Genomic DNA, 57,671 nt, shown 5'->3' on the forward strand with positions numbered 1-57,671 from the left:
CAGATCCTGTCGAGCGAGCTGGCGGCCAGGCTCAGTGGCCGCTGCATCAATATCCATCATTCGTTCCTGCCCGGCTTCAAGGGCGCTCGCCCGTACCACCATGCGCATGCGCGCGGCGTGAAGCTGATCGGTGCGACCGCGCATTTCGTCACCGCCGATCTGGACGAAGGGCCGATCATCGAACAGGACACCCAGCGTGTCAGTCATCACGACACCCCGACCGATCTGATCCGCATCGGCCGCGATATCGAGCGCCGCGTGCTGGCGCAGGCACTGCGCTGCTATCTGGACGACCGGATCCTGCTCAACGGCCAGCGCACGGTGGTGTTCTCGGTTTAGCGCTCGCGGCGTCCGCGCCTCATTCCGCCAAACGATGGTCGTAACTGATGACCCGCGCGAGCTTCCACTCGCCGTCGACCTGACGCCACACATCGATGAACTTGCCGTCTTCGGTCAGGCGATCCGGCGAACCCGGTTGCAGCGCAAAGAAGCGGTGCTCGCCCATCTGCATCGCGCCAAAGTTGTTCAACACGTGCACGGTCATGCTGCCTTCGACAAGCTCCCGTCGCGCGCGGAAGTTCTGCCCGGTCTCCTGCCCTTTGCAGTTTTCGCGCATCGCATCAAGGAACCGTGCGCCGGAATCGGCGGTCTGCCCCCATTTGTCGTGGATGAACTCGAAGTCGTCGGCCACCAGCGTGGCGAGCAGATCGAGCTTGCACCCGAATACCGCGTCGAACAATTGACGATCCTTCTCGGCGAGCAATACGACCAGCTCCGGGGACGCGGGTGCCGCACCGGGTGTCAGCCGGATCGTGGCCACCTCATCCGTCGCGAAAATACTGGGCGCGGCAAGCAGCAGCGTAGACAGCATCAACGCGGATGTGCGCGTCATCGTGGGCACCGGAGGAAAGGAGTGCCCGTCACCATAGCAGGACCGTCGAGGCCTGCCGATGTGCCGCAAGGCGGGTGCAGGGACTCTGTACTGTACTGCGCTGCCTGCCAGTGCATGCTGCCTGATGCATGCTGTCCTTCCGTGGAAGAACCGGAAAACCCCATCCTGGGACTTCCCGGCATGCGACCCCACCGGCGAGCGGTGCCGCGAATGCGGATCGGGAGTTGGGGCTCCGACCCGCCGACATGCCGTCCATGACATGTCGTGTTCAAACCTGTGAATACAGGCGCTGTGCGTATGTGCGTATGTGCGTATGTGCGTATGTGCGAAGTGCGTCGGGGGCGGGCCGTCCGCTGACGAGGCCATCCGACCCGCCCCCGCTGCATCAGACTTCTGCGTCATCCTCCGCCACGGTGGCGGCATCGCGCGGCGCATCCGCCGGAACGAACTGGGCGCGCAGCGCAGCCTCAAGTTTTACGGCCATTGCGGGATTCTCCTTCAGATACTGGCGGGCGTTCTCCTTGCCCTGACCGATGCGTTCGCCATCGCAGCTGTACCAGGCGCCCGACTTCTCGACGAGCTTGGCCTCGACACCCATGTCGATGAGTTCGCCCTCGCGGCTGATGCCTTCGCCGTAGAGGATCTCGGTGACGACCTGTTTGAACGGCGGAGCGAGCTTGTTCTTGACCACTTTGATCTTGGTCTGGTTGCCGATGATTTCCTCGCCCTTCTTGATGCTGCCGATGCGGCGGATGTCCAGACGGATCGAGGCGTAGAACTTGAGTGCGTGACCGCCGGTGGTCACTTCGGGACTCTGGCCCGGCATCATCGCGCCGATCTTCATGCGCAGCTGGTTGATGAAGATGACCATGCAGTTGCTGCGCTTGATGTTGCCGGTCAGCTTGCGCAACGCCTGGCTCATCAGGCGCGCCTGCAGGCCCGGAAGCTGGTCGCCCATCTCGCCTTCGATTTCGGCCTTCGGGGTAAGCGCGGCGACCGAGTCGATGACGACGATGTCGACGGCATTGGAACGCACCAGCATGTCGGCGATTTCCAGCGCCTGTTCGCCGGTATCCGGCTGCGAGAGCAACAGTTCGTCGATGTTGACGCCGAGCTTCTGCGCATAGATCGGGTCGAGCGCGTGCTCGGCGTCGATGAATGCGGCGGTGCCGCCGGCCTTCTGGCATTCGGCGATGGTCTGCAGGGTGAGCGTGGTCTTGCCCGAGGATTCCGGACCGTAGATTTCGACGACGCGGCCTTTCGGCAGACCGCCGATGCCCAGTGCGATATCGAGCATCAACGAACCGGTGCCGATGACTTCGACCGCTTCGACCGGGCGGTCGCCCATGCGCATGACCGAACCTTTGCCGAACTGCTTGTCGATCTGGCTCAGGGCTGCGGAAAGCGCGCGCTTTTTGTTCTCGTCCATCGTGGAATCCTCGTCAGTGAATGGGTCAATGTCTGGTGTGGAAGCAGATTAGGGGTGGTCCGTCGCACTGGCTGCGACAGGACACAATGTATTTGCGTGGACCATGACGAAACATCGGGAAACCACTCGACGTACGGTAGGGAAAGTCCGCATACGCCGATTGCTCATCGAATGATGCTCATCGATTCGGCCTCACCAGGCCGCAGTACAGGCCCTCGATCGCGAAATCCTGATCGGGCTGCACTTCGATCGGTGCGTAGCTGGGATTCCGCGGCAGCAGGCGGATGCGGTCCTTGCCGATCTTCAGCAATTTGATGGTGATCTCGTCATCGATGCGCGCGACCACGATCTGGCCGGAACGCGCTTCGCTGGTGCGATAGACGCCGACCAGATCGCCTTCAAAGATGCCTTCGTCGATCATCGAGTCGCCCTGCACTTTCAGCAGGTAGTTCGGTGCCGGCGAGAACAGCGCGCGGTCGAGAAGGATGTAGTCGTCGGAGCGCAGGTCCGCACCGATTGGGAGGCCGGCCGCGACCCGCCCCAGCAGCGGCAGGCGCAGGACGTCGTCCGGCAGCGCGGACATCGGGGGGAGGTCGAGGGCGTCGTTCGCGGCCTCGTGCACCAGCCGGATGCCCCTCGCCTGCCCCGGCACGCGGCGGATGCAGCCGGCCTGCTCGAGCGCTTCGATGTGGTACTGGGCGGCGCGGACACCCTTGAAGCCCATGGCGTGGGCGATCTCGGTCTGCGAGGGCGGCACGCCGTCGGCGGCGATGCGCTCGGAGATGAGGGCGAGGATGGCTTGTTGGGTTTCGGTCAGATCCATGGTTAGTAGTAATACTACTAACGACCTGTTCCGTCAACGGGCCGCCGTATCCGGCTTGAGCCCTCCGACACCATGCTTGGCCAGCAACCGGCCGAGGCAGAGCAGTGACAGTGCGCTCACCGGCAGGCCCAACGACAGCCATACCCACTCAGCCTGCAGTTGCTTCAAGCTCGAAAACACCTGGACCCCCAATGGCATCTGCGCGCCCGCTTGCCGTGCCCAATCGTCGTACTGCGGGGCGGCGTATATGAAATACATGCTGTGGGCAAGTATGGGTATCACGAAAGGCAGAACAAGCAGGCCAGTCATCAGGGCATAGCCAAGATAGGCGCGCAGAAACCGTGCATTGGAGATCCTTGCAAGGCCCGAACGGACTTCCTCGCGTCGGCCACAAGCCAGCCAATTCACCACCGCAATGACCTGGGCAAGGACGTCAACGACACTTCCGAGCGATTCGATACCCACCGTTACCGGCCACGATCTGTCATCCGCGAGCTCGTCGGTGACGAACCCGGTCAACACGGGCAGCACCACGATGAGCAACAGGGCCACGATCACCTGTCTCCAGCCCGGCCACTTCAAATGCCACCAGTGCTGCAGCCGTGGCTGGTGGAGCGTTGCCGGGTTGAATGCTGCGAAAGGCGTCAGTGCGATCAGTGGAAAAATCACTGCGGCGATGATCATCGTCATGACCCACGTTTCGAGGCGTGGAGTCAGTAACAGCCCAACCATGACCAATACAGCCGGCAGCAGAAACATCAACAGGTTCAATGATCTCGACGATAGCGCCCAATGTAATGCCGCCCTCGCCGCCCTCTCGCGATCCAGCCAATGCAGCAGTTTCAACGGTAGCCACAGCAGCAGAAACGCTGCCACCGCAAACACCACCGCGACCAGCCACGGCGGTTGCCCGGTAAACCAGCGCAACACTTCGTAAGCGCCGCCGCTGCCTTTCATGCTGATCAGGCCCGGCAACGGGCGGGTTATCTCGAGCACGCCGAACACCCACAGTACGCACCAGGCCGAGAAGGTCAGCGCGTAACAGGGAATGCGCACATCGGGTCGCGTCCAGAACCCACGCATCGGATCAAGAAGTCCCGATCAATGTCTCCAATCCGCGCAGCGCAGCGCCGACCGTCTGCCGGCGCACGGCTTCACGATCACCATCGAAATGGAACAGTTGGGCGTGGGCGTAGCCGCCGCGGCGCTTCCAGCCGATCCACACCGTACCGACGGGTTTGTCGGGCGCACCACCGCCGGGGCCGGCGATGCCGGTGACCGCGACCGCGATGCTGGCGCCTGCATGCACCAGCGCACCGGACACCATTTCGATCACGGTTTCGCGGCTGACCGCACCGTGCACCTCGAGGGTTTCCGGACGCACGCCGAGCATCGCCTGCTTGGCTTCGTAGCTGTAGGCGACCATGCCGCAGTCGAACCAGTCGGACGAGCCGGCGATATCGGTGACGGTCTTGGCGATCCAGCCGCCGGTGCAGCTTTCGGCGGTGACGAGGGTGTGGCGCGAGGCGCGGAAACGGGCGCCCAGACTTTCGGCGTGTTCGCGAAGTTCGGCGTCGGTGGGAAACGTCATGCGGGCGCGGTCCGAGACGGCGCATGCGGAGCGCCCTGTCCGGCATGATAACGGCCAGCGGCGCCGCAAAAGCAATGGCCCGCGCATGCGGGCCATTGCCGTCACTGTGACCGGTGGAAGCGACTATTTCTTCTCCACCGCTGGCGCTGCGGATGCCGGCACCGCACCGGTGTCCTGGACCACGCAGTTGCCGTTGCTGTCCGCGCCGAACAGGCTCGGGCAGATATGGCTCACATCCAGCGGATCGGTCTGCGAGAACCCATGGCAACCGAAGCAGTTCGGCGCCCAGGACGTGTCGCCCTGCTGGAAGGTTTCCATGCTCATGTTGGTCAGCTCCAGCGAACCGCGCTGCAGACTGGTCGCATCGCCGGGCACGATCTTGTCGCCGGACTGTTCGTGCACGGTGTACGCCACCGGCGGATTGCCGGAGTCCGCGCCGCCCTTGGTCCAGATCGCGCCGATCAGGGTGTAGTGCTTCCAGACCGCCATCGGATCGGTGTCGGGAAGCACGGTCAGCATGCCCTGCGGACCGACCAGCTGATCGTTGAGCTGCTGGATGGCCAGCAGATTGGCGGCATTGTCGTTGCCGTTGATCGACGTGCCCGGCTGGTTGCCATTGGCGAACTGGCGGCAGATGTTGTTCGGCGCATTGGTCGCTGGCGGCGTGCCCTGGAAGGGGTCGGGCGTATCGAAGTTGAACTGCGCGCAAGCGGTGTTGGGCGGCCCGGAGGTCGGCTGCGGGTGCGCGGTGAGACATTGCGCTGCGTCGCTGCTGGCGAAGGCCCAGCCATTGGCCGGGGCGGCGCTGGTGCCATCGCACAGCGGAGCATTGTCCTTGTGCTCGAACGTGGCCCAGATCATCTCCGGATGCTTCGACGTCCAGTTGGCGATATGGAAACCCACCACGCCCAGCGTTACCGGCGTGGTGCTGCCGGGCAGCGTGGCTTGCATCGTGTAGTAGGTGGGATCGGGCTTCGGCAGGATCATCCACGAGACCTTGATTTCGAAGGTGCCTTCGGTGAAGCCTTTCTGGGTGGCCTGGCACTCGGCGCGCGAATACCAGATGTTGTAGCGCAGGATGTTGCCGTTCCGGTCGTACAGCGCGTTGCCGTCGGCCTGCGCGTCCTCGAAGTCCTGTGGTTTGTCGGCACGCATCGCGAGCATCTTCGCGGCGCTGGCGCGGCCGAGCATTTCGGGCAGCGAGCATTGCCCGCCTGAAACGTTGGGATTGTGCAGGCGGTTGGTCTCGAACACGCGTTCGCCGGCCATGGTCGGCGACGGGGATACTTCGGCGAGAAACCACTGCCACGAGAACTGGTAGAAATCGCAGAAGGATTCCGTGGCCGCGACCTCCAGCGGTGGATTCGGATTGCTGATCCAGCTGCCATTGGCCTGGCAGACGGAGGCATCGGCTTTCGGCGGTGCGACGGCCAGTTCGGGCTTCGCCGCAGGCTCTTCCGGTTTGGCGCCGCAGCCCGACAAGGCGAAGCCCAGCATGATCGTGGCGGCAAGCGCATGAGGGGCATGACGACTGCGGATGTCTCGGGTGGTACTGGACTGATTGAACAAACGTCTGGACATCGAACATTCTCCTTGGCTACGAGCCGTGTCTTCGGAACCCCGGCTGCCCGGAATTCCGTGCTTTTCGAGCGCAAGGCGGATCGCGTACGGATCCGGCGCTCGAATTCCCGCACTGCGGACACGGTCGAGACCGCGCCGGCAGCGAATCGATTCCTGTGGAATTCCCCGCGCCGAGCATGCGCGCGTCGTCAGGCAGCCGCAACCTGCAAAAACAGACGGCCCGCGCGAGGCGGGCCGTCGTCTTGCTGCGAACGGGTTTCGGGGATCAGTAGCGGAGGCGCAACGTCAGGCCATAGGTTCGCGGCGCACCTAGGAACGCATTCCAGGTACCGGTCTGCAGCGGCGCATCGATCGCGACCTGGTAGTACTCGGCATCGGTGATGTTCTGCGACCACAGTTCGACGTTCCAGCGGTCGTTGCGCGAACCGATGGTGAAACGCGCATTGCCCAGTACATAGGCGTCCTGCTGCTTCTGCGGATCCAGATCGGAGCCGGTGTTGTAGTCGGACATGTACTTCGCACCGAGGTGCGCACCTGCTTTCAGACTGCCGCCGATCCGCCAGTCGTAGCCGACCGAACCGGTGACGGACCATTTCGGAGCGAAGCTCGTACGGCTGCCCGGCAGCAAGGCCAGATCGGTATCGGGCAACAGGTCGTTGCCGTACTTGGTATCGGCATAGGTCAGGCCGCTCTGCACCATCCAGCCCCCGGTCTGCCAGAGCAGTTCGGCGTCGAGGCCCTGCGAAGTCACCTTCGGGACCGAACGCACCACGAAGCTGGTACCGAGGAAGCTGTTGAGCTGGAAGTCGGAATACTCCTGATGGAACAGCGTGGCATTGAGCAGCAGGTTGCCGCCGAGCCATGTGGTCTTCGTGCCCAGCTCGTAGCTGTTGACGAACTCGGCCGGGAACGAGGTGTCGTTCACCGGGACGATGCCCGAAGTGCCGCTGGACAGCCCGGTGTTCGACTGCACGCGATCGAGGTTGAAGCCACCGGCCTTGTAGCCGCGTGCGGCCGAGAAATAGCCCATGACGTGCTCGTTGAAGCGATAGGCCGCCTTGAACGTGCCGGACCATTCCTTCTCGTCCCGGCTCTGATCGGTGCTGCGGCCGTTGTGACGGACGTTGGTCCACGGCAGGCAGGCGAACCCGACCACCTGCGGTGCCGCTGCCGAAGCCTGCGCCACGCTCAGTCCGCGGGCGACCAGCGCGGCCACGACCTGCGCCGGATTGCCCAGCATCGCCGCGCAGCCGAGGCCGCCGTTCGGATTGCTGTAACGCGACGCCAGTTCTTTCTTCTCGCGGGTGTAGCGCAGACCGACGGTCAGGTCGAGCGCATCGGTGGCGTGCCAGGTGTTGTTGGTGAACAGACCGATGCTCTTGGACTCCTGCTGGTAACGGTCGGCGGCGGCATGGCCGGCGAACACGGTGCCGAACGGCCGGCCCGAGGCCTGCGACAGGAACAGCGGCGCGGTGGGGCTGGCGCCCAGCGCCGGATTGATCCGCGAGAGCAGCGCGATCGACAGATAGGGCTCATACGCCGAGCCGACACGGTACGCCTCGTTGCGGGTCAGGCTTTCGTCCGCATAGAAAGCGCCGACCAGCCAGTCGAGCTTGTCGGTGGCGCCGGTCAGCCGGATTTCCTGACTGAAGGTGTCGAAGCCGGTGTAATTGTCGCCCTTGGTCGGATTGCGGTACAGCAGGTCCGCAGTGCTGTAATCGAAGTCGATGCCGTTGGTGGATTCCCACTTGCGCTGCGCGGTGATCGAAGTGAGCGTCGCGCCGCCGAACCACGGCGTCTGCCAGTCGACCTGGCCGCTGACGCCCTGGTCCTTGATGTATTGCGCGGTGCTGCGGTTGGACCACGCATGGCGACTGAACGGATCGGCGACGGGGATGACGCCGGTATCGGGCGACAGCGCATCGAGGATCGCGGCAGTGGGGCCGCGGATGATGGTCACGCTGCCGCAGCAGTTCTCGTCGCGGTTGCTGAAATCGCCGCTCAGCAGGATATCGAGCGTATCGGACGGTTCGAGCAGCAACTGGCCGCGGAACGTGTGGAAGTTCTGATCCTGATCCTGCTTGTCCGTGCGCGGGCCGGCGCCGGTGTGCACATCCAGATAACCATCGCGCTTGCGCTTGGCTGCATAGATGCGGAAAGCGGCCATGTCGTTGATGGCATCGTTGTACGAGCCGGATACGCCGAATGCGCCGTAACTGCCGACGGTGACCTCGGCCTCGGCGCGCTGCTGGTAACCCGGGCGCTTGGTGATCACGTTGATGACGCCGGCCGAGGTGTTCTTGCCGAACAGCGTGCCCTGCGGGCCCTTCAGCACTTCGATGCGTTCGAGTTCACCCAGATCGGTGAAGCCGACACCGTTGCGCGGGCGGTACACGCCATCGATGACGATGCCGACCGATGATTCCAGACCGGCGTTGTCGCCGACCGTACCGACGCCGCGGATGCGTGCGACGGTCTGCGACTCGCTTTGGGTGCTGGTCACGGTCAGACCGGGAACGATGTGCTGCAGATCCTTGATATCGCGAACGCCGTTTTCTTCCAGCATCTGCTCCGAAAGCGCCGTCACCACGACCGGGACGTCCTGCAGCGCTTCCTCGCGCTTCTGTGCAGTCACCGTGATCTGGTCGAGCGTCGTTGCCTCTTCCTCTCCCGGACCGGCATCCTGGGCCAGCGCGAGCGGCGCCTGGACCAGACCGATGAGCGCGAGCAGCAGCGCCCGGGTGAGTGTTGAATGTTGCGGTGCACGATAAGCCATGTATTCCCCCTCGCCATGTGTCGTTGAATTCGTAATCGTTACGTGATCGTTGATCGACCATCGGCGGAACGCGTCCAAGCGTATTGGATGTCAGGGCAAAGGCGACCTCCCGGGCGACCCCCACGCAGACCAAGCCAAGGCTTGTCCATCTATGCCATTGTTGAATTGACAACCGCGTGGCGACGGTATCACAGCTTTCCGCCACTGTAAGCATGACCGAACGCAGGGGGGGCGGGCGCTGGCATACTAGTCGCTCTGCCCTCCGGTGCACGACGCGCGCCCGGGCCCCGACTGCAGTTTTCCCGTGCCCGACCCCACTTCCATTCCCGCATCTCCGGTGCGCATCGCCAGCGACCAGCACACTCCGCTCATGCGCCAGTTCTTCGCCGCCAAGGCGGAGCATCCGGATGTGCTGCTGTTTTTCCGGATGGGCGATTTCTACGAAATGTTCTACGACGATGCGCGCAAGGCCGCGCGTCTGCTCGACATCACTTTGACGCAGCGCGGCAATTCTGCCGGTCAGCCCATTCCGATGGCCGGCGTGCCGGTGCATGCGTACGAAGGCTACCTCGCGCGTCTGGTCGCGCTGGGCGAGTCGGTCGCGATCTGCGAACAGATCGGCGACCCGGCGCTGGCGAAAGGTCTGGTCGAACGCAAGGTCGTGCGCATCGTCACGCCGGGCACGGTCACCGATGAAGCGCTGCTGCAGGATCGCCGCGATACGCTGCTGATGGCCGTATCGCGCGGAAAAAACGGCTACGGACTTGCATGGGCGGATCTTGCCGGTGGACGTTTCCTGGTCAATGAAGTGAACAGCGAGGACATGCTGGAAGCCGAACTCGCGCGTCTCGATCCCGCCGAGCTGCTGATCCCCGATGAAGACGGCTGGCCGCTATCGCTGACCACCCGTCACGGCATCCGCCGCCGTGCGCCATGGCTGTTCGACACCGACAGCGGACGCCGGCAGTTGCTGAAATTTTTCAACCTGTTCGATCTCACCGGCTTCGGTATCGACAACAAACCGTTGGCCATCGCGGCAGCAGGCGCACTGCTCGGTTACGTCGAAGAAACCCAGAAGCAGCGGCTGCCGCATCTCACCGCGATCCGCCTCGAAACCAGCGACGGCGCGATCGCGATGAATGCAGCGACGCGGCGCCATCTCGAACTCGACACCCGCGTCGATGGGGATACCCGGCACACCCTGCTCGGCGTGCTCGACAGCACCATCACCCCGATGGGCGGACGTCTGCTGCGGCGCTGGCTGCACCGCCCGCTGCGCGACCGCCGGATCGTGAGCGAACGCCATGACGCAGTGCAGCAGCTGTTTGCGCAGCGCGCGGACACCAGCGTGCGCGAGGCATTTCGCGGCCTGGGCGATATCGAACGCATTCTGTCCCGGGTGGCCCTTCGCAGCGCGCGCCCGCGCGACCTCTCCACCCTGCGCGACGCCCTGCTGCTGATGCCCAAAGTGCGCGACGCGCTGTCGGGCATCGATTCGCCGCGACTGCAGGCGCTGTGCGCCGAACTGGGCGAACACGACGCGCAGGCGGCGTGGATGGCCAGCGCGATCGTGCCGCAGCCGCCGGTGCTGGCCCGCGACGGCGGCGTGATCGCCGAAGGCTACGACGCCGAACTGGACGAACTGCGCATGCTGAGCACGCATGCCGACCAGTTCCTGATCGATCTGGAAGCGCGCGAACGCGCGAGCAGCGGCATCGCCACGCTGAAGGTCGGCTACAACCGCGTCCACGGCTACTTCATCGAGATCAGCAAAGGCCAGGCCGACAAGGCGCCTGTCCACTACACGCGCCGGCAGACGCTGACCGGCGCCGAGCGCTACATCACCGAAGAGCTGAAACAGTTCGAAGACAAGGTGCTGTCGGCGAAAGACCGCTCGCTCACGCGCGAAAAGCTGCTGTATGAAGGCATCCTCGACGAGCTGAATCGCGACCTCGAACCATTGAAGCGCGCAGCGGGTGCACTGAGCGAACTCGATGTGCTCGCCTGTTTCGCCGAGCGCGCGCGTGAACTCGACTGGTCGCAGCCGCAGTTGGTCGAAGACGCACGCCTGCACATCGAACGCGGCCGTCACCCGGTCGTCGAAGCGGTGCGCGACGAACCATTCGAACCGAACGATCTGTCGCTCAACGGCGACGACGGCAGCGCGGCACGGCGCATGCTGGTGATCACCGGCCCGAACATGGGCGGCAAATCCACCTACATGCGCCAGAACGCGCTGATCGTGCTGCTCGCGCACATCGGCAGCTTCGTGCCCGCGTCGAAAGCGCAGATCGGCCCGATCGACCGCATCCTCACCCGCATCGGCGCGGGCGACGATCTCGCGCGCGGGCAATCGACCTTCATGGTCGAGATGAGCGAAACCAGCTACATCCTGCATCACGCCACCGCGCAGTCGCTGGTGCTGATGGACGAAATCGGCCGCGGCACCTCGACCTACGACGGTCTCGCGCTGGCCGAAGCCTGCGCGAAGCATCTGGCCGCGACCAATCGCGCCTACACGCTGTTCGCCACGCATTATTTCGAACTCACCGCCCTCGCCCAACCCGGCAGCGGTATCGCCAACGTGCATCTGGACGCGGTGGAGCACCACGACCAACACGGCGGCGACACCCTGGTGTTCATGCACGCGGTGAAAGACGGCCCCGCCGACCGCAGCTTCGGCCTGCAGGTCGCAGCGCTGGCCGGCCTGCCGAAGAGCGTCGTGCGCGAAGCGCGCGGGCGACTGGCGGAACTGGAACAGCGGCGCAGCGATCCCGCACCGGTGCTCACCCCGCAGGCATTGGATGCATCGCAGCAGATCGGTTTGTTCGCGTCGTCGTCCGCTGCGCTGGATGCGCTGGCGGCGATCGATCCCGACGAACTCACCCCGAAGCAGGCGCTGGAGGCGCTGTATCGGTTGAAGGCATTGGAGTGATGCTTTCGCAGGGTGTATCCAGCCATACGGCTGTAGAACACCAGGCCCGACGAAAGCGGTCGGCGCTGAAGCGCCTCCTACAGGCGCCGGGCGTCACCTACAGGACCAATACCCTGTCATCCCGAACGCCCGCACAGCGGGCGGAGGGACCTGCTGTTCGCGCGCCACAACATGCCGGATTGAAACATCGTGTTGTGGCGACAGCTGCAACTCATTGGTCAAAAAAGCGATTTTCGTCCATCACCGGAAACGCGACAGCGGTTTTCGGAGGTGGGCTTGTGACCATTCGTAGCCCTGCAGCGGGCATTCACCCTCCCCGGCCCTCCCCTTCGCTGCGCGAAAAGGGAGGGAGAACAGCGGCGGCATCGCGCAGGTTTGTTGTGCTGCGACGGGCCTTGGAGGTGCGGGCACGCACAGTACCGCTGCCCGATGCGTCTCAAGGCGCACCACTCCGCTCCATTACACTCTGCCGGCTGACAGGAGAGCATGCGTGACCATCGGAATCTTCATCGCAGGATTGTTGTTCGGCGTCTTTTTGACGGTCTGGCTGCGGCGCACCCCGAGCGAGGCCGCAACACCGGACGCGACCGCAAACTCCACAACGACCGAAGCCGCGCTGCCGGCGCCGGATGCCGCTGCGCCGGAAGAAACACCGCGCGATCGCCTGTACCGGCTGCGGGGCGAGATCGAGGCGGACGACGAGCGCGTCAAGCGGCCGGAGGATCTGCTGCAGTTGCCGCAGTTCCGCGAGGGCGTGGCGCTGTTGACGGGGAATGCCTTCGATGCGAAAGCGGTGCTGGATCAGCTGGAAAGCGACAGCGGCGCGCTGGGTTGCATGATCTATGTGGCGCTGCGCGAACGCGCCGATATCGATGCCGCCGCTGCGCTGGCGGCCACGCCGCCGCCGGGCTGGTATCAACTGCGCTTCATGATCGATTACCTGCAGTCGCGTGAGGACGCCACCGCCCTGCCCGGGCTGCTGCGGCACCTGCGCCAATGGTGGTACGAGCAGCCGCCGCTGCGGCAGCGGCTGCGCGAGTATCTGCAGTGGGCGGGCGCGCATCCGCCGGGCAGCGTCGGGACGATGACCCTGGACACGCTGCAGGAATACGAGCTGGAGCAACTGGCCGAGGGCCTGAAGTCGTTCGCCGAACCGGTGCTGGCGCCGTATCTCGCGCAGGTGACGGACGAAGTGGCGCGGCGGCGCGAGCGGCGCACGCTGGGTGGCGTGGGCCGGCTGTGGACGCCGCCGCAAAACACGAGCGGCGGCATCGTCGATCACCCGGAACTCGATCGCCAGATCGCGCAACTGTACGAATTGCTGCAGGCCACGCCGCCGGTGTCGGTGCTGATTTCCGGCGAACAGGGCGTTGGCAAATCGGTGCTGGTCGATCGTCTGTTCGCGCGCCTGCAGACTGAAGGCTGGCTGCTGTTCGAAGCCTCCGCCGCCGAAGTGCTGGCGGGACAGAAATACATCGGCGAACTGGAAGAGCGCGTGCGCGAGATGCTGACTGCGCTCGACCGTCCGCGTGCGCTGTGGCGGGTGCAGGATTTCTACGACCTGCTGCACAAGGGCGGGCACAGCCAGGACCCGCGCGGCATTCTCGACATGCTGTTGCCGGCGCTGGAACGCGGCCAGGTGCGGATGATCGGCGAACTGTCGCCGGCGCAGCTCGCGCAGCTGCTGATCGCGCGTCCGACGCTGCGACATCTGGTGAAGACCGTGGCCCTGCTGTCGCCCGACACCGACGGCATGCGTACATTGCTGTCGCGCTGGAGTGCCACGCGCGAAGCGGAACTGGGCACGCCGGTGATCGATGCGCGTGCGCTGGACGAAGCGCAGCGCATGGCCGCGCAGTTCTTCCCCGAGCAGCGCGAACCTGGACGCACGCTGCGTCTGCTCGAAGAGAGCCTGCGCGTCGCGTGCAGCGCGGACGCGCGCGAGCTGCCGTTGACCACGGATGCGCTGCTGCGCGGCATCGCGCGGCGCAGCGGTCTGCCGCTGGATGTGATCGACGACAGCAAGAGTCTCGACCTCGATACGCTGCGCGCGTTCTTCCGCAAGCGCGTGATCGGTCAGGACGAAGCGGTGGAATGCCTGGTCGACCGCATCGCGATGCTCAAGGCCGGGCTGATCGACAGCAGTCGGCCGATCGGCGTGTTCCTGTTCGCCGGCCCCACCGGCACCGGCAAGACCGAACTGGCGAAGACGCTGGGCGAATTGCTGTTCGGCAGCAGCGAACGCCTGCTGCGTCTGGACATGAGCGAATTCCAGTCCGAAGACGCCGCGTGGCGGCTCACCGACGTATCGAACGACGGCAGCACGCGCTCGCTGGTCGCGCGCATCCGCGAGCAGCCGTTCTCGGTGGTGCTGCTGGACGAATTCGAAAAAGCGCACCCGCGCGTGTGGGACATGTTCCTGCAGGTGTTCGACGACGGCCGCCTGAGCGACCGCAACGGCAACGTCGCCGATTTCCGCCACAGCATCATCATCCTCACCAGCAACGCCGGCTCCACCTTGAGCCGCAGCGCCGGCCCGGGATTCACCTCGGCCGCCGGCGGTTATTCGCGCGGCGCGGTCGAGAAGGCACTGTTCGAAACCTTCCGTCGCGAGTTCCTCAACCGCCTCGATCGCATCGTGCTGTTCACGCCGCTGGACCGCGCGCTGATGCGCGACATCCTGCACAAGGAACTGCAGCGCGCGATGGGCCGTCGCGGGCTGCGGAATCGCGACTGGGCGGTGGAATGGGAACCGTCGGCGATCGAATTCCTGCTCGACCGCGGCTTCACCCCGGACCTCGGCGCACGTCCGCTGCGCCGCGCGATCGAACAGCATCTGCTCGCGCCGCTGGCGCGCAGCATCGTCGAGCACCGCACGCCGCAGGGCGACCAGTTCCTGTTCGTGCGCAGCGCGGGCGATCGTCTGGACGTGGAGTTCATCGACCCCGACCGCACGGCCATGGATGCCGCATCCGCGTCCTCCGGCACTACGGCCTTTGCGCGCGGGGATCTCGATGCGCAGGATCTGCGCGATCTGATCTACACGCCCGAAAGCTCGGCGGCCCATCTCATCGCGCTGCACGCGCATCTGCAGCGACGCGCCGAAGCGGTCGCCGCCGCTTCGTGGCAGCAGGCCCGCGATGCCGATTTCGCGGCGATGAACGATCGCGAGTTCTGGTCGCGCGCGGAGCGCTTCGACGTGCTGGACCGCATCGAACGCCGCGACCGCATCCAAAGCGCGCTCGAAACCGCGCAGCGGCTCGACGAACGCCTCGCCCGCGACGGCGCCAATTCCGTTGTCATCGCACGGTATGCGCAGTTGCTCTGGCTGTTGGAGCACGCGATCACGGCGGTGGAAGATCGCGAGCCGCAGGATGCGGTCTGCGTCGTCGCCGCGAGCGCATCCGATCTCAAACGCGATCCGGCGCAAACGCGACTGTGGTGGCAGCAGACGCTGGGCATGTACATGGCCTGGTCCGAACGCCGCAACATGCGCGTCGAAACGCTCGAACAGGATGCGGAGCACGGACGCGCACGCTTCGCGGTCAGCGGCTTCGGCGCTTATCGACTGCTCGCCGCTGAACACGGGCTGCACGTGCTGGAACAGGAAGCGACCGATATCGATGGCGGCACGCGACGTTATTCGATCTCGGTACGCGTCGCGCAGGACCCTCCGGGCCGTACGCGGCCGACGCTGCAGGCGGCGGATGAAGAACCGCGCGTCTGTCGCCGCTATCGCGCAGCGCCTTCGCCGCTGGTGCGCGATGCCGTGCGCGGCTGGCGCAGCGGCCGGCTCGATCGCGTCCTCGCCGGTGAGTTCGATGTGATCCGCGTCGACAGCGATTGAACCATGGGATGCGGACGACGGGCTTCACACCGTCGTCCGCACCACTTCAACGTCTCACTCCGAACATGCGGCCACGCAGGCACGGTAGAGCACATTGCAGTGCCTGCTGTTCCACTGCGGATCGCCCACGACCTGCGCCCTGCAATCGTTCAATTGCTCCTGGCAACTGGCCAGGCAACTCGGGTCGTAGCCGTACGCGGACATCGATGCGCCAACCCCCAGGCCGAGCGCAAAGATCGACGTGAACACGAATCCATAACGTTTCATCTTGAATTCCTCCATGTGTGGATGAACGGACGCATCGGTCTGCGGACGGCCATGCGCGATCCGTGCCCGACGTCCACAGGCAGTATAGGGGCCTTGGGCTTGCATCCCGTACGCTCGAAAAAGCGATCGGGCGATTGATATTCCGTATCGTCCGCCCGGACGGGCGTGCGCATGGCGGTTCGACCATCGTCGACGGAAAAAAACACCTCCAGACCCCTATCGCTCCGCGCCATCACGGTAAAGTGAAGGCCCCGGCGCACACCGCCGATTCATCGCAATGAAGGACTTCCGCCATGAGCAACCTGACCAACGATCTGCTCGCCCAACTCCAGGGCGCCCCGTTGCAGCAGATTTCCCGGCAACTCGGCATCGACCAGAATCAGGCGGCCGGCGCGGTCAGCGCGGCGCTGCCGCTGCTGATGGGCGCGTTGGGCAAGAACGCCAGCCAGCCGCAGGGCGCGGAGGCGCTGTTCGGCGCACTGCAGCGCGACCATACCGGTGGCGGCGGCATCGGCGATCTGCTCGGCATGGTGCTGGGCGGCGCGCAGAGCCGGCAGACCGACGGCGCTGGCATGCTCGGGCATATTCTCGGTGGCCAGCAGGGCCGCGCCGAACAGCATCTGGGCGAAGCGACCGGGCTGGGCGGCGATCGCGCCGGCATGCTGATGAAGATTCTCGCGCCGATCGTGATGGCGTATCTCGCCAAGCGCATGTTCGGCGGCAACGAAAGCGGCGGCGGTCAGGCGATGGGCCTGGGCGGCGGCAACCCGACGGCCGACATCCTGGGCGCCGTTCTCGGTCAGGAACAGCAACAAGTGCGCCAGCAGGGCGGCCTGGCAGGCGGCCTGCTCGGCGCGGTGCTCGACAAGGACGGCGACGGCGATGTCGACCTGAGCGACATGCTGAAACTGGGCGGCGGTCTGCTCGGCGGCAATCGCTGAGATTTCTTTTGTGATTCGGAGCGGCGCGCAGTTGTGCGCCGCCCGATTCCGCAAGTCCAGGCACCGCCATCGCACACGTCGCATTGACGGTGTTTGGCCCGCGTGCGCAGAATCCAAGCCACACCCCAGTCTGGGGTTTCTCATGATGATCGAGCGGAGCAATGGATTCTCCTGTCAGCACGAAACGCTTCCGCATCGCATTTTCCTTTGCTGGGGAAAAACGCGAATTCGTACAACAGGTTGCTGACTTGCTTGCCGAGCGATTCGGGCAGGGAAAGATCCTCTACGACAAATATCACGAGGCGGAATTTGCGGTATTCGACCTCGGGATCAAGTTGCCCAAGCTATACGGCGAGCAGTCCGACCTCATCGTTCCTGTCCTCTGTCCTGACTACGACGCGAAGCGGTGGACCGGATGGGAGTGGGTCCACATCTACGGCCTGCTCACGAAAGCAGACGGTCATCGTGTAATGCCCAGTCGGTTCGAATATGCAAAAGCCGACGGCCTGAGTCCGGCTTCCGGCTTCATCGACCTCGACGACAAAACCCCCGACGAATTCGTCACCCTCATCCTCGAACGCCTCGCGCTCAACGAAGGCCACCCGAAGGATTACTACACCAAACCCGCCGTCGTTGTTGCATCCGCGCCAAAAACGCTCATTCCCCACAACCTGCCCGCGCTGCAGCCGTTCTTCGGCCGCGAAGACGAGTTAAGAAAAATCGCCGACGCTCTCGACCCGGATTCACGCACCTGGGGCGCATTGATCGATGGTCCGGGCGGGATGGGCAAGACTTCGCTCGCGGTCCGCGCCGCTTACGATGCCCCGCCGGAAATCTTCGACAAGATCGTCTACATCTCGCTGAAGAGCCGCGAGCTGGACGACGACGGCCTGCGCGACCTCAGCGGCTTTCTGGTCAGCGGTCTGGTCGAGCTGTTCGGCGAACTCGCCCGCGAGCTGGGCCGCGACGATATCGTCAAGGTCGCGGAAGACCAGCGTCCGCGCCTGCTGCTGGACGCCCTGCGCGGCACGCAGACGCTGTTGGTCCTCGACAATCTGGAAAGCCTGCTCAAACCCGAGCGCGACATCCTCTTCACCTTCGTCAAGAAACTGCCCGCCGGCTGCAAGGCCATCCTCACCAGCCGTGGACGCATCGGCTCCGGCGCAGAGGAGTTGATCCTCGAAAAACTCGGCCAACAAGCCGCGCTCGACACGCTGGCCGAACTCGCCACGCACAACCCGCACCTCGCCAGAACCAGCGAAGCCGAGCGCCTTGTGCTGTATCGAGAGACCGGCGGCAAGCCGCTGCTGCTGCGCTGGACCGCCGGACAGATCGGGCGCGGCCACTGCCTCACGTTCACCGATGCGCTCGATTTCCTGCGCTCCTGCCCGCCGGGCAACGACCCGCTGGAATTCATCTTCGGCGATCTGGTGGAGGACTTCAGCGAGGCCGAGACCCGGGCGCTCTGCGCGCTCACTTACTTCACTCTACCGGTCAAGTTGGAGAACGTCGCCGCCAACGCCGGGCTGCCGGAACCGGAGACCGACCGCGCCCTGCGCAGCCTCGTCAATCGCTCTCTCGCCGTACCGACCGATGAGCTGACCGCTTTCACACTCGTGCCTATGGCTGCGGACTTCCTGCGCAAGAAAAAACCCGAGGTGGTGGCGGACGCCGGTGACCGGCTGGAACAGCGCGCCTACGCGCTGATCATCGAAAACGGCTACCGGAACCACGATCGCTTCCCCGCACTAGAAGCCGCATGGCCCGGCATTGCCCCTGCACTGGCGCTGTTTCTCGCGGGCGACAACAAGCGCCTGCAAACGGTTTGCTTTGCTATTCAACAATTCCTGAATTTTCAGGGGCGCTGGGATGAATGGCTAGCCCTTAACGAGAAAGCCGAAACCAAAGCCGTAGCCGCTGCCGATCATGTCAACGCCGGCTGGCGCACTTATCACGCCGGCTCAGTTCACGTTCTACGCAAGCAGCCCGATGCCGTGCTTGCCTGTGCCGACCGCACCGAAGCACACTCTATTGCGGCGAAGGCGGGCGCCCATATGCGGGCCACTGCCATTCTACTGCGTGGCACCGGCTATCAATTGAAAGGCGAATACCCCGCCGCCATCGCCGCCTATAAAGAGGCACTCTTATTGTTCCGCAACCTCGCCGCCGAGAGCGAGGAAGTGGCAGCAACCCTGAATGATCTCGCATCGGCCGAAGGAATGTCTGGCAATTACGGCACTGCCGAGAAGCATTGCCGCGAGGCGCTCCGCATGGCCCGAGCCATCGGTGACGCCGAAGGCGTGGCCGTCTTCACCGGCAATCTGGCTGATCTGGCCATCGACCGCCAGGACTGGCCAGCCGCCGAAATCCTCGCGCGCGAAGCCCTGCCCTTGTCCGAAGCCGTCCACCGCCAAGAATTGATCGCGGAAGACAACCGCCGCCTCGCCAAAGCCCTCTTAAGCCAAGGAAAAGCCGCCGAGGCCCTGCCCCATGCCCAGCGGGCAGTGGAGATCTACACCCGACTCGGCTCCCCCGACCTAGCCGAGGCCAAAGCCACTCTCGCCGAGTGCGGTGGCTGATGCGATGCACGCAACGGCACTCTCCACGGCTTCATGAAACGTCTCATTCCAGCTTAGTCCGCAGACTGGACTTTAACGCAACCTCTGTTTCGTGAGATCGAATTCCTTCAATCGATAGTCATAAACTATCAAAACAGTCCAAACAATCAAATTCTCTTTATCGCGCCCCAGGCGTACGGTGGCTGCACTTTCCCCGATCGGGCCGTAGCGCCCCAGGAGCCCCCGCATGTCGACCGAATCCAAATGCCCATTCCCGCACGGCACACAGCACCAGACCATGGCCAGCGGCGGTCGCGGCAACCGCGACTGGTGGCCCAACCAGCTGAATCTCGACATGCTGCATCAGCGCTCGGAGAAGTCCGACCCGATGGGCGCGGACTTCGACTACGCCGCTGAATTCAAGACGCTCGATCTCGACGCCGTGGTCGCCGACCTGACCGCGCTGATGACCGATTCGCAGGACTGGTGGCCCGCCGACTGGGGTCATTACGGCGGCCTTTTCATCCGCATGGCCTGGCACTCGGCCGGCACCTACCGCATCTCCGATGGACGCGGCGGCGGCGGCAACGGCTCGCAGCGCTTCGCCCCGTTGAACAGCTGGCCGGACAACGGCAACCTCGACAAGGCCCGCCGCCTGCTGTGGCCGATCAAGCAGAAATACGGACGCAAGCTGAGCTGGGCCGACCTGATGATCCTGGCCGGCAACGTCGCGCTGGAATCGATGGGCTTCAAGACCTTCGGCTTCGCCGGTGGCCGCGCGGACATCTGGGAACCCGAAAAAGACATCAACTGGGGCGCCGAGGCCGAATGGCTGGCGACCAGCGACAAGGCCAACAGCCGCTACTCCGGCGATCGCCAACTGGCGAACCCGCTGGGTGCGGTGCAGATGGGCCTGATCTACGTGAACCCGGAAGGCCCGGACGGCCACCCGGATCCGGTCGCCTCCGGCCGCGACGTGCGCGAAACCTTCGCTCGCATGGCGATGGACGACGAAGAAACCGTCGCTCTCGTCGCCGGCGGCCACACCTTCGGCAAAGCACACGGCGCGGGCGATCCGAAGCTGGTCGGCGCTGAGCCCGAAGGCGGTTCGATCGAACAGCAGGGCCTGGGCTGGGCCAACGCCTTCGGCAGCGGTCGCGGCGCGCACGCCACCACCAGCGGCATCGAAGGCGCGTGGAAACCCAACCCCACCACCTGGGACAACGGCTACTTCGACGTGCTCTTCGGCAACGAATGGGTGTTGAGCAAAAGCCCGGCCGGCGCGCACCAGTGGACGCCGAAGGATCCGAAGCCGGAACACATGATTCCCGATGCGCACGATCCGTCGAAACGACATCCGCCGATGATGACCACCGCCGATCTGTCGATGCGCATGGATCCGGCCTACGAAAAAATCGCGCGCCGCTTCCACGCCGATCCCGCCGCCTTCGCCGATGCCTTCGCACGCGCGTGGTTCAAACTCACCCACCGCGACATGGGCCCGCGCGCCCGTTACCTGGGCAAGCTCGTGCCTGCGGAAGTGCTGATCTGGCAGGACCCGGTGCCCGCCGTCGATCATCCGCTGATCGATGCGCAGGACATCGCCGATCTGAAAACCAAGCTGCTCGGCTCCGGCTTATCCGTCTCGCAGTTGGTCTCGACGGCTTGGGCCTCGGCGTCCACATTCCGCGGTAGCGATAAACGCGGCGGCGCCAACGGCGCACGCATCCGCCTCGCGCCGCAGAAGGATTGGGACGTGAACCGACCCGCCGAACTGGCGAACGTGCTCGCGACGCTGGAACGCATCCAGGCCGCGTTCAACGGCGCGCAAACCGGCGGCAAGCGGGTGTCTTTGGCGGACTTGATCGTGCTCGGCGGCTGCGCTGCGGTCGAAGCCGCTGCGAAGAAAGCCGGCGTCGATGTGGTCGTCCCGTTCGCACCGGGCCGCACCGATGCGTCGCAGGAACAGACCGATATCGAATCCTTCGCGGTGCTGGAGCCGATGGCCGATGGCTTCCGCAACTATGCTCGTCCTGGACTGGAAGGCATCGCTGCGGAATTGCTGCTCGACAAGGCGCAGCTGTTGACGCTCACCTCGCCTGAAATGACGGTATTGATCGGCGGCCTGCGCGTGCTCGGGGCCAATGTTGGCGGCGCAGCGCACGGGGTGTTCACGCAGCGGCCGGAAACGCTGAGCAACGATTTCTTCGTCCATCTGCTCGATATGAATACCGCGTGGCAGCGTGCTTCCGCTGATGCGAATGTGTTGGAAGGCCGTGACCGCAAGACCGGTGTGCTGAAGTGGACTGGCACCGTGGTGGATCTGGTGTTCGGGTCGAATTCGCAGCTGCGTTCGCTGGCTGAGGTTTATGCGTCCAGCGATTCACAAACAAAGTTTGTGCATGACTTTGTCGCGGCTTGGGTGAAGGTGATGAACAACGATCGGTTTGATCTGGGGTGATGGTCTGGGCTGAACGCATCGATGATGCGTTCGATTACGGAATAACGGTGGATCTTGATCGATGCATCGCGAGATATTTGGCCGGCGTGTATAGCGCCGGCTTTTTTTGAATTTTCGACTGACGGAAATATTTTCTTACCGTCGTTCCCGCGCACGCGGGAATCCAGCGTCTTTGCGGTGAGAAGACTGACTGTTGGCATTAGCTCTGGGCCAGCTCACCGAACCGCTTTGGTTATCGGTACGTGATGTTGCGCGGGTAGAGCCGGTCACCTTTTTCGCGCTGGGGCGCGAGTTACTTTCTTTGGCGCAAAGAAAGTAACCAAAGAAAGCATTTCAAGTCCAAATCTAAACTGCCGCCTGAGACGAAGCCGGGATTTTTCGATGAGACATCCTTGTCTCATCGAAAAACGGCGCACGTCCTGTGCGCCGCCCTCCGGGTCTACAACCTTGTCAGACGAAACGATAGTCTGGATATCGATGGGATGATGTAGACATCTGGAATTTTGACAACAAGCGTGCGACCTCACAACGTGCTGCAGCTTCGATGCATGAAAGGCCACACAAGCGGCAGAACAATTGCTTGCATTACGGTAACGGGTAACGTCCCGATAATGTTGCAGACACGACACGCTATCCCTTGATCAGAGACCCGGAGGGCGATGCACAGGATGTGCATCGTTTTTCGATGAGACAAGGATGTCTCATCGAAAAATCCCGGCTTCGCCTCAGATCGCAGTTTAGAACTGGACCTGAGTGTTTCTTTGGTTACTTTCTTTGCGCCAAAGAAAGTAACTCGCGCCCCAGCGCGAAAAAGATGACAGGCTTTACCCATGGACCATGACGGACAAAATCAGAAGCGGTGAATCGAATCGGTCGCGCTGTTTTCACTCACCCATGACTTCGGTGACATGCACCGCACCGCCCGCCGGGCGATGCTGGCGTTCCGATGACGCTACCCGGAGCCATCGCTTGTCGCCGACACGACGAAAGATACAAGGCTCGAGCCTGTGGTGCGGCGTGCTGGTCCCGCTGGTGTACTTCGGTGCGCAGGTCGCCGCCGCGCCGTTCCATCCCGATTACAGCTTCCTGGTGAACTCGGCCAGCCAGCTCGGTTCGGACGCATCAACACTTCCGGCATTGCTCAACGGCGGCGCGATCCTGAGCGGCGTGCTCGGGCTGCTGTCGGCCTACGGCATCGGCACGGGGCTGCAAGCGGCCGGTGCAAAACCGTGGTTCGCGTGGCTCTGTGCGGCGTGCAGCGTGTCGGTCGGCGCGGCGGCGATCTGGGCGGGCTTGCATCCGATGCCCGACCCGCAGCACGACCCGGGCGCGCTCGGCATCGGAATGTTTCTTGGACCACTGGCGCTGATTGCGGCGTTCTGGAACGTGCGCGACGGCCGCGCGATGCGCGGCTATCTTTGGTTCACGCTGGTCGCGTTCGCCGCGTTGGTGCCGGTCATGAGCGGGATCACCCTGGTCGATCTGAATCGCTATGGCGGCCTGATGCAGCGGATCGCGGCGCTGGTACTTTATCTGCCGCCCGCGGTGACGGCATGGTGGCTGATGCGTGTGGGCGTTCAACCAAGCACGCGCCACTGAGCCCATCGCGAGCGCCACTTCGATTGCATTGCTGGCCGACAGCTACCACAGCGACGCACTCTACGCGCTTGGTGCACTGCGTCCGCATCGTTGCCGGCCAGACAACTCCCAATAGCAATTCGTCGCTGACCGTCTACGAACGAAAATCGCGTTGCTGCAAGTGACCGGACGATCACGACCAGGACCCGTCATGCCCATCGACTTCTGCCCCGGCTACACCACGACCCCGTTCAAGACGCTCGCACGCAATTACCCGGGTGCGGACATCTACCCCACCGACGACTTCCGCACCGAATGGGGCCCGATCCTCCATCGCGGCCGGCTCAACGGCACTGCGCGGGTGCTGGTCATCGGCCAGGATCCGGCGCAGTCCGAAGCGGTGGTGCGCCGCATCCTGGTCGGCAACGCCGGAAAACGCGTGCAGGGCTTTCTGCACAAGCTCGGCATCCGCAAGCGTTACGTCATCCTCAACACCTACGTCTACAGCGTGTTCGGGCAGCAGGCCGGCAATGCGCATATCCACGACCCCGCGATCGCCGCATACCGCAATCTCTGGATCGCCGGCGTGCTGGACAAGAGTCCGATCGATGCGGTGGTCGCGTTCGGCGGGCTCGCCCGTCAGGCGTGGGAAGCGTGGCTGGATTCGCCCGCCGCCATCGGCCGGCCGGCGCTGCACTTCGAACATCTGCCGCATCCCACCTCGCCTACCGCTGGCGGCGCGAGCGAGGCGCAGGCAGCAGCGGCCACCGCGACGATGCTGGCGAAGTACAACGCGGCGATCCAGCGCATCCGTCCGCTCCTCGGTGCGATCGACGCCGTCGCATCGCCGCTCTACGGCAACGCCTTCACCAACGACGATCTGCCCGACATTCCGATGGCGGATCTGCCACCGGGCACGCCGGCATGGATGTCGACCGAAGAAGAATGGGCCAAGCGTGTCGGCGACACCGCGGCGATCAAACGGCGCACGATCCAGATCGTCGTGCCGCCGTCGGTGCCTCTGTAACGACGGAGCCGGCGCACCACGAGGCTGCGCCGGCTCCAAGACACTTCGTGCTTCCGAAGTATCAGCTGTACTGCGAACTCTTCACCAGCAGATGCTTGGCGAACTGCCCGTGCAGATAACCGATGCCGCGCGCCACATGCAGGGTCACGAACAGCAGCAGCACGCCTGCGACGAACACCAGCGGCAGCGAGATATAACCGAGCGATGTGCCCAGGACGCCATTCTCCATGCCCAGCAGCGACCAGTTGTCGTAACTCTGGTTCACCGTTGCATAGCCGATCAGCACCATGACCGGCGCCGCGATGAACGACAGCGACACGCTGAGCAATGTGACCGCCAGGGTGAAATAGATGATGCCCAGCGGCAGCATCAGCACCATGTACAGCAGCGTGGTCCAGGTGCGCGGGTCGGACAGCATTTCGCCGATCCGCGCCATCCACGGTTTGCCGCGACTGTTGTACAGCGGCCGGCGCGGCATGCGCTCGCCGAGCATCACTTCGACGATGCGGCCTTCGAGCAGCGAGAACATCCGGGTCGATCCCAGGAACAGGATCGCGAACGGAATTCCGATGATCAGCACCGCCAGACCCGCCGACAGCGAAATGCCGGTGACCACCCAGGTGAAATAGAAAATACCGGTCGCCATCGACAGCAGCATGTAGAACAGCGCGGCGTAGGTGCGCGGCTCGGCGATCACGCCGAAGAACTTGCCGAACAGCGAACGGTGCTGGCGCGGCGGCGGTGCGCGCAGTGCGGTCTGCACTTTCACTTCGGTATCGCGATAGATGTCGGCGACTTCGTCGGGCGCGCCATAACTCGATGCGACCTGGGCGATCACCTCGGCCTCGCTTTTCTCGGGGTTCTCGGCCATTTCCGAGCGCAGGTATTCCTCGGCGTCGTACAGCGCGTCCTGGACCAGCGCCGGGTCGGCGCCGGCCAGCGAACGCCGCAGGTGTTCGAGGTAATCGGGGATATTGGTCGGCAGCGGACGGGCATTCATGATTGGGTTCCTTTCAGAACGGTATCGACGGAATCTCGGGTGGCGCACCAGGCGTTGCTCCAGGCGGAGAGGATCTCGCGGCCGAAGGGCGTGATGCTGTAGTAACGACGCGGCGGGCCGCTGATCGAGGGTTCGATCTGGCTCTCCAGCAACGCAGCGCCTTCCAGATTGCGCAGCACCGGGTACAGCGCGCTCTGTTTGCCGCTCAGCACGCCATCGCCCTGACGCTCCAGGGTCTTGGCGATCTGGTAGCCGTACATCGGCTCGTTGGCGGTGCCCAGCACCGCGAGCAGCGCCAGCGATACGGTGCCGGCCGACAGTTCCTTCTGGAACTTCCGCAGCAGCGCTTCGGTGGTGTCATCGGGGGTTCCGTCGGCGAGCGGTGGCGAGTGCATGGCGGCCTCTGCGGTGATCAGCTTGATATCGTGGAGATCACTCTATCCATAACTTGAACATAGTGGATGTGCCGGAGGTCACTGCGACTGCCGGCCTCGTCATCGTCACTGGCCCATGCCCCGCTTCTGGGCCAGAATCGGCGGTCAATCGAAGGGGAATCCGCTGCCGTGAGCCCGATCCGCATCCGTCTTTCCCCAGCTCTTCTGCGTGCCGCGCTGCTGAGTGCCGCACTGTCGACCGCTGCCCTCACCGCTTCCGCGCAGACGCCCCCCGCCAATCCGTCCGCGCCCAAAACCAAGTCGATGCAGGAACTGCTGGACAGCTCGAAGCCCGGAGACTGGCGCACGCTCGATCCGGCGCGGACGCTGTACATGGATTTCGCCGCCGGCCGCGTGGTGATCGAACTGGCGCCCGACTTCGCGCCGGCGCATGTCGCCAACATCCGGGCGCTGGCGAAAGGCCGCTACTGGGACGGCCTGAGCATCAACCGTTCGCAGGACAATTTCGTGGTCCAGTGGGGCGATCCGGCCGAAACCGAGGCCGCGCGCAAACCGCTGCCGAAAGGCGCGAAGCCGAAACTGCCGGCCGAATTCACCCGCCCCCTGAAGAATCTGGCGTTCACCCGCCTGCCCGACGTCGACGGCTGGGCGTCGGAAGTCGGTTTCAGCAACGGCTTCCCGATCGGCCTGGACCGCAGCGAAGGCGGCATCGCGTGGCTCGCGCACTGTTACGGCATGGTCGGCGCCGGTCGCGATACCCCCGCCGATTCCAGCACCGGCGCCGAGCTCTACGTCGTCACCGGGCAGTCGCCGCGCCAGCTCGATCGCAACATCACCACCGTCGGCCGCGTCGTGCAGGGCATCGAACTGCTCAGCGTGCTGCCGCGCGGCACCGGCGGATTGGGTTTCTACGAGAAGCCCGAACAGCGCTTGCCGATCCGGTCGATGCGCGTCGCCGCCGATCTCAAACCCGCCGAACGCCTGAAACTGCAGGTGCTGCGCACCGACACGCCGCTGTTCGAGGCCATCGTGGAAGCCCGCCGCAACCGCCGCGACGATTTCTACAAACGCCCTGCCGGACACATCGATCTGTGCAACGTGCCGCTGCCGGTGCGTACCGCGCCGGAACCCGCAGCGAAGCCGAAACGCTGACGCCTACGACCAATCGCCAATCGCCGGCTCCCCGACGACAACCTACGATCACGGCGATTCCCCGCCGGTCCATCGCATGCGCCTCGCCCTGCTCGCCGATCTGCACGCCAACCGCGAGGCGGTCGACGCCTGTCTCGCGAAACTGCGCAGGTTGGGCTTCGATCGCGCGGTGATCCTCGGCGATATCGTCGGCTACGGTGCCGATCCCGAATGGACGATCGATACCGTGCAATCGCTGGTCGCCGACGGCGGTCTTGCGATCTACGGCAACCACGATGAAGCCGTACTGCGCGACGCGCAGAACGACACCGCATCCACGAAGCATCCACATGCGCAGGCCGCGATCGACTGGACCCGCGGCCGTCTCGACGAAGACCAGCGCGCGTTCCTCGCCGCGCTGCCGCTGAGCATCGAAGACGAAGACCGTCTTTACGTGCACGCCAACGCGTGGGCGCCGCTGCAGTGGGGGTACGTCTCGAATGCACTGGCCGCCGCGCAGAGCATTGCCGCCACGAAGCAGCGGGTCACGTTCTGCGGCCACGTCCACGAGCCGGCGCTGTACCACTCGCAGCCCGAGGGCGGCGCGCGCCGTTTCTCGCCTTCGCCCGGTACCGCGATGCCGCTGATCGGCAGCCGGCGCTGGCTGGCGCTGCCCGGATCGGTCGGGCAGCCGCGCGACGGCAATCCCGCCGCATGCTGCGGCTTGTTCGATACCGCGAAAGGCACGCTGACCACTCTGCGCGTGGCCTACGACCATCACACCGCCGCGCGCAAGATCGTCGCTGCCGGCATGCCCGAATCCTTGGCGAAACGTCTGGTCGAAGGTCAATGACATGCCCGTACCGCTGAAACCCGGTTTATCGATCGACGGCTTCGAATTGATCGCACCGCTGCACGAGGGCGGCATGGCCACCTTGTGGCGCGTCTCGCATCCGGACCACACGATGCCGCTGCTGATGAAGCTTGCGCGGATCGGTTACGGCGAAGCGGCGACCCAGATCGTCGGTTTCGAAGTCGAGCGCATGATCCTGCAGCAGCTGACCGGCCCGTACGTACCGCGCTACGTCGCCGGCGGCGAGTACCAGGATCAGCCGTGGCTGGTGATGGAACACCTGGCCGGCGAAACCCTGCGGCCACTGCTGGAAAAGACGCCGCTGCCGCCACAGCAGGTCGCCGAACTGGGCGCGCTGGCCGCGACCGCGATCCACGCCCTGCACCAGCAGGAAGTGATCCATCTCGATATCAAACCGAGCAATCTGCTGCGCCGTCCCGACGGCAGCGTCGCGTTGATCGATTTCGGGCTGTCGCATCACGCGCATCTGCCGGATCTGCTCAGCGAACAGTTCAACGTCCCGATCGGCACGGCGCCCTACATCGCGCCGGAACAGGTGCTGGGCCAGCGCGACGATCCGCGCAGCGATCTGTTCGCGCTCGGCGTGACGCTCTATCACCTCGCCACCGGCGAACGCCCGTTCGGCAACCCCGGTAGCCCGGCAGGACTGCGCCGCCGGCTGTATCGCGACCCGGTGCCGCCGCGCGCGATCCGTGCGGACATCCCGCGCTGGCTGCAGGAGCTGATCCTGCGCTGTCTCGAAGTGGATCCCGACGCGCGCCACGCCACCGCCGCGCAGCTCGCGCACGATCTGCAGCATCCCGAACAGGTCGTTTTGACCGAACGCGCCGACCGCAGCCATCGCGATGGCCGGCTCACTGTGATGCGCCGCTGGTGGCGGAACTTCGGTCGCGATCGTGGACCGCGAAAGGCGGTCAGCGACCATCTCGACCAGGCGCCGCTGCTGATGGTCGCGATCGATCTGAAACACGAGGACGCGGCGCTCTGCGCCGCATTGCGCGGCAATCTGCAGCGGATCGTGTCGACGTTTCCGCATTCACGGCTCGCCTGCGTGACCGTGATGCGCACCGCGCGCATCGGCCTGGACAGCAATCTCGACGCCGAAGGCCGCAACCGCCACGTCAAACGGCTGATCGCGCTGCGCGACTGGATCCGTCCGCTCGGTCTGGACGAGCATCGCGTGACCGTGCATGTGCTGGAACACAGCGACCCCGCGCACGCGCTGCTGGACTACGCGCGCGACAACGGCGTGGATCATCTGATCATGGGTGCGCGCGGGGTAACCGGCATGCGCCGCATTCTCGGCAGCGTCTCCGCACACGTGGTCGCGGAAGCGCCATGCACGGTCACGGTGGTGCGCGCGCCGGCATTATCGGAAGAGACAAAAGACTGAAGCCTGCGATCGGGCTTCAGTCGGTGTCGGCGGTTACAGCCGGCTGGCGATCGCCTTGGCGAAGGACATCGTCGTGCCGGTACCGCCGAGATCCGGGGTGACCGAATCCTTGGCTTCCAGCGTGGCGACGATCGCGTTGCGCAGGCGCACGGCGTTCTCGGGCTGGCCGACGTGATCGAGCATCTGGCCGATCGCGAGCAGCAGCGCGCAGGGATTGGCGACGCCCTTGCCGGCGATGTCCGGCGCCGAGCCGTGCACGGCCTCGAAGATCGCGGCTTCGGTGCCGATGTTCGCGCCGGGCGCCAAACCCAGGCCGCCGACAAGACCGGCGCAGAGGTCGGAAATGATGTCGCCGAACAGATTGGTGGTGACGATGATGTCGAACTGCTCCGGACGCATCACCAGCTGCATGCAGGTGTTGTCCACGATCATTTCGTTGCAGAGGATGTCCGGGTATTCGGCGGCGACAACGCGCGCGGTGCGCAGGAACAGGCCCGAGGTCGACTTCAGGATGTTGGCCTTGTGGACGACCGTGATCTTCTTGCGGCCGGTCCTGCGCGCCAGCTCGAAGGCGTAGCGGACGATGCGCTCGGAGCCGCGACGGGTGATCTTCTGGGTCAGCATCGCGGTTTCGCCGTCCTCGGACAGCGACTGGCCTTCGCCGATGTACGCGCCTTCGGTGTTCTCGCGGACCGTGATCAGGTCGACACCGGTCGGAAAGCGCGATTTGGTATTCGGGAACGACTTCGCGGGGCGCACGTTGGCGTACAGGTCGAAGCGTTTGCGCAGCTCGACGTTGATCGAGCTGAAGCCCTCGCCGACCGGCGTGGTCAGCGGGCTCTTGAGGGCGATGCGGTTGCGGCGGATCGAATCCAGCGTCGCCTGCGGCAGCAGTTCGCCGTGTTTCTCCAGCGCGACCATGCCGGCGTCGGCTTCTTCATAGGTCAGGCCAGTGTTCATGGTGTCGAGCACGGACAAGGCCGCGTCCATGATCTCGGGGCCGATGCCATCGCCGCGGATGACGGTAATCGTTTGGGTCATGGTGTGTTCCAGGCAGTCTTCAGTGCAGGCGATCCAGCGTACTGACCCGACGCATGGCGCGCGGATCGTGCGATTCGTGAGCAGCGGGACGCGGCCTTCGACGGAAAGCCGGACACGCGGCAAAGCCTGCGAATTATGCCGGAACGCCCGGAAACCTGCTGGAAGCCGCACTCAGACGATGGTCGAAGGCGCCGCGATGATCGAGGCGCAGCGTCTACTCCGCAGCATCAGCCGTGATCGTGTGCCGGCGTGGCCGCAGCTTCACCCTGTTCGAGCCTGTCGAGGAAATCCACCGCGCGGCGCAGATGCGGGATCACGATGGAGCCGCCGACCACCAGTCCGACCGAGAAGGTCTCGAACATCTCGTCGCGCGTGACACCGGCTTCCTTGCACTGCGCGACGTGATAGCTGATGCAGTCGTCGCAGCGCAGCACCAGCGAAGCGACCAGCCCAAGCAGCTCCTTGGTTTTCACATCGAGCGCGCCGGCCTGGTATGTCTGGGTATCGAGCGCGAAGAAGCGGCGCACGACCTGATTGGGCTCGGCCAGGATCCGCTCGTTCATGCGCTTGCGGAAAGCGGTGAACTCGGCAAGACGGTCTTGTTCGTTTTCGCCCGCACCGCTCATGCGCCTTCCCCGGACAGCAGCGGCTCGAACCTGCCGGCGCGATGCAGGGCCATCATGTCGTCGAAACCGCCGACGTGCACATCGCCGACGAATATCTGCGGCACGCTGGTGCGCTTGGCGCGGGCCATCATCCGTTCGCGCTCGGCGGGATCCGTGTCGATCCGGATCTCGGTCCAGTCCAGGCCCTTGCTTTTCAGGAAGTTCTTGGCGGATATGCAATACGGACAGATCGCGCTGGTGTAGATAGTGATCGGCGCGGTCTGGGGCATGTTGTCGCTCAAAACGGTCTCCTCGCTGCACAGCGCTGCGGTCGGTATGTGGCGATCATGATGGGGGCCCCCTCCCTTGTTTTCCACCCGTGTCGCGAAACGCTGCGATGCAGGGAACGACAGCGGCCTGCCGGGGTCGAATCGAAGCGTGGGGTGAGGATTAACAGCGCATTCACGCCCTCGCGGTCGTTAACCGGCATGCTGTCCCACGAAATCCGCTGCTCCAAGCACTCCGCTGTCCCATGACATCGCTACTGGAACCCGCCCATGCGTTTGCCGGTCGTCATCGCCGCACTGACATTCTCCCTCGCCGCCGTCTGCGCCCCTGCGCAGGACAACCGGCTGCCGGATATCGGCTCATCGGCCAACGAACTGCTCAACCCGACCCGACAGGCCGAATACGGCAGCATGATGCTCAGCCAACTGCGGCACTACGGCTATGTGCTGGACGATCCGCTGATCGACGGTTGGCTGCAGTCGGTGGGCCATCGCCTCGCAGCGGCCAGCGACAAACCGCAGCATCCCTTCACCTTCTTCATGTTGAAGGACCGGCAGTTCAACGCGTTCGCCACCCTCGGCGGTTACATCGGGACCAACGCCGGACTGGTGCTGGCGGCGGAAACCGAAGACGAAGTCGCCGGCGTGCTGTCGCACGAAGTCTCTCACGTCACCCAGACCCACGTGCTGCGCAGCGTCGAGCGCGCGCAGAAGGACAGCGTGCCGATCCTGCTGGCGATGCTCGGCGCGATCGCGGTCGCGCAGTCCTCGGGCGGCAATTCCTCCGACGACGCCTCGATGGCCGCACTGGCCTCGGCCCAGGCGCTGATGGCCCAACGGCAGATCGACTACACCCGATCCAACGAATCCGAAGCCGATCGCCTCGGAATCCAGACCCTGGCGCGAAGCGGCTACGACCCGAACGCGATGGCCAGCATGTTCACCCGCATGCAGTCGATTTCCCGCGTGAACCAGGGCGGAGAACGCGAACGCGCCCCGGACTACCTGCGCACCCACCCTGTCAACACCACCCGCATCAGCGAAGCCAAACAACGGGCCGAAGACTTGATCTCCAAGCCGGCCGCCTTCAATCCGGGCGACACCATCACCAGCGAGAATCCGCTGATTCCCTCCAGCCTGCGCGTGTCCGGTCCGGCACGGCCCAACGACAACGTGCAGTTCGGCTGGGCGCGCGAACGGATCCGGGTGTTCAGCGCGAATACCCCGAGCGCTGCGATCGAAGAGTACGAACGCCACCGCCGATCCAAGCCGCTGAGCGACGCGCAGCGCTACGGGCTGGCGATCGCCCGCGAACGCAACGGGGATTACGCCGTGTCCGCGAAGGAGCTGATGCCGCTGCTGGCGAAATATCCGACCGATCCGTGGGTGGTGATCGCCATGGCCGAAAGCGAAGCCCGTGGCGGCAACCTCAGCGGTGCCGACGCCCGGATGGACGCCTTGCTGGAGAGAATGCCCGGCCATCGCGCAGCGGCGCTCAGCTATGCCCAACTCCTTGCGGAGCGCAACGATGCCGGTGCCGGCAAGCGCGCGCAATCGGTGCTCAGGCCGCTGCTGATCGGCAGCCAGGAGGATCCCGTCTTCCAGAGCACCTTCGCCCGCGCCAGCGAAGTCGCTGGCGACCCGGTTCGCGCCGGCGAAGCCTATGCCGAAGCCGAATTCCTCAACGGCCGGCCGGAACGCGCCCTGATCCAGCTCAACACCCTGCTCAAGCGACCGGAGCTGGATTATTACGCCCGCGCCCGTGTCGAAGCGCGGATCGCTGCGATCACGCCGGCCGTCCTGGAGCTGAAACGCCTCGGCGTACGCGACGAGGCGTTGGAGCGGCGTTGACCGCCTGGCCTTGACGGGTCCGCATCACGACATCAAGATGCGGTGATGCGGACCACCATCGATCTTCCCGAAGACCTCCATCGGATCGCGACCAGCCTCGCCCGGCACACCGGTCGCAGCCTGGGGCAGACCGTGGCCGAATTGATGCGGCGCGGCTTGGCCACGCCCGAACAGCCGGATCGCATCGGCGAGGCGGCAGTGGTCTATCGGCTGCATCCGCTCACCGGCCTGCCCGTCGTCGCTTCCCGCCAACCGGTGACCGGGGACGATGTCGAAGCCCTGGACGACGAACCATGACCCATCTGCTCGATGGCAATGTGCTGGTCGCGCTGGTCGATCGTTCTCACGTACACCACGCCGCTGCGGTCGAATGGTTCGCTTCGCATACCGGCGGCTTCGCCACCTGCCCGATCACCCAGGGCACTTTGATCCGGCTGCTGCTGCGGTTCGGCGCGGTCGCGGACGCCAACGGTGCGGTCGCGGTCCTGACCCGGCTGACCGCGCATCCCCGGCACGCGTTCTGGGGCGACGACATCGGCTACGCCGACATCTCGTGGGCCGGCGTGCTCGGGCACCGGCAAGTGACCGACAGTTATCTCGCGGGCCTCGCACGGCATCATCGTGGCCGTCTGGCGACATTCGATCGCGGTTTCGCCGCGTTGCATACCGACATCGCCGACGCGATCGGCGTCTGAATCCGCGGCAGATGTTGCGGCTGCCATCGCACATGTCCGCGGTCACGATTCAGTCATAAAAATGTCGTCTACTGTGGCCGTACCCAGTGCGGCCGAAGCCGCCCCGCGGTGCATTACAGCCAGCCCAACCGAGCATGTCATGCAAAAGCGCATCCTGATCGTCGACGACGAACCCGCGATCCGCGACATGGTCGCCTTCGCCCTGCGCAAGGGCGAGTACGACCCGGTCCACGCAGGCGACGCCCGTGAGGCGCAGGCCGCGATCGCCGAGCGCGTGCCCGACCTGATCCTCCTCGACTGGATGCTCCCCGGCACCAGCGGACTTGAACTGGCGCGGCGCTGGCGTCGCGATGCGCTGACCCGCGAGATCCCGATCATCATGCTCACCGCGCGCGGCGAGGAAAACGATCGCGTCGGCGGCCTCGAAGCCGGTGTCGACGATTACGTCGTCAAACCCTTCTCGGCACGCGAACTGCTGGCGCGCATCCGCGCGGTCCTGCGCCGCTCGCGCGAGGACGACGAGGACGGCAGCGTCCAGGTCGGCAGCCTGCGCATCGACGGCGCCTCGCATCGCGTCTATGCCGGAGACGCGCAGATCCAGATCGGGCCGACCGAATACAGGCTGCTGCATTTCTTCATGACCCACGCCGAGCGCGTCTACACCCGCAACCAGCTGCTCGACCACGTCTGGGGCGGCAACACCTACGTCGAAGAACGCACGGTCGATGTGCATATCCGCCGGCTGCGCCGCGCATTGGAACCGGTTCAACTCGACAACATGGTCCAGACCGTGCGCGGCTCGGGTTATCGCTTTTCGGCGACGCTGTGAGCGCTGCGCACGCCTTGTACGAAAGAGCTTTGTACGAACGCGCTTTGTACGAACGAGCTTTATACGAACGATTCCCATAGACTCAGCCGATGCCGAACGACACTCGCTCCGCATGGCTCAAGACCCTCGGCCAGCTCGCGCTGGTCCTGCTCGTGGCGCTTGCGATCGGCCTTGCCATCGGCAAGCCCTGGCCGGTGATCACTGTCGCCGCGCTGTGCGTGGTGGGCTGGCATTACTGGAAACTGCGCCAGGTGCTGTTGCGCCTGACCGCGCGGCAGCGGTTCACGCCATCGGCCGGCGACAGTGTCTGGAACGAACTCGATCGCCTGATGTTCCGCGGCCAGAGCGAGATGCGCGGGCGCAAGCGCCGCCTGATCGACATGCTCCGCGCCTATCGCGCCGCCGCCGCCGCGCTGCCCGACGCCATCGTCGTGGTCGAGCGCAACAGCCAGCGCATCCAATGGTTCAATGAAGCGGCAACACGCCTGCTGGGCCTGCGCTACCCGCACGACCTCGGCGCCGCACTCAGCGATCGCCTGCAGCCGCTGCCGGTCGCGCATTGGTTGGCGAGCGGGCGTTACGCCGAACCGCTGCTCGATACGCCCTCGCCCGCACGACCGGATCTGCGCCTGAGCCTGCGCTTGATCCCCTATTCCGACGAGCTCTGGCTGCTGGTCGCGCGCGACGTCAGCAAACTGATGCACCTCGAACAGATGCGGCGGGATTTCGTCGCCAACGTCTCGCACGAGCTGCGCACGCCGCTGACCGTGGTGCACGGTTATCTGGACATGCTCGATCCCGCCGAAAAGCCGGACTGGGCGCCCATGCTCACCGAAATGCAGCGTCAATCGCAGCGCATGACCCAACTGGTCGAAGACCTGTTGATGCTGTCGCGGCTCGAAGCGCAGGAACAGCTGCCCGAGGAAGTGGTTTCGATGGTGCCGATGCTGACCACGCTGAAGCGCGAGGCGGAAGCGCTGAGCCAGCGCCGGCATACGATCACGATCGAAGACGACGCCGGTGTTGATCTCTGGGGCTCGACCAAGGAACTGCACAGCGCCTTCTCGAATCTGGTCGGCAATGCGATCCGCTACACTCCCGCAGGCGGCCAGATCAAGATCCGCTTCTCCAGCGACCGCGACGGCGGCCCCCTGCTTTCGGTCGAGGATACCGGCTACGGCATTCCCGCCGCGCATCTTCCACGCATCACCGAACGCTTCTACCGCGTCTCCACCAGCCGTTCGCGCGAAAGCGGCGGTACCGGCCTCGGCCTTTCGATCGTGAAGCACGTGCTGAATCTGCATCAGGCGCGACTGGAGATCGAAAGCGAAGTCGGTCGGGGCAGCCGCTTCGTCTGCCATTTCGGCCGCGACCGCGTCCGCGACCGCGACGCCATCCATTTTTCCGAAGATCACGCATGAGTCCACGCACGTCAGCACGCACCAGCGCACGCACCCCGCCTGCGCCAGAACCGCATCAGGAGATCGCCGATCCGCTGCGCGACCCTGCCTTGTATCTCAATCGCGAACTGTCGCAGCTCGACTTCAATTTCCGGGTGATGGCGCAGGCGCAGGACGGCGCGGTGCCACTGCTCGAACGGCTGCGCTATCTCTGCATTTCCTGCACCAATCTCGACGAATTCTTCGAGATCCGCGCCGCGACCGTGCGCCAGGCGCAGGACTTCGGGATGCCGCTGGCCGCCGACGGCATTCCGCACGCGACCCTGCTCAAGCGCATCCACGATCGCGCCGCAGCGCTGGTGGACGCGCAGTACCGCTGCTGGAATGAAGTGCTGCGGCCCGCGCTGAGCGAATCCGGGGTGCGCGTGCTGCATCGCCAGCACTGGAACGCACGCCAGACCCGCTGGCTGCGCGCGTATTTCCGCGACGAGATCATGCCGGTGCTGTCGCCGCTGGGCCTCGATCCCGCGCATCCGTTCCCGAAGATCCTCAACAAATCGCTGAACATCGTGGTGGTGCTGAAGGGCAAGGACGCGTTCGGTCGCGCCGGCCATCTCGCCATCGTTCGCGCGCCTCGCTCGCTGCCGCGCATCATCCAGTTGCCGGAGCGCGCCTCGGGCGGCGAGCACGATTTCGTGTTCCTGTCCGCGGTGCTGTCGGCATTCGTCGACGAATTGTTCCCCGGCATGGACGTGAAGGGCGCGTACCAGTTCCGCGTGACCCGCAATTCCGAATTGATCGTCGATGAGGAAGAAGTCGAGAACCTCGCGCTGGCGCTGCGCGATGAGCTGGTCGGTCGCGGCTACCTGCGCGCGATGCGGCTGGAGATCGCTTCGGACTGCCCAAAACCCATCGTGCGCACGCTGCTGCAGAATTTCGAACTGCCCGAGAACGCGGTCTACCGCATCCAGGGCCCGGTGAATCTCAACCGCGCCATCGAAATCTACGATCTGGTGCAGCGCCCGGACCTGAAATTCCCGCCGTATCAATCGCGGCAGCTCAAGGACATGGAAACCATCTTCGAGCGCGCCGCTGCGGGCGACCTGCTGATGCATCATCCCTTCGATGCGTTCACGCCCGTGCTGGAACTCATCCGGCAGGCGGCCGAAGACCCGAACGTGCTGGCGATCAAACAGACGCTGTACCGCGCGGGGAAGGATTCGCCGATCGTCGAGCACCTGATCCAGGCCGCGCGCAACGGCAAGGACGTGACCGTGGTGATCGAACTGCGCGCGCGTTTCGACGAAGAGGCCAACCTGCGTCTCGCCGACCGGCTGCAGGACGCGGGCGTGCAGGTGGTCTACGGCGTGGTCGGCTACAAGACCCACGCCAAGATGCTGCTGATCGTGCGCCGCGAGGGCCGCAAACTCGTCCGCTACACGCACTTGGGCACCGGCAACTATCACGCGGGCACATCGCGCGCCTACACCGACTTCGGACTGATCACCGCCAACCCGGAAATCGGCAGCGACGTCCATCAGATCTTCCAGCAGATTTCGGGCCTTGCGCCTGCGATCAAGCTCAAGCGCCTGCTGCAGTCGCCGTTCACGCTGCACGCCAGTGTATTGGCGCGGATCGAGCACGAAGCGAAGCTGGCGGCAACCGGCAAAACGGGGCGGATCGTCGCCAAGATGAATGCGCTCAACGAGCCGCAGGTGATCCGCGCGCTGTATCGCGCTTCGCAGGCCGGCGTGCGCATCGACCTGGTCGTGCGCGGCGCCTGCACCCTGCGTCCGGGCATGCCCGGCGTGTCCGAGAACATCCGCGTGCGCTCGATCGTCGGTCGCTTCCTCGAACACAGCCGCGTCTGGTGGTTCGGCAATGACGGCCAGCCGCAATTGTTCTGCTCCAGCGCCGACTGGCTGGAGCGCAACCTGCTGCGCCGGGTCGAAATCGGGTTTCCGATCCTCGATCCGGAACTGGCCGCCCGGGTCAAGGAGGAGTCGCTCGACAACTATCTCCTCGACAACCTCAACGCCTGGGAGCTGCAGGCCGACGGCAACTACCGGCAGCTGACCCCCGAAGCCGATGCGATGCCGCATTCGGCGCAATCGACGCTGCTGGCCAAACTGTGCGGTTGAGCGGTATGCAGGCAGGGCGGGCTTCAGCCCGCTGTTTTCCGGCAGACCCGGCGGCGGGCGGATGCCCGCGCTGCCGACTGTGCGGCTAAAGTCTTAGCGCGGCGCATCGAAAGCCGACGCGCGATCGGTTCCGTTCGCGGGAGCATGTTGGTAGGCTGCGCGGGCGTTCGCACAGCAACGTCCCGCTACAGGCCCACCGCTTGAACCGATCCGCTTCTCCCGACCGTGCGACCGCCGCCCCATCGCTGGACGGCGACTTTCTTGCCGCCATCGATCTGGGCTCGAACAGCTTCCACATGGTCGTGGCGCGCACCGTGCTGGGCCAGTTGCGGATCATCGACCGCCTGCGCGAGAGCGTGCGCCTCGCCGATGGTCTGGACGGCAAGGGCGGATTGAACGCGGAAGCCCGCGAGCGCGCACTCGACTGCCTGTCGCGCTTCGGCCAACGCATCCGCGACCTCCCGCCGCACTGCGTCCGCGCGATCGCCACCAACACGGTGCGCGCGCTGCGCGAACCGCAGGCATTCCTCGCCGCAGCGGAGCACGCGTTGGGCCACGGTATCGAAGTGGTGTCCGGTCGCGAAGAAGCGCGACTGATCTACCTCGGTGTCGCCCACGCGCAGCCTCCAAAACCGATGCAGCGGCGCCTGGTGATCGACATCGGCGGCGGTTCCACCGAATGCATCATCGGCTCGGGCTTCGACACCATCGAACGCGAAAGCCTGCAGATCGGCTGCGTCGCCAGCACCCGGCGCTTCTTTCCCAACGGCAAACTGTCGAAAAAGCGCTGGAAAGACGCGTTGACCGAAATCGAAGCGGAATTCCAGCAGTTCGCAGGGCTGTATCGGGCGCTCGGCTGGCAGGAAGCGATCGGCTCCTCCGGCACCAACAAGGCCATCGGCGACATCTGCGCCGCGATGAAACTCACCAAAGGCGCGGTGACCGCCGAAGCGCTGCCGATCGTGCGCGACCGCATGCTCGCCGCCGACCGGATCGAGGACATCCAGTTGCCGGGATTGCCCGACGACCGCAAACCGATCATCGCCGGCGGCATTCTGGTGCTCGAAGCGGCGTTCGAAACGCTGGGCCTCGAACGGATGATGGTCAGCAAGGCGGCGATGCGCGAAGGCGTGCTCTACGACATGCTCGGTCGCGGCGGCGTGGACGATCCGCGCGATATTTCCATCGACGCGCTGATGCAGCGCTACGGCGTCGACCGCACCCAGGCCAAGCGCGTGGAAGACACCGTGCTGCGCTTGTTCGGCCAGGTCGCGACGCGCTGGAGCCTCGGCGACGACGAACGGCGGATGCTGGCCTGGGCCGCGCGCGTGCACGAAATCGGACTCGCCATCGCGCACAGCCAGTATCACGTCCATGGCGCCTACCTGCTGGAACACTCGGACATCGCCGGGTTTTCGCGGCAGGAACAACTCTTCCTGGCCGCGCTGGTACGCAACCACCGCCGCAACATCTCGAACAAGTCGCTGGACGCCCTGCCGGACCGCCTGCAGGCCCCGGTGCGTCGCTGCGCCGCGCTGCTGCGTATCGCGGTGCTGCTGCATCGTTCGCACGAGGTCGAATCGATCCCGAAACTGGAACTGCGCGTGCTCGGCATCACCGTTGCCATCTCGATGTCGAGCAGTTGGTTGGACAAGCGCCCCCTGCTGCGTTCGGATCTCGAACACGAACCCGAAGGCATCGCCGGGCTCGGCATCGAGCTGCATCTCGACGTCTGAGCCGCGCTTCAGCACGCGCGCCATCCCGGGGCGCGTCATCGCGCTGTCACCCGGACGCCACCGTCGTTTCATCGACAGGCTTCAATCTTCGTCAAACCGAAGAGCGACGCCGATGCGCTACGCGATCGTCACCGAAACCTACCCGCCGGAGATCAATGGCGTCGCGTTGACCGTGCAGAGTCTCGAACATGGGCTGCGCGAACGCGGACACACCGTCGGCGTGGTACGCCCGCGACAGAAGCGACACAACCGGCCTGCCCCCCACGAATATCTGGTGCCAGGCCTTTCACTCCCCCGTTATCCCGGCTTGCGCTTCGGCCTGCCGGCGACCAGAACACTCGTCTCCCTGTGGAACCTGCACCGCCCGGATGCGATCTATGTGGCCACGGAAGGCCCATTGGGGTGGTCGGCGCTGCGCGCGGCGCGGTCGCTGCATATTCCTGCGGCGACCGGCTTCCACACGCGGTTCGATCGCTACATGCGCGACTATGGCGTGCCGTTCCTGCAGCCGTTGGCATTGCGTTGGATGCGTCGCTTCCATAACAGCGCGAGCGCAACGCTGGTGCCGACCGAGGAATTGCAGGACGAGCTGCGTTCGATGGATTTTCTGCACCCGGTGAGGTTGCCGCGCGCGGTAGACAGCACGCAATTCCATCCCATGCATCGCGACGATCCGCTGCGGGCGTCCTGGGGGCTGCGTGCCGAGGATCTTGCAGTGATCCATCTCGGACGGATCGCACCGGAGAAGAATCTCGGTCTCGCGGTGCGCGCATTCCGTGAGATCCAGAAACAGTGCCCCGCCGCGCGCTTCGTCTGGGTCGGCGACGGACCCGCGCGCGAAACGCTTGCGAAGGAGAATCCCGACTTCGTGTTCTGCGGCCTGCAGCGTGGCGAAGCGTTGGCGCGGCATTTCGCGAGCAGCGACCTTTTCCTGTTTCCCAGCCGCAGCGAAACCTACGGCAATGTCACCCTCGAAGCGATGGCCAGCGGCGTACCCACCGTCGCCTTCGATTACGGCGCGGCGCGCGAATGCCTGCGCGACGGCGAGCACGGCGCCGCCGTCGCGAACGACAGCGCGGACGGCGACGATGCATTCGTTCGCGCATCCGTGCGGATCGCCACGGACGGAAACCTGCGCGCGCAGATGCGGCTGGCCGCACGCGATGCGATCAGCGTCCTGCGCCCCGAACAGGTCGCCGCCGATTTCGACACGATCCTCCAACGCCTGGCCCATGCGGGGAAACGTCATGAACAACAGCTTGTTGCGTCGCCGGTTGCGCACGAATGAATCGGAGTGGTGCCTGCGCGCGAACGCGCTGTGCGGACGCCTCGCGACCAGGCGCTTCTTCTCGCTGATCAGCCGCCTCGGAGATGGCGTGTTCTGGTACGCGCTGATGGCCGGACTGGCGTTGTTCGGCGGCAACAACGGGATGCTCGCGGCACTGCATCTCGCCGCGATCGGCCTGGTGTCATTGGCCCTTTACAAGGCATTGAAGCGCTGGACGCGCCGCCCCCGCCCCTGCGCTTCCGATCTGCGTATCCGCGCCTGGGTCGCGCCGCTGGATGAATTCAGCTTTCCCTCGGGCCACACGCTGCACGCGGTGGCCTTCACCATCGTCAGCTTGTCCTGCTTTCCCGGGCTGGCATGGCTGCTGATTCCGTTCACCGCCAGCGTCGCCGTCTCGCGCGTGGTACTCGGCCTGCACTACCCGAGCGACGTGCTCGCGGCGACGGGCATCGGAAGTGCTTTGGCGTTGGGCTCGATCTGGCTGCGCGAGAACGCGATGATGCACGCGTAGGGCGGGCCCTGGCCCGCCGTTGCAATATTGCAGTTGCGGATCGAATGATCGAAGCCACTCCGGTCATGGTTTGAAGCGAGCGGAAACGCCGCAACGGCGGGCCAAGGCCCGCCCTACGAACAGCGCTCGACCGTCGCCTGCAACAACTGCGGCGCGAGCTGCCCACGCCAATCGCGATCGTTCGCGACCTGCGCCTGTGCACGGCTGCCGTCGAGCTGCGCGACATCGATATCGGCATACGACCAGCCTGCGCCCTCATTGCTCGCGACCAGGATGCCGTCGACCGGGAAACCGACATCCATCGGCGCGTACACCGCCGCTTCGCCGGTATTGATATCCAGCGCAGGGCTCCACTCGGCTGCTCCGGTGGTCACCGCCTTGGCGACGAAACTGCGGTTTTCCAGCGCGCGCGCAAGGCATCCCACGCGCACGCGCGTTGCGCCCGCCAAGGTATCGGTGCAACTGGGCACCAACAGCAAGTGCGCGCCGGCCTCGCACTGCGCACGTACCGGCAGCGGGAATTCGATGTCGTAGCAGATCGCGATCCCCGCGCGCACGCCGTCGAAATCGAACACTTTCAGCGCATCGCCACCATCGATCACTCCGGTCTTCTTCTCGAAGCCGGTCAGCTGCAGCTTGTCCTGCCAGACCGCGCCGCCCTCCGGCGAAAACAGATCCGCACGATTACGGTAACGGCCGTTCCCGGTGTCGAGCAGGAACGTACCGGCGACGATGCGCATGCCGGTCTCTTGCGACAGCGCCGAATACAGAGCGAGCCATGCCCCGCGATAACGTTGGATCGCGGCGAGCGAAGCATGCAAGTCGTCCCGGATCGGTGCCTCGAAGATCGCGCCCAGTTCCAGCGACAGGTATTCCGGCAGCACGGCGATGTTTGCACCCGCAGAAGCGGCCTCACGAAGCCAGAGGCTCTGCTTTTCCGCGAAATCGTCAAAACGTCGCGGCGCGCCGATGGGATATTTCGCAACCGCGATCTTCATGCGTCAGGCGCCTGTTCCAGGGCGCGCGTCCAGAACGTCAGTGCATGTTCGATCTCTCCGCGACCGGTCTCGTTCCAGTGCAGGCGCATCGTCATCTCCGGCCGGCGCGCGTAGCCGCGCTTTGTCCAGAACACCTCGTTGCCGCGATGTCCTTCCGGGCGACGCGGGTCGTCGGCATCGCGATCCACCGCGCAGAAAGCGGCAAGTTCGAAACGGTCGAGCGCGCGCGCATGCGCTTCGCGATGATCGAAGAACGCATGACCGATGCCGCGACCGCGATATGCCGGCAGCAGGACGGATTCGCCGAAATAGAACACCTTGGACACATCGATGCCTGCCGCTTCGAACGGTGCGCGGAACTCGGCCGAGTCGTCCGCCAGCGGCAATCCGGTGGAGGCGCCGATCACCGCGTCGCCATCGAAGGCAAGCACGAAGACGCTGTCGGCGGAGCGGGCATAGGCATCGAGATACTCGCGTTCGTAGCCGGGATCGCCGTCGTAGAGGTACGGCCAGTCGCGGAACACGGCGATCCGCAGCGCGGCGACCGCGTCGAGATGCGGATGGATCTCGACGCCTGCGACACGGCGGATCTGGATGCGGGAATGATCGGGCGCATTCGAAGTCATGCGTCGATTCTATGCCAAAGAAAACGCCGCGGGCATGAGGCCCGCGGCGTCCAGGAACAACGTGGAAACGATCAGCTGCGCGGCAGCGGCGGCGGATTCGCCGTGCCGACGCTGTACCAGTCGATCTTGCGGGTGACCACCATGATCGCGGCGAGGATCAGGAACAGCAGGCCCGCACCAAGCACCATCGCGTTGTCCTCGGAGATCAGCAGCCCGTACAGCGCGCCGTACAGCGTGGACAGCATCGCGGCGAAGCCGAAACCGCGCAGCCAGGAGCGCAGCACATGACTGACGTAATAGCCCAGCAGGCCGATGCACGCCGCGCTGGCGACGAGATACGCCTTGCCGAATTCCATGTGCTCGGACAGCGCCACCAGCAGCAGGAAGAAGATCGCCAGCGCCAGGCCGACCAGGCCGTACTGGATCGGGTGGATCCGCAGCTGCTTGATCAGCTCGAACATGAAGAAGCCGACGAAGGTCAGCAGCACGAACAGGATGCCGTACTTGCTGGCGCGATCGGCCTGCGAATAGATGTTGACCGGTTCGACCAGCGACACGCCGATGGCATCCAGGCCCGACACCGTTTCGGCATTGTTCTCGGCATCCGCCGATCCAGCGGGCGCCATGCCAGGCACCCGCGAACCGCCGATGTACTGCGCCTGCGCATTGGTCGCCAGCGAAGAGATTTCCCACTCCGCATGGAAGCCCTTGCCGTCGATCGTGCGCTTGCGCGGCAGGAAATCGCCGTTGAACAGCGGATGCGGCCACGGCGAGTCGATGGTGATGATGTTGCGTTTGGCCAACGGCGCGATCGCCAGCGATTCCGTGCCTTCGAGGGTGAAATCGAGTTGGCTGTCGAGGACGATCGCACCGCCGGCCACGGTCACCGGTAGTCGCGCGTGCAGACCGCCGCCGTCGCCGCTGCCCGGGCCCTGCAGCAGTTCGACGTCCTTGCCGTTGATCGTGAGCGTCTGCAGACCGACCACGCCGCGGACATCGGCGATGGCGTAGCTGAGATACGGCTGCCCGATCCTGCGCGGCGCGAGCGCGTCGGCGTCGCTGGGAACGGTGGCCTTGAATTCCGCATGGAGCCGAGTCGCGAATTCGTATTTGCGCACTTCATGCAGGCCGATCTTGCGCACGATCGGTTTCATCGTGCCCTTGGCTTCCAGGGTCTCCGGGAAGAACATCCAGAGCCCGCTGTCTTCGCGCCGCACCTTGCGGGTGAACCCCTGGTTGTCCTTCTCCTCGACTTCGACCAGCTCGGTGTACGGCACCATCAGCACCGGCCCCGAGAGCGCCTGCGCGCCCGCCGAACTGCGCGCGACGGTCTGCACCGCCTCACGACGGTAATTCTGCCGGTCCTGGATGGTGCCGCGGATCATCAGCAGCGGAACGAGAATGGCGATGGTCAATCCAATCACCATGAGAATCTTCAGGAACAATCGCATGTCGGCCTCCGACGTTGTGGACGGCGCCAGTGTCGACAAGGCATGCGGGGCGGCGATGGCGGCTGTGTGAAGCCGAAGTGAAGCAGCAGGAGGATTCCCTGTGGGCGATTCGCTCGACGGATCCGCTTCGATCAGAGGGCGGGCAAACTCAAGCTGGCCGCTGCGCCGCCGCCTTCGCGATTGGCCAATGCGACGCCGCCGCCATGCAGCTCCACCGCCTCGGCGACGAAACATAGCCCCAGGCCGCTGCTGCGGCTGCTGCCGTCCGGGCGCGGCAGCGAGTAGAAGCGCTCGAATGTACGTTCCAGCGCGTAGTCCGGCACGCCCGGGCCCCGATCCAGCACCTCGACGATGAGACCGCCCGCTTCGCGCCGCAGATGCAGCTCGACCTCGCTGCCGCTCGGCGCGAAATCCGCCGCGTTGTCGAGCAGATTGAGCAGCGACTGCCGCAGCAGGAACGGATCGCCGGAGACACGCAGGCCACGCGCGTCGGCATCTGCGACGATGCTCAACCTCAGCGACGCCTGCGCGTATTTCGGCGCGATCCGTTCCGCGGCTTCGTCGGCGATGACGCGCATATCGACCGGCTGCGGCTGCTCGATCCGCTGCCGATGCTCCACCGCCGCCAGCGCCAGCAGCTTGTCGATCATCTCGGCCATGCGCTCGCTCTGGGCGCGGATCGTCGCGACGAAACGCGCGCGGTCCGTCGCAGGCATCGGCGCAATGGCGCTGTCGGCGGTCTGCAGCAGTTCGGCGCTGCCGCGGATCGCCGCGAGCGGGCTTTTGAGTTCGTGGGTCAGCGCGTGGACGTACTGCTCGACGTACTGCTTGCCTTCGAGTCTGGCGCGCATGGTTTCCAGCGCACGGCCGAGATCGCCGAATTCACCCGCGCTGTCGGGCGGAGTCGCGCGTTCGCCGGCAGTGACCGCATCGGCGTAACGGCGCAGCGCGCCGAGCTGGCGCGACAGCCACCACGCCGCCAGCAGACCGATCACCAATGCCGCGCCGAGCAGCACCGACCCCCAGCGCAGGATCACGCCCTGGCTGCGGGCGATGAACGGCGCGATGGTCTGGTTGGGCTTGGCGACGGTCAGCACGCCGACGATGCGAGAGGTTCCGCCGTCGCGGACGATGATCGGCGCGGCCACATGCATGACCGAACTGGCTTCGTCGTTCGGGTCGCTGCGCGAGGAGCGCGCTCCATAACGACCGCGCAAGGTGAGATGGACATCGTTCCAGCGCGAATAATCCTTGCCGACATCCTGTCCGCTGGAATCGAACACGACGATCCCCCGCGCATCGGTGACATAGATGCGGGTGCTGACCTTGCGCTTGGTGAAGCCCCAGATTTCGGCGCCGAGGTCGCGATCGGTCAGCGCGCGCACGTGCGCGGCGAAACGGCCGTCGTCGATGCGTCCGGCGATCAGATCGTCCTTGGCCTGCTCCGCCAGCAGATTGGCGGTATCGACGAGGGTGTCTTCCATCGCCTGGCGCACGCCGGGCTTCACTTCCTGCAGGAACACGCGACCCAGCAGCAGCGCGGCCAGCGCCACGATCAGGAAATAACCGAGCAGGATGCGAAGACCGATCCTCATGTCGTGATGTTCACGTCCGCGCCGCCGTCATCCACCGATGTCCAGCGAATAGCCCAGGCCGCGATGGGTACGGATCGGATCGTCCTGCTCATTCAGGCTGCGCAGCTTCGCGCGCAGGGTCTTGATATGCGTGTCGACGGTGCGGTCGCCGCTTTCCAGTGCATCCGCCCACACCCGGTCCATCAACTGCGTCCGCGACAGCACCGCACCCGGACGGTGCATGAGGACTTCGAGCAGCCCGTATTCGTAGCGGGTGAGATCGAGCGCATGGCCGCAGTAGCGGATGCGCTTGCCTTCGCGATCGATCTCGAACGTCCCCTGCGCCTGCCAGCTCGCGGTCTCGGTCTGCACGCGCCGACGCAGCCGCGCGCGCACCCGCGCCACCAGTTCGCGCGGCGAGAAAGGCTTCACCACATAGTCGTCGGCGCCCAGCTCCAGACCGACCACGCGGTCGATCTCGCTGTCGCGCGCGGTGAGGAAGATCACCGGCACTTCGCTGAAGGTCCGCAGCGTACGGCAGACCTCGAAGCCGGTGATGTCCGGCAGGCCGACATCCAGCACCACCAGATCGATCCCGCCAGCGCGCACTTTCGGCGCGACTTCGCCCCCCAGCAGCACGTGCTCGGCCGTGAAACCCTCGCTGCGCAGCGCATAGAGCACGGTCTCGGCGATCGCGGTTTCGTCTTCGGCGATGAGGATGGTCGGCGTGGCGGCCATGGCGGGCGTCGGAAAGGCGGCGTCGGGCATTGTAGGCCGTTCACGGCCGGGGATTCGCATACCATGACGGGCTCGCATCCGCGCCGCCGCATGAACCACACCGCATGAATTACCGTCACGCCTTCCACGCCGGCAACCACGCCGATGCGCTCAAGCACGTCGCGCTGCTGGCCCTGTGCGACGCGCTGGCCGCGAAACCGGCGCCGCTGTATGCGCTGGATACCCATGCCGGCGCCGGCGTGTATCTGCTGGATGGGGCAGAAGCGATGAAGACCGGCGAAGCCAGCGGCGGCATCAACCGGCTTCTGGACAAGCCGCCGCAGGATCCCGCGATCGCCCGTTATCTCGCGGCGGTCGCCACCTGTCGCGCGGAGACCGGCCAGCCCCTCGCCTACCCCGGCTCGCCGTGGCTGCTGGCGCATGCGCTGCGCGACCAGGACCGCATCGCCTGCTGCGAATTGCGCGACGAGGAAGCGGCGCTGTTGAAACACAATCTCGGCTGCGACATGCGGATCGCCGTGCATGCCCGCGACGGCTACGCGGCGATGTGTGCGCTGCTGCCGCCGAAGATCGGCACGACGAAATTCGCGCGCGGCCTGGTGCTGATCGATCCGCCCTACGAAACCCAGCTCGACGAGTTCGACACCGCGCGGACCGCGCTGAAGGATGCGCTGGAACGCTGGCCGCAGGCCGTGTATGCACTGTGGTATCCGATCAAACGACGCAGCACGCTGATGCCGTTCTATCGCAGCGCCGCGACGCTGCACGCGAAATCGGTCCTGCTGTGCGAACTGCTGGTGCGCGCGGACGACTCGCCGCTGCGGATGAACGGCAGCGGCCTGTTGATCCTCAATGCGCCGTGGCAGTTCGACCGCCGGCTGCAGGCCAGCGTCGGGGCGCTTCGCAATGCGCTCGGCGAGCCCGGCGCGTCTTCCCGGGTCGAATGGCTGCGCGAAGCGGCCTGAACGCTGGCGTGGCGATCCGCCCGATCTCCGGCGACGCGGCGTCTATGCGAAAATCCTAGGCCCGTTTCCACTGACCTTCGCCATGGCCGGTTCCAGCCTGTTCGCCCTGATCGACGACATCGCCACCTTGCTCGACGACGTGTCGGTGATGACCAAGGTCGCCACCCAGAAGACCGCCGGTGTCCTCGGCGACGATCTGGCGCTCAACGCGCAACAGGTTTCCGGCGTCAACGCCGACCGCGAATTGCCGGTGGTGTGGGCCGTGGCGAAGGGCTCCATGGTCAACAAGGCGATCCTGGTGCCGGCCGCGCTGGCGATCAGCGCCCTGGAGCACTGGCTGCATTCGCGCGGGATGAATGTCCCGTTGATCACGCCGCTGCTCATGCTCGGCGGTGCGTTCCTCTGCTACGAAGGCGTGGAGAAGCTGGCGCACAAGTTCCTTCACAGCAAGGCCGAGGACGACAAGCACCACGTCGAACTGATCGAAGCGGTCGCCGACGAACAGGTCGACATGGTCGCGTTCGAAAAAGACAAGATCAAAGGCGCGATCCGCACCGATTTCATCCTGTCGGCCGAAATCATCGTGATTTCGCTGGGCACGGTGGCGCAGCAGGATTTGACGCGGCAGCTGGCCGTGCTGGTGGCGATCGCGCTGATCATGACCGTCGGCGTGTACGGCCTGGTCGGCGGCATCGTCAAGCTGGACGATCTCGGTCTGCTGCTCAATCGCGACACGCGTGAAAGCGGATTGGCGAAACTCAAGCGCAGTCTCGGCGGCATGATCCTGCGTGGCGCGCCGTACCTGATGAAATTCCTGTCGATCGCCGGTACCGCGGCCATGTTTCTGGTCGGCGGCAGCATCCTGGTCCATGGCATCGCGCCGCTGCACCACTTCATCGAAGCCTACAACGCCGGGAGCTTCGGCTGGCTGGTGACGATGCTGTTCGATGCGGCCGTGGGTATCGGCGCGGGTGCGATCGTGGTCGCCGCGGTCACTGCGGTTTCCAGGCTGCGCAAGCCCAATGCGCCGAAACCTGCCTGACCCTCGGTTGCCACGCCCTCAGTTCCTGGACACGTCCATTGCGGCCAGTCGTCGCTGCTCAGCCTTGGGCAACTTGGCGCGCACCAGCTCATAACTGCGACGCAACAGCGCATGCAACTCCGCCTCGGCCAAGACGCGCGGCTCGACGACGCTGACCCAGCGGGCCCGGGCCAGATAGGGCGCGGGGATCACGCCGGGACGTTCCGTCAGCTCAAGGAACCGCTCATCCTCGACTTTGAAGCTCAGGCGACCGCTGCCGCCGGTATCCAGCACGCAGAACATCTTGCCGACCACGGAAAACACGAGGTCCGCACCCCATTTGATGTCTTCGGTGACGCCGGGCCAGGCACCGGCCACGGCGCGTAACGATTCGGGCTTCATGCCTAGAGCATAGCTTCATCTTCCCCGTGCCAAGATAGGGCAGTGAAACACCGCGACCGACTCCCACCCTGGCACGAGTACAAACGGCTGCTCAATGGCCGTGAGGTACTGATCCGGCCGATCCGGCCCGAAGACGCGGAGCCGCTACGCCTCGGTTTCGGCCTGCTGCGCCCCGATGAGATCCGCCAGCGCTTTCTCTACGCGATCAAGGAATTGACCCCGGAGACCGCCGACAAGCTCTGTCGACCGGACCCGGAACGCGAATTCGCGCTGGTGGTGTCCGAACCGATGCCTGCCGGCGAAGCGCTGATCGGCGCAGTGGCGAGAGTCGCGATCACACCGGATACCCGCGAAGCCGAGTTCGCCATTCTCGTCAGCCATTTCATCAGCGGCATGGGCCTCGGCCGGCACTTGATGCTGCGACTGGTGCGTTGGGCACGACGCAAGCAACTCACGCGACTCTACGGCGAGGTGCTGGAGCACAACACCGCGATGCTGGCGCTCGTGCATTCGCTGGGCTTCCATCGCGAAACCTCGGACTCGCCGGGGCTCGTGCGGGTGACGCTGGACCTGGCGCAGGCTCCGGTATCCGGATAAACGACGACGGCGCGCATATCGTCCCGACCGGACGCGCCGTCATCGTCCCAGCACGATCAGAAGGGCATTTCGATCTGATCGACCTGATCGCAGCGATACATCCGCTGGCTTGAACCGGCGCCGGTTTCGCCTACCAGCGGGAATCCGCAGGCGCCGACGGCCTCGACCCCGACCAGACTGCCGTTGCTGTCGTAATGGCTGGTGACGGATATCTGCTCCCATGGCCAATAGGCCAGGGCCGACAGCGATACCGCCGCAGTGGCCAGGAACGTGGCCGCCAGTACGAAACGACGGGACGTGGACTTGCGCATCGGGTGAGTCATGGCCTTCCTCCATAAAGAACGTCGGGAACACGGGGAACAACGGGGTCGCGACACCGGTGCCATCTTCCGGCAGGCGGCGCGGTCGAAGCAGCAGGGGCGCCGACCCGACGCATCATAGCGGCGGCTTCCGACAGGAAACACGACCTGCGCCCGGAGATCCATGCCAAGCAAGGTGACGCCACGATCCACCAGGGCTAACCTAGCCGCCCGCTGCACCCTCCAAGGCACCGTGTCCTCTTCCGCATCCGTACCCGACCCCCACTCCGCCCTGTTGCCGAAATCCGGGCAGTCGCGCGCATGGTGGCGTGCACCGGCAAGTGCGAGCGCGTTGGCATGGACGATCCAGCGCGTCGCGCGTGCGCACGACGGCCCGCTGCTGGCGATCGTGCGCGACAACCAGTCTGCGCATCAGCTCGAACACGATCTGCGCACCCTGACCGGCACGAACGACCCGCTGCCGGTGATGCATTTCCCCGATTGGGAAACCCTGCCCTACGACCAGTTCAGCCCGCATCCCGACATCGTGTCGCAGCGGCTCGCCGCCTTGCACCGCCTGCCGACGCTGCAGCGCGGCGTGGTGGTGGTGCCGGTGCAGACGCTGATGCAGCGCCTCGCGCCGTTGGCGCACCTGGTCGGCGGCAGTTTCGATGTGCGCGTCGGCCAGCGGCTGGACATGGATGCGGAAAAGCGCAGGCTCGAAGGCGCCGGCTATCGCAACGTGCCGCAGGTGTTCGATCCCGGCGATTTCGCGGTGCGCGGCGGACTGCTCGACATCTATCCGATGGGCGCCGAAGAACCCTATCGCATCGAGTTGCTCGACGACGAGATCGACACGATCCGCGCCTTCGACCCGGAATCGCAGCGCTCGCTGGAGAAATACGAGTCGGTGCAGATGCTGCCCGGCCGCGAAGTGCCGATGGAAGGCGATGCGCTGCAGCGCGCGATGGACACATTGCGCGACCGCTTCGATATCGACACCCGCCGCAGCGGTCTGTTCCAGGATCTGAAAGCCGGGCTGACGCCGGCCGGCATCGAGTACTACCTGCCGCTGTTCTTCGAGCGCACCGCGACCCTGTTCGATTACCTCACCGAACACGCGCTTCCGATCCTCGGCGAAGGCGTGAACGAAGCCGCCGATCACTTCTGGCGCACCACCGGCGAACGCTACGAACAGCGCCGACACGATATCGAGCGACCGCTGTTGCCGCCTGCGGAACTCTATCTGCCGCCGGACACGCTGCGCGAAACGCTCAACCGGGGCCAACGCATCGAAATCTGCGGCGAAGCTCATCCGCGTCGCGATGAATCCCTGGCGACGGGCACCCGGCCGGCACCGGATCTGCCGCTCGTGGCGAAGGACTCGGCACCGGCAGCGGCGCTGACATCGTTCCTGTCGGCCTATCCGGGGCGGCTGCTCATCGCTGCGGACTCGGCCGGTCGCCGCGAAGCGCTGCTCGAAGTGCTGCAGGCGGTGGACCTGCGTCCGCGTGTGGTCGCCAACTTCCAGGCCTTCATCGAAGCGGTCGCCAGCGGCGCCGTCGAGAAGGCCTTCATCGCGGTCGCACCGCTCGACAACGGTTTCGCGGTCGATGCAACAGTGCCCTGGGTCGTCGTCACCGACCGCCAGCTGTTCCCGGATCGCGCCTCGCAGCCGCGTCGCCGCAAGCGTGCCGGCCGCGAGCCCGAAGCGATCATCCGCGACCTCGGCGAATTGAGCGAAGGCGCACCGGTGGTGCACGAGGATCACGGCGTCGGTCGCTATCGCGGACTGATCACGCTCGAAGCGGGCGGCCAGCTCGGCGAATACCTCGACATCGAATACGCCAAGGGCGACCGCCTGTACGTGCCGGTCACCCAACTGCATCTGGTCAGCCGCTATTCCGGCGCGTCGCCGGAAACCGCACCGCTGCATTCGCTCGGCGGCGAAGCCTGGGCCAGGGCGAAAAAGAAAGCCGCCGAGAAAGTCCGCGATGTCGCGGCGGAACTGCTCGAAATCCAGGCGAAACGCCACGCGCGCGCAGGGCTGGCGCTGGACGTCGATCGCGCCAGCTACGAACCCTTCGCCGCCAGTTTCCCGTTCGAGGAAACCCCCGATCAGCTGGCATCGATCGAAGCGGTCTTGCGCGATCTCGCGTCATCGCGGCCGATGGATCGCGTGGTCTGCGGCGATGTCGGTTTCGGCAAGACCGAAGTCGCGGTACGCGCTGCGTTCGCGGCGGCGATCGGCGGCAAACAGGTCGCAGTGCTGGTACCGACCACGCTGCTCGCCGAACAGCACTACCGCACGATGCGCGACCGCTTCGCCGACTGGCCACTCAAGGTCGAAGTGCTGTCGCGCTTCAAGTCGACGAAAGAGATCAAGGCCGAAATCGAAAAACTGGCCGACGGCCGGATCGATGTGATCGTCGGCACCCACCGCCTGTTGCAGGGCGACGTGAAGTTCAAGGATCTGGGGCTGGTCATCGTCGACGAAGAACAGCGCTTCGGCGTGCGCCAGAAGGAAGCGCTGAAGGCGCTGCGCGCCAACGTGCATCTGTTGACCCTCACCGCAACGCCGATTCCGCGCACGCTGAACATGGCGATGACCGGGCTGCGCGATCTGTCGATCATCGCCACGCCGCCCGCGCACCGGCTCGCGGTGCAGACCTTCGTGGTGCCATGGGACGACACCCAGTTGCGCGAAGCCTTCCAGCGCGAACTGTCGCGCGGCGGCCAGGTGTATTTCCTGCACAACGATGTCGAAAGCATCGGCCGCATGCAGCGCGAACTCGAAGCCCTGGTACCGGAGGCGCGGATCGGCATCGCCCATGGGCAGATGCCCGAGCGCGAACTGGAACGGGTGATGCTCGATTTCCACAAGCAGCGTTTCAATGTGCTGCTGTGCTCGACGATCATCGAATCCGGCATCGACATCCCGAACGCCAACACCATCGTCATCAATCGCGCCGACAAATTCGGGCTCGCGCAGTTGCACCAGCTGCGCGGCCGAGTCGGTCGTTCGCACCATCGCGCCTATGCCTATCTGGTGATTCCCGACGGCCGCACCATCACTGCGGATGCGCGCAAGCGACTGGATGCGATCGCATCGATGGACGAACTCGGCGCGGGCTTCACGCTCTCCACCCACGATCTGGAAATCCGTGGCGCGGGCGAACTGCTCGGCGAGGATCAGAGCGGGCAGATGGCGGAAGTCGGCTTTTCGCTGTACACCGAACTGCTGGAACGCGCGGTCCGCAGCATCAAGCAAGGCAAGCTGCCCGGCGTGGATGCGCTCGGTCTCGATCTTCACGATCATCGTGGCGCCGATGTCGATCTGCATATCCCTGCGTTGATTCCGGACGATTATCTGCCCGACGTGCATACGCGCCTCACCCTGTACAAGCGCGTGAGCAGCGCGCGCGATGTCGATGCGCTGCGCGAACTGCAGGTGGAAATGATCGATCGCTTCGGATTGCTCCCGGATCCGGCGAAGCATCTGTTCGCCACCGCCGAACTCAAGCTCGACGCGACCGGACTGGGCATTCGCAAACTCGATCTGGGCGCGACCGGCGGACGCATCCAGTTCGTCGAAAAGCCCAACGTCGACCCGATGTCGGTGATTCGTCTGATCCAAGGCCAGCCGAAGCATTACCAGATGGATGGGCCGGACAAACTGCGGATCAAGCTCGATCTGCCGGATGCCACCTCGCGTTTGCAGGCCGCTCGCGGGCTGCTCGCGACACTGAAGATCACATCATGACGCACGCATCGCTACGCACACGGATCACGGCGCTGGCATTGTCGGCACTGGCCTTCGGCTGCGCGACGTTTCCCTCCCCCACCACGACACCCGCTGCAACAGCAGGCGAAACGATTTTCGTGGTTGTTCGTCACGCCGAAAAAGCCACGGACGACCCGAAAGATCCGACGCTGACCGCATCGGGCCATGCGCGGGCGCAGCGTGTGGCCGGGCGCCTGGCCGATGCGCGCGTGTCGGCGGTGTACGCCACCGGCTATCGACGCACGCAGTCGACTGCCGCGCCGACCGCGCGCGCACATGGTCTTGACGTTCGCACCTACGATGCATCGACGGCTGCTGCGGAACTCGCTGCGCGACTGCGGAGCGCCCATGCCTCGGGATGGGTTCTGGTGGTCGGTCACAGCAACACCGTTCCCGCGATCGCGGGCGCATTGTGCGGATGCGAAGTCGCGCCGCTGCGCGAGGACGAATACGACCGCTGGATCAGGATCCGCACGGATCGCGACGGTACGACGACACTGGAAGAAGAGCGTTACTGAAATACCGGAAGTCGATCGTCGCTGATTTCGACGCGGGGCGGCCCCCACGAATACGGAGGATTCGACGGTTGATTCAGAGGCCGAGCATGCGCTTGGGATCGTAATCGATGCCGGTGATGTAACGGCGGCCCGCATGCGCCTTGATGTGGACGACGATATCGATGGTCAGCATCAGCAGGCGCTTGATCACTTCGAATTCCAGACCGGAGCCCTCGGTCGACGCCTTGACCATCAATCCGAGCTGGTCCCAGGTCTGCGCAGTGCTGCCGGCATGGCAGCTCGTGATCGAGCCCGGATGGCCGGACGCGCAGTTGCGGATGAAGTAGAACGCCTCGTCGCCGCGAAGCTCGGCCAGGATGATCCGGTCGGGCTTCATGCGCAGACAGGCTTCCATGCATGTCTTGGCGGTGACGTTGCTGGCGCTCTGGCCGCCCTTGGAATACAGCAGATGCACGATGTTCGGCTGTTCGATGAACAGTTCGCGGGCGTCTTCGATGGTGACCAGGCGCTCTTCGTGCGGAATATGGCCCACCAGCGATTTCATGAACGTGGTCTTGCCGCTGCCGGTCGCGCCGGCGACCACCACATTCTTCTTGTACAGCACCGCTTTCTTGAAGAATTCCGCGTAGTTCCGCTCCGCGCGCAACTCCAGCAGCTCGCGGTCGTGATCGCTGATTTCCGGAGCGCCCTCGAGGATCTGTTTGAAGAAGCCGCTTTCCTCGTAGCTCTGCAGCGTGAAGTTCCGCTTGGCCGGCAAGCGGATGGTGATCGATGTCTTGCCTGCATCGCATGCCGGCGGGATCACGAACTGGGCACGCTGGCCGGTCGGGAACGTCAGCGACACCACCGGATCGACGTCGGTGATGCGCTGGCCGGTATTGCTTTCGTTGACGACGGCGGTGCAGAACTGCCGCGCCCGCTCGAAAGTGAGCGACGGCACTTCGACGTGCCGCCACCCTTTGTTCGTCTCCAGGTACAGCTCACCTGGCTTGTTGATGCAGATTTCGGTGACTTCCGGGGAGCTCATGTACTCGAGGATGCCGAGCACACTGTACTGGTACTCCAGAAAATCGTTGGAAACGTTGGCGATCGGTGAGTTGTCGATATCCATGGAGACGGGTCAGTACTGCTGTTGATCGCTAGTGGAAGCGATCAACGACGCGCAACAACGCCGGAGAAATCGACGTCGCCCGCGACATAGATATTCAGCACCGTGCCTTGATTGATCGTGACCGTGGCCGGACGGGCCAGCGACTTGCTCAACACCTGGTTGGCCAATCGCTCCGTCGTCTTCGCGGTATTGCTCTCGAAGGGTTGGGTGACGATGTTGCCGCCAGTGGTGACCGAGTCGGTCGCGGGACCTTCCGTCGCAGCGTAGTATTTGAAGACGTCGCTGATGAGGCTGATCATCAGGGCGGAACTCAACTTGCTGAACCAGTGCCCGTTGTAATCGCCCGGATGGCCGGAGCCGCCGAGATTGTCGACACCGGGGCCTTCGAGGGTGACGTCCAGGCCGTTCGGCGTCGTGATGCGGTCCCAGATGACGGCGACACGCGGGCCGGTGGGCTCGCCCTGATAGCGTCCGAGCGCTTTCGATCCCTTCGGAAGCAGCAGTTTGCGTCCGTTGATCGAATACACGGGCTCGGTGACGATGCACGAGGTGTAGCCCGGGTAGTCGGTGACGATCCGCGTCTCGAGCACGCAACGAATGTAGGTGCCACGGACCAGCAGCGTGTCGGGATTACGCAGGTATTGGGCGATGCTCACCTTGGTGGCGGTGTCGCGCGCCTGTCCGGCCGCCGCCTGCGGCGCACCACCGTTGGCCTGCTGCTGGGCGCTCCTCAGGTTGTCGAGCATGGCGTCCAGCACCTGTGCGTTCTGGTCCTGCCCCGGGGGGCCGCCAGCACCACTGATGCGCCCGCCACCTTCTCCGCCGGCACCCATGCGGCGCTCGGCCAATGTCGGGCCCTGCGGCCCGGCGGGCGCAGGCGGATCGCGATAGTCATCGCGCGGTCCCGTGCGGTTCTGCGCGGCGCGCGTCGGCTCTTCCGGCGGCAACGGCGGCAGTTCCTGGATCGGTACCGGCTGCGGTTCCTGCTGCAGTTCGGCGAAGTCGGGGCTTCCGGCCGTATTCGTGCCTTTCGGCAGTTCCGGAATGACGACTTTTTCCTCGCGCGGCTTCTCGACGGCCTCTTCCTTGTCGGAAGAAGCATTCTTGATGACGATGATCGTCATCAATACCAGCAGCGCAACGATACCGGCGAGGAACATCAAGGCCTTGCGGTTGACGCGCTGCGAGTCGACGGATTTGAGCTGCGGGGCGCCTGCATCGAGATCAGGCTGGTCCTGCGACTGCTGGGCGCTGTAATAAGGATTGCTGCCCTGGTTGTCGGAATAGTTGCCGGACTGGCCCGGCGGGTTCGGCGGCAGATTCTGGTTCACTTTTGCTTGTTCCTTCTCAGACCGACGACGTTCTTCCCGTGACGGATGACCAGGAAGGGATAGGTGCCATGGACGACGAGGGTACTGTCCTCGACTGTCGTATTGACCAGGAAATCCTCACCGCCCTCGCGTTCGCGGCCATACACGGCCGGGAAATCGCCAGTCGGGAAACGGTTGATGTTCGCCAAATTGATATACGTGAACTGTCCGTCATCGTAGACGTTGACCGGCACCAGCCACTTGTTCTTGGTTCGGGTCGAATACGAATAATCGAAATAATACGCGCGATCCTTGTCGAGCGAAGTCTCGATCTCGCTGGTCCGCGGCTTCGGCGCGTTCCCCGCCTTGCTGGCCGCCAACTGCTCGGCCGAGA

General features: G+C 64.9%; 48 protein-coding genes (2 of these 48 cut by a window edge). 25 read left to right on the top strand and 23 right to left on the bottom strand.

The genetic code is table 11. The annotated features are described in order from the left end of the window. Positions 1-339: the 3' portion of a formyltetrahydrofolate deformylase gene (gene purU, locus HOP03_00275; protein ID NOT86598.1), read on the top strand. Its footprint begins 522 nt before the window's first position; only the last 339 of its 861 coding nucleotides appear in the window; its start codon lies beyond the left edge, outside the window; its stop codon occupies positions 337-339. 19 nt (positions 340-358) lie between these two features. On the opposite strand, the gene HOP03_00280 is transcribed toward purU, so the two are convergent. The 7 genes from HOP03_00280 to HOP03_00310 form a co-directional block, all read right to left on the bottom strand. Then, complete coding sequence (locus HOP03_00280; protein ID NOT86599.1) at positions 359-892, bottom strand: nuclear transport factor 2 family protein; 534 nt, start codon at positions 890-892, stop codon at positions 359-361. A gap of 385 nt (positions 893-1,277) precedes the next feature. After that, positions 1,278-2,321, bottom strand: coding sequence for a recombinase RecA (gene recA / locus HOP03_00285; protein NOT86600.1), 1,044 nt, complete (start codon positions 2,319-2,321; stop codon positions 1,278-1,280). Positions 2,322-2,499: 178 nt separating this feature from the next. After that, positions 2,500-3,144 (bottom strand): transcriptional repressor LexA, encoded by a 645-nt coding sequence (gene lexA / locus HOP03_00290; GenBank protein NOT86601.1) that lies wholly within the window; start codon positions 3,142-3,144, stop codon positions 2,500-2,502. Positions 3,145-3,177: 33 nt separating this feature from the next. Then, positions 3,178-4,227: a hypothetical protein gene (locus HOP03_00295; protein ID NOT86602.1), complete on the bottom strand. Its 1,050-nt coding sequence runs from the start codon at positions 4,225-4,227 to the stop codon at positions 3,178-3,180. A gap of 4 nt (positions 4,228-4,231) precedes the next feature. Further along, positions 4,232-4,735, bottom strand: a complete 504-nt coding sequence (locus tag HOP03_00300; GenBank protein NOT86603.1) for a CinA family protein — start codon at positions 4,733-4,735, stop codon at positions 4,232-4,234. Positions 4,736-4,858: 123 nt separating this feature from the next. Continuing rightward, a complete protein-coding gene (locus tag HOP03_00305) occupies positions 4,859-6,316 on the bottom strand; it encodes a hypothetical protein (GenBank protein NOT86604.1) in 1,458 nt (485 codons plus the stop codon). 265 nt (positions 6,317-6,581) lie between these two features. After that, complete coding sequence (locus HOP03_00310; protein ID NOT86605.1) at positions 6,582-9,092, bottom strand: TonB-dependent receptor; 2,511 nt, start codon at positions 9,090-9,092, stop codon at positions 6,582-6,584. A gap of 370 nt (positions 9,093-9,462) precedes the next feature. Here HOP03_00310 and mutS point away from each other — a divergent pair, with 370 nt between their 5' ends. Both mutS and HOP03_00320 read left to right on the top strand, forming a co-directional pair. Further along, positions 9,463-12,027 (top strand): DNA mismatch repair protein MutS, encoded by a 2,565-nt coding sequence (gene mutS / locus HOP03_00315; protein ID NOT86606.1) that lies wholly within the window; start codon positions 9,463-9,465, stop codon positions 12,025-12,027. A 490-nt stretch (positions 12,028-12,517) separates the two neighbouring features. After that, positions 12,518-15,874 (top strand): AAA domain-containing protein, encoded by a 3,357-nt coding sequence (locus tag HOP03_00320; GenBank protein ID NOT86607.1) that lies wholly within the window; start codon positions 12,518-12,520, stop codon positions 15,872-15,874. 54 nt (positions 15,875-15,928) lie between these two features. Here HOP03_00320 and HOP03_00325 read toward each other — a convergent pair whose 3' ends face one another. Continuing rightward, positions 15,929-16,141, bottom strand: a complete 213-nt coding sequence (locus HOP03_00325; protein NOT86608.1) for a hypothetical protein — start codon at positions 16,139-16,141, stop codon at positions 15,929-15,931. A 293-nt stretch (positions 16,142-16,434) separates the two neighbouring features. Here HOP03_00325 and HOP03_00330 point away from each other — a divergent pair, with 293 nt between their 5' ends. The 5 genes from HOP03_00330 (at position 16,435) to HOP03_00350 (ending at position 24,706) form a co-directional block, all read left to right on the top strand. Continuing rightward, positions 16,435-17,082 carry a DUF937 domain-containing protein gene (locus HOP03_00330; GenBank protein NOT86609.1) on the top strand — a complete coding sequence of 216 codons (648 nt, stop codon included), beginning with the start codon at positions 16,435-16,437 and terminating at the stop codon, positions 17,080-17,082. A gap of 161 nt (positions 17,083-17,243) precedes the next feature. After that, entirely contained in the window at positions 17,244-19,661 is a 2,418-nt protein-coding gene (locus HOP03_00335; protein NOT86610.1) for a tetratricopeptide repeat protein, read from the top strand. 226 nt (positions 19,662-19,887) lie between these two features. Further along, positions 19,888-22,101, top strand: coding sequence for a catalase/peroxidase HPI (katG, locus tag HOP03_00340; protein NOT86611.1), 2,214 nt, complete (start codon positions 19,888-19,890; stop codon positions 22,099-22,101). An 837-nt stretch (positions 22,102-22,938) separates the two neighbouring features. Continuing rightward, positions 22,939-23,700 (top strand): DUF998 domain-containing protein, encoded by a 762-nt coding sequence (locus HOP03_00345; GenBank protein NOT86612.1) that lies wholly within the window; start codon positions 22,939-22,941, stop codon positions 23,698-23,700. A 190-nt stretch (positions 23,701-23,890) separates the two neighbouring features. Next, on the top strand, positions 23,891-24,706 hold the full coding sequence (locus HOP03_00350) for a uracil-DNA glycosylase (GenBank protein NOT86613.1): 816 nt from the start codon (positions 23,891-23,893) through the stop codon (positions 24,704-24,706). 61 nt (positions 24,707-24,767) lie between these two features. On the opposite strand, the gene HOP03_00355 is transcribed toward HOP03_00350, so the two are convergent. After that, positions 24,768-25,706 (bottom strand): hypothetical protein, encoded by a 939-nt coding sequence (locus HOP03_00355; protein ID NOT86614.1) that lies wholly within the window; start codon positions 25,704-25,706, stop codon positions 24,768-24,770. Further along, positions 25,703-26,101, bottom strand: coding sequence for a PadR family transcriptional regulator (locus HOP03_00360; GenBank protein NOT86615.1), 399 nt, complete (start codon positions 26,099-26,101; stop codon positions 25,703-25,705). Before HOP03_00360 ends, HOP03_00355 begins: the two co-directional genes overlap by 4 nt. Positions 26,102-26,167: 66 nt before the next feature. Here HOP03_00360 and HOP03_00365 point away from each other — a divergent pair, with 66 nt between their 5' ends. From HOP03_00365 to HOP03_00375, 3 genes are all read left to right on the top strand, one after another. After that, a complete protein-coding gene (locus HOP03_00365; protein NOT86616.1) occupies positions 26,168-27,253 on the top strand; it encodes a peptidylprolyl isomerase in 1,086 nt (361 codons plus the stop codon). Between the two features lie 76 nt (positions 27,254-27,329). Then, positions 27,330-28,085, top strand: coding sequence for a metallophosphoesterase family protein (locus HOP03_00370; protein ID NOT86617.1), 756 nt, complete (start codon positions 27,330-27,332; stop codon positions 28,083-28,085). A 1-nt stretch (position 28,086) separates the two neighbouring features. Further along, positions 28,087-29,499 (top strand): protein kinase, encoded by a 1,413-nt coding sequence (locus HOP03_00375; GenBank protein NOT86618.1) that lies wholly within the window; start codon positions 28,087-28,089, stop codon positions 29,497-29,499. 33 nt (positions 29,500-29,532) lie between these two features. Here the strand turns inward: HOP03_00375 and HOP03_00380 are convergent, their stop codons facing one another. The 3 genes from HOP03_00380 to grxC all read right to left on the bottom strand — a co-directional run bounded on the left by HOP03_00380 (position 29,533) and on the right by grxC (position 31,435). Beyond that, a complete protein-coding gene (locus tag HOP03_00380) occupies positions 29,533-30,540 on the bottom strand; it encodes an isocitrate dehydrogenase (GenBank protein ID NOT86619.1) in 1,008 nt (335 codons plus the stop codon). Positions 30,541-30,767: 227 nt separating this feature from the next. Beyond that, entirely contained in the window at positions 30,768-31,166 is a 399-nt protein-coding gene (locus tag HOP03_00385) for a carboxymuconolactone decarboxylase family protein (protein ID NOT86620.1), read from the bottom strand. Continuing rightward, positions 31,163-31,435, bottom strand: a complete 273-nt coding sequence (gene grxC, locus HOP03_00390; protein ID NOT86621.1) for a glutaredoxin 3 — start codon at positions 31,433-31,435, stop codon at positions 31,163-31,165. The genes HOP03_00385 and grxC overlap by 4 nt, the downstream gene beginning before the upstream one ends. A gap of 267 nt (positions 31,436-31,702) precedes the next feature. On the opposite strand from grxC, the gene HOP03_00395 reads away from it, so the two are divergent. From HOP03_00395 to HOP03_00435, 9 genes are all read left to right on the top strand, one after another. Then, on the top strand, positions 31,703-33,283 hold the full coding sequence (locus tag HOP03_00395) for a M48 family metallopeptidase (GenBank protein ID NOT86622.1): 1,581 nt from the start codon (positions 31,703-31,705) through the stop codon (positions 33,281-33,283). A gap of 45 nt (positions 33,284-33,328) precedes the next feature. Continuing rightward, positions 33,329-33,580 (top strand): antitoxin, encoded by a 252-nt coding sequence (locus HOP03_00400; GenBank protein ID NOT86623.1) that lies wholly within the window; start codon positions 33,329-33,331, stop codon positions 33,578-33,580. Then, on the top strand, positions 33,577-33,978 hold the full coding sequence (locus HOP03_00405; GenBank protein NOT86624.1) for a PIN domain-containing protein: 402 nt from the start codon (positions 33,577-33,579) through the stop codon (positions 33,976-33,978). The genes HOP03_00400 and HOP03_00405 overlap by 4 nt, the downstream gene beginning before the upstream one ends. Positions 33,979-34,117: 139 nt before the next feature. Then, a complete protein-coding gene (gene phoB, locus HOP03_00410) occupies positions 34,118-34,807 on the top strand; it encodes a phosphate regulon transcriptional regulator PhoB (GenBank protein ID NOT86625.1) in 690 nt (229 codons plus the stop codon). 89 nt (positions 34,808-34,896) lie between these two features. Then, positions 34,897-36,228 (top strand): phosphate regulon sensor histidine kinase PhoR, encoded by a 1,332-nt coding sequence (gene phoR, locus HOP03_00415; protein NOT86626.1) that lies wholly within the window; start codon positions 34,897-34,899, stop codon positions 36,226-36,228. Next, a complete protein-coding gene (ppk1, locus tag HOP03_00420; protein ID NOT86627.1) occupies positions 36,225-38,348 on the top strand; it encodes a polyphosphate kinase 1 in 2,124 nt (707 codons plus the stop codon). The genes phoR and ppk1 overlap by 4 nt, the downstream gene beginning before the upstream one ends. Before the next feature lie 296 nt (positions 38,349-38,644). Then, a complete protein-coding gene (locus HOP03_00425) occupies positions 38,645-40,084 on the top strand; it encodes a Ppx/GppA family phosphatase (GenBank protein ID NOT86628.1) in 1,440 nt (479 codons plus the stop codon). Positions 40,085-40,196: 112 nt separating this feature from the next. Next, positions 40,197-41,372 (top strand): glycosyltransferase family 1 protein, encoded by a 1,176-nt coding sequence (locus HOP03_00430; protein ID NOT86629.1) that lies wholly within the window; start codon positions 40,197-40,199, stop codon positions 41,370-41,372. Beyond that, positions 41,332-41,883, top strand: coding sequence for a phosphatase PAP2 family protein (locus tag HOP03_00435; GenBank protein ID NOT86630.1), 552 nt, complete (start codon positions 41,332-41,334; stop codon positions 41,881-41,883). The genes HOP03_00430 and HOP03_00435 overlap by 41 nt, the downstream gene beginning before the upstream one ends. A 113-nt stretch (positions 41,884-41,996) precedes the next feature. Here HOP03_00435 and HOP03_00440 read toward each other — a convergent pair whose 3' ends face one another. From HOP03_00440 to creB, 5 genes are all read right to left on the bottom strand, one after another. Beyond that, on the bottom strand, positions 41,997-42,881 hold the full coding sequence (locus HOP03_00440; GenBank protein ID NOT86631.1) for a carbon-nitrogen hydrolase family protein: 885 nt from the start codon (positions 42,879-42,881) through the stop codon (positions 41,997-41,999). Further along, positions 42,878-43,507: a GNAT family N-acetyltransferase gene (locus HOP03_00445; protein NOT86632.1), complete on the bottom strand. Its 630-nt coding sequence runs from the start codon at positions 43,505-43,507 to the stop codon at positions 42,878-42,880. The genes HOP03_00440 and HOP03_00445 overlap by 4 nt, the downstream gene beginning before the upstream one ends. Positions 43,508-43,578: 71 nt before the next feature. Next, positions 43,579-44,958 (bottom strand): cell envelope integrity protein CreD, encoded by a 1,380-nt coding sequence (gene creD / locus HOP03_00450; GenBank protein NOT86633.1) that lies wholly within the window; start codon positions 44,956-44,958, stop codon positions 43,579-43,581. Between the two features lie 131 nt (positions 44,959-45,089). Beyond that, positions 45,090-46,553, bottom strand: coding sequence for a two-component system sensor histidine kinase CreC (creC, locus tag HOP03_00455; GenBank protein NOT86634.1), 1,464 nt, complete (start codon positions 46,551-46,553; stop codon positions 45,090-45,092). A 27-nt stretch (positions 46,554-46,580) separates the two neighbouring features. Then, positions 46,581-47,270, bottom strand: a complete 690-nt coding sequence (gene creB / locus HOP03_00460; GenBank protein NOT86635.1) for a two-component system response regulator CreB — start codon at positions 47,268-47,270, stop codon at positions 46,581-46,583. Between the two features lie 104 nt (positions 47,271-47,374). On the opposite strand from creB, the gene HOP03_00465 reads away from it, so the two are divergent. Both HOP03_00465 and HOP03_00470 read left to right on the top strand, forming a co-directional pair. Beyond that, positions 47,375-48,235, top strand: coding sequence for a 23S rRNA (adenine(2030)-N(6))-methyltransferase RlmJ (locus HOP03_00465; protein NOT86636.1), 861 nt, complete (start codon positions 47,375-47,377; stop codon positions 48,233-48,235). An 82-nt stretch (positions 48,236-48,317) separates the two neighbouring features. Further along, positions 48,318-49,277 (top strand): DUF808 domain-containing protein, encoded by a 960-nt coding sequence (locus HOP03_00470; protein NOT86637.1) that lies wholly within the window; start codon positions 48,318-48,320, stop codon positions 49,275-49,277. A gap of 18 nt (positions 49,278-49,295) precedes the next feature. Here the strand turns inward: HOP03_00470 and HOP03_00475 are convergent, their stop codons facing one another. Beyond that, positions 49,296-49,658, bottom strand: a complete 363-nt coding sequence (locus tag HOP03_00475) for an MmcQ/YjbR family DNA-binding protein (GenBank protein ID NOT86638.1) — start codon at positions 49,656-49,658, stop codon at positions 49,296-49,298. A 42-nt stretch (positions 49,659-49,700) separates the two neighbouring features. On the opposite strand from HOP03_00475, the gene HOP03_00480 reads away from it, so the two are divergent. Further along, a complete protein-coding gene (locus HOP03_00480) occupies positions 49,701-50,255 on the top strand; it encodes a GNAT family N-acetyltransferase (protein ID NOT86639.1) in 555 nt (184 codons plus the stop codon). Positions 50,256-50,311: 56 nt separating this feature from the next. Here HOP03_00480 and HOP03_00485 read toward each other — a convergent pair whose 3' ends face one another. Then, positions 50,312-50,578, bottom strand: a complete 267-nt coding sequence (locus HOP03_00485) for a hypothetical protein (GenBank protein ID NOT86640.1) — start codon at positions 50,576-50,578, stop codon at positions 50,312-50,314. A 160-nt stretch (positions 50,579-50,738) separates the two neighbouring features. Here HOP03_00485 and mfd point away from each other — a divergent pair, with 160 nt between their 5' ends. Together mfd and HOP03_00495 are read left to right on the top strand one after the other, a co-directional pair. Beyond that, complete coding sequence (gene mfd, locus HOP03_00490; protein NOT86641.1) at positions 50,739-54,317, top strand: transcription-repair coupling factor; 3,579 nt, start codon at positions 50,739-50,741, stop codon at positions 54,315-54,317. Beyond that, on the top strand, positions 54,314-54,856 hold the full coding sequence (locus HOP03_00495; GenBank protein NOT86642.1) for a histidine phosphatase family protein: 543 nt from the start codon (positions 54,314-54,316) through the stop codon (positions 54,854-54,856). The genes mfd and HOP03_00495 overlap by 4 nt, the downstream gene beginning before the upstream one ends. Positions 54,857-54,929: 73 nt before the next feature. On the opposite strand, the gene virB11 is transcribed toward HOP03_00495, so the two are convergent. The 3 genes in view from virB11 to HOP03_00510 are tightly spaced (at most 41 nt apart) and all read right to left on the bottom strand, a layout consistent with a single transcriptional unit that may run on beyond the window. Continuing rightward, entirely contained in the window at positions 54,930-55,967 is a 1,038-nt protein-coding gene (gene virB11, locus HOP03_00500) for a P-type DNA transfer ATPase VirB11 (GenBank protein ID NOT86643.1), read from the bottom strand. Between the two features lie 41 nt (positions 55,968-56,008). Next, entirely contained in the window at positions 56,009-57,298 is a 1,290-nt protein-coding gene (locus HOP03_00505) for a TrbI/VirB10 family protein (protein ID NOT86644.1), read from the bottom strand. Continuing rightward, positions 57,295-57,671, bottom strand: the end of a protein-coding gene (locus HOP03_00510; protein ID NOT86645.1) for a TrbG/VirB9 family P-type conjugative transfer protein. 415 nt of this gene lie beyond the right edge of the window; the window shows 377 of its 792 coding nt (coding positions 416-792); its start codon lies beyond the right edge, outside the window — the gene reads right to left on this strand; its stop codon occupies positions 57,295-57,297. Before HOP03_00510 ends, HOP03_00505 begins: the two co-directional genes overlap by 4 nt.

The organism is Lysobacter sp. (assembly GCA_013141175.1).
Classification (GTDB): domain Bacteria; phylum Pseudomonadota; class Gammaproteobacteria; order Xanthomonadales; family Xanthomonadaceae; genus Lysobacter_I.

Coding starts and splice junctions, on each gene's coding strand:
- phoB (NOT86625.1), top strand. CDS start 34,118: ATGCAAAAGCGCATCCTGATCGTCGACGACGAACCCGCGATCCGCGAC.
- lexA (NOT86601.1), bottom strand. CDS start 3,144: ATGGATCTGACCGAAACCCAACAAGCCATCCTCGCCCTCATCTCCGAG.
- HOP03_00400 (NOT86623.1), top strand. CDS start 33,329: ATGCGGACCACCATCGATCTTCCCGAAGACCTCCATCGGATCGCGACC.
- HOP03_00330 (NOT86609.1), top strand. CDS start 16,435: ATGAGCAACCTGACCAACGATCTGCTCGCCCAACTCCAGGGCGCCCCG.
- HOP03_00335 (NOT86610.1), top strand. CDS start 17,244: ATGGATTCTCCTGTCAGCACGAAACGCTTCCGCATCGCATTTTCCTTT.
- grxC (NOT86621.1), bottom strand. CDS start 31,435: ATGCCCCAGACCGCGCCGATCACTATCTACACCAGCGCGATCTGTCCG.
- HOP03_00430 (NOT86629.1), top strand. CDS start 40,197: ATGCGCTACGCGATCGTCACCGAAACCTACCCGCCGGAGATCAATGGC.
- HOP03_00465 (NOT86636.1), top strand. CDS start 47,375: ATGAATTACCGTCACGCCTTCCACGCCGGCAACCACGCCGATGCGCTC.
- HOP03_00345 (NOT86612.1), top strand. CDS start 22,939: ATGACGGACAAAATCAGAAGCGGTGAATCGAATCGGTCGCGCTGTTTT.
- HOP03_00365 (NOT86616.1), top strand. CDS start 26,168: ATGTGCCGGAGGTCACTGCGACTGCCGGCCTCGTCATCGTCACTGGCC.
- HOP03_00380 (NOT86619.1), bottom strand. CDS start 30,540: ATGACCCAAACGATTACCGTCATCCGCGGCGATGGCATCGGCCCCGAG.
- phoR (NOT86626.1), top strand. CDS start 34,897: ATGCCGAACGACACTCGCTCCGCATGGCTCAAGACCCTCGGCCAGCTC.
- virB11 (NOT86643.1), bottom strand. CDS start 55,967: ATGGATATCGACAACTCACCGATCGCCAACGTTTCCAACGATTTTCTG.
- HOP03_00395 (NOT86622.1), top strand. CDS start 31,703: ATGCGTTTGCCGGTCGTCATCGCCGCACTGACATTCTCCCTCGCCGCC.
- HOP03_00425 (NOT86628.1), top strand. CDS start 38,645: ATGGTCGTGGCGCGCACCGTGCTGGGCCAGTTGCGGATCATCGACCGC.
- katG (NOT86611.1), top strand. CDS start 19,888: ATGTCGACCGAATCCAAATGCCCATTCCCGCACGGCACACAGCACCAG.
- HOP03_00370 (NOT86617.1), top strand. CDS start 27,330: ATGCGCCTCGCCCTGCTCGCCGATCTGCACGCCAACCGCGAGGCGGTC.
- HOP03_00405 (NOT86624.1), top strand. CDS start 33,577: ATGACCCATCTGCTCGATGGCAATGTGCTGGTCGCGCTGGTCGATCGT.
- ppk1 (NOT86627.1), top strand. CDS start 36,225: ATGAGTCCACGCACGTCAGCACGCACCAGCGCACGCACCCCGCCTGCG.
- HOP03_00375 (NOT86618.1), top strand. CDS start 28,087: ATGCCCGTACCGCTGAAACCCGGTTTATCGATCGACGGCTTCGAATTG.
- HOP03_00280 (NOT86599.1), bottom strand. CDS start 892: ATGACGCGCACATCCGCGTTGATGCTGTCTACGCTGCTGCTTGCCGCG.
- HOP03_00495 (NOT86642.1), top strand. CDS start 54,314: ATGACGCACGCATCGCTACGCACACGGATCACGGCGCTGGCATTGTCG.
- HOP03_00350 (NOT86613.1), top strand. CDS start 23,891: ATGCCCATCGACTTCTGCCCCGGCTACACCACGACCCCGTTCAAGACG.
- HOP03_00360 (NOT86615.1), bottom strand. CDS start 26,101: ATGCACTCGCCACCGCTCGCCGACGGAACCCCCGATGACACCACCGAA.
- HOP03_00440 (NOT86631.1), bottom strand. CDS start 42,881: ATGAAGATCGCGGTTGCGAAATATCCCATCGGCGCGCCGCGACGTTTT.
- HOP03_00305 (NOT86604.1), bottom strand. CDS start 6,316: ATGTCCAGACGTTTGTTCAATCAGTCCAGTACCACCCGAGACATCCGC.
- HOP03_00475 (NOT86638.1), bottom strand. CDS start 49,658: ATGAAGCCCGAATCGTTACGCGCCGTGGCCGGTGCCTGGCCCGGCGTC.
- HOP03_00385 (NOT86620.1), bottom strand. CDS start 31,166: ATGAGCGGTGCGGGCGAAAACGAACAAGACCGTCTTGCCGAGTTCACC.
- creB (NOT86635.1), bottom strand. CDS start 47,270: ATGGCCGCCACGCCGACCATCCTCATCGCCGAAGACGAAACCGCGATC.
- HOP03_00325 (NOT86608.1), bottom strand. CDS start 16,141: ATGAAACGTTATGGATTCGTGTTCACGTCGATCTTTGCGCTCGGCCTG.
- mfd (NOT86641.1), top strand. CDS start 50,739: ATGCCAAGCAAGGTGACGCCACGATCCACCAGGGCTAACCTAGCCGCC.
- creD (NOT86633.1), bottom strand. CDS start 44,958: ATGCGATTGTTCCTGAAGATTCTCATGGTGATTGGATTGACCATCGCC.
- recA (NOT86600.1), bottom strand. CDS start 2,321: ATGGACGAGAACAAAAAGCGCGCGCTTTCCGCAGCCCTGAGCCAGATC.
- creC (NOT86634.1), bottom strand. CDS start 46,553: ATGAGGATCGGTCTTCGCATCCTGCTCGGTTATTTCCTGATCGTGGCG.
- HOP03_00485 (NOT86640.1), bottom strand. CDS start 50,578: ATGACTCACCCGATGCGCAAGTCCACGTCCCGTCGTTTCGTACTGGCG.
- HOP03_00445 (NOT86632.1), bottom strand. CDS start 43,507: ATGACTTCGAATGCGCCCGATCATTCCCGCATCCAGATCCGCCGTGTC.
- mutS (NOT86606.1), top strand. CDS start 9,463: ATGCGCCAGTTCTTCGCCGCCAAGGCGGAGCATCCGGATGTGCTGCTG.
- HOP03_00310 (NOT86605.1), bottom strand. CDS start 9,092: ATGGCTTATCGTGCACCGCAACATTCAACACTCACCCGGGCGCTGCTG.
- HOP03_00470 (NOT86637.1), top strand. CDS start 48,318: ATGGCCGGTTCCAGCCTGTTCGCCCTGATCGACGACATCGCCACCTTG.
- HOP03_00435 (NOT86630.1), top strand. CDS start 41,332: ATGAACAACAGCTTGTTGCGTCGCCGGTTGCGCACGAATGAATCGGAG.
- HOP03_00295 (NOT86602.1), bottom strand. CDS start 4,227: ATGCGTGGGTTCTGGACGCGACCCGATGTGCGCATTCCCTGTTACGCG.
- HOP03_00300 (NOT86603.1), bottom strand. CDS start 4,735: ATGACGTTTCCCACCGACGCCGAACTTCGCGAACACGCCGAAAGTCTG.
- HOP03_00355 (NOT86614.1), bottom strand. CDS start 25,706: ATGAATGCCCGTCCGCTGCCGACCAATATCCCCGATTACCTCGAACAC.